The organism is Actinomadura geliboluensis (genome assembly GCF_005889745.1).
GTDB lineage: Bacteria > Actinomycetota > Actinomycetes > Streptosporangiales > Streptosporangiaceae > Spirillospora > Spirillospora geliboluensis.
In genome coordinates this window covers 1-44,538 of record NZ_VCKZ01000016.1, presented here as the reverse complement: position 1 = coordinate 44,538, position 44,538 = coordinate 1, and the positions used below count along the sequence as shown (strand labels likewise).

The window sequence follows — 44,538 nt, the reverse complement described above, 5'->3', positions numbered from 1 at the left end:
CCGTTCCGCAGCCGCCCGTGCCGGAGCCGCGCACGGCGCGCGAGTACGAGGTGCCGCCGCCCGTCCTGCCCACGACCGTGGCGCCGAGCGGCGGCCCCGGGCGCTCCAGGCGGCGTCCCGTGCTCATCGCCTCCACCGCGGCGGGCGTGCTGCTCGCCGCGGTCGTGGCGGGCGGCGTCTACTACCTGACCCGGCCGTCCGGCGGCACGGGCGGGACGGAGGCGGCGGCGTTCCCGAAGGGGTCGATGCTGGTCCGCATCGACACCGAACCGGGCTGGCCGAAGACGTGCCACGGCGACATCGGGCTGTTCACGCCCGGCGACGGGTCCGTGCGGGCGCTCGTCAAGGACCCGAGCTGCGACATCCTGCCCGAGCGGTCACCGGACGGGAAGCGCGTCGCGTTCACCCGGATGGACGCCCGCGGCGGCGAGGCGTGGGTGATGAACGCCGACGGGTCCGGCGCCCGCAAGGTTGCCGGGATCGTGCGCGGCACCCGGGTGACGTGGTCGCCCGACGGCACCCGCCTGGCCTACATGGGCGAGCGGGACGGCGTCCGGCAGATCTTCGCGATCGCGCTCGAGGGCGGCGCGGTCGCCCAGCTGACCACCGACGACTCGGCGAAGGACGACCCGATGTGGTCGTCCACGAACCGGATCGTGTTCTGGAGCAAGCGCGACGGCGGCGCGGAGCAGCTCTACACCATGGACGCGGACCGTCCCGGCGGCTCCTGGACGCGGCTGACCGCCGACGGGGTGCGCGCGGTGGACCCGGAATGGTCCCCCGACGGCTCCAAGATCGCCTACGTGCGGGGCCCGGGCACCGGGAGCGACATCTGGGTGATGAACGCCGACGGGTCCGGCGCGCACGCGCTGACGTCCGGGACCGTCCGCGACATGGACCCGGCGTGGTCGCGCGACGGCCGCTGGCTCTGCTACGTGCGCGGCGCCGTCAGCGACCCGGTGATCCACGCGGTGCGCGCCGACGGCACCGGCGACCGCGTCCTCACCCCCGCGGGCCGCGTCCTCGGCCACCCGAACTGGTAGCCGGCCGGCTCAGCCGGTGATCATGTCGAGCCGGCGCAGGATGACGCCCTCGCGCAGCGCCCACGGGCAGATCTCCAGCTCGGCCAGCCCGAACAGGTCCATCGCGGCGTCCGCGACGACCGCGCCCGCGAGCAGCTGCTCGGCGCGGCTCTCCGACACGCCGGGCAGCTCGGCGCGCTCGGCGGACGGCATCGGCGCGAGCTTCTCCGCCCAGTCGGTCACGTCGGCGTCCGACAGGGTGCGGCGCTGGAAGGGCCCGTCGGCGGACGGCGCGGCCCCGGCGATCCGGGCGAGCTGCTTGAACGTCTTGGACGTGGCCACCGCGTGGTCGGCGGGCCCGTACCGGGCGACGTCGCCGACCCGCCGGGCGATCTCCGCCCGCACGTGCCGGCGCAGCTCGCGGATCTCCTCGGCGGGCGGCGGGTCGGCGGTGAACCGGTCGCGGGTGAGCCGGCCCGCGCCGAGCGGCAGCGAGATCGCCACGTCCGGCTCCTCGTCGATGCCGGACGCGATCTCCAGCGAGCCGCCGCCGATGTCCACCACCAGCAGCCGCCCCGACGACCAGCCGAACCAGCGCCGGACGGCGAGGAACGTCAGCCGCGCCTCCTCCTCGCCGGACAGCGCGCGGATGTCGATCTCCCGGCCGGCCCGGATGCGGGCCAGCACGTCCTCGCCGTTGGCGGCGTCGCGGACGGCGGAGGTCGCGAACGCCACCAGGTCCTCGACGCCCTTGTCCTCGGCGACCCGCAGCGCCTCGTCGACGAAGTCGCGCAGCAGCGCCTCGCCCTCCTCCGACAGGCGGTCGGCGTCGTCCAGATGGGCGGCGAGCCGCAGTTCGGCCTTGTGGGAGTACGCGGGCAGGGGCCGCGCCCCCCGGTGGGCGTCGACCACCAGCAGGTGCACGGTGTTCGATCCCACGTCCAGCACGCCGAGTCGCATGGTTGCGACGCTACCGGACGGGCCGGGGCCGGTCCGGTGCCGGGAGCGGCTACGGTGTCGGGCATGGAAGCGGGATCACGGCGCAGATGGCGGGTACCTCCTGGTCACGTGGCGGTGAAGTGCGCCGCCGCGGCGGCCGTCACGGCGCTCATCGTCCTCTACAGCCATGACCCGCAGTTCCTGTTCCTCGCGGCCGCCGCGGCGATCGGGCTGAACGGGCTCGCGCTGCGCGACCTGGTCGCGCCGGTCCGGCTCGCCGCCGACGGGGACGGCCTCACCGTCGTCACCGGCTACGCGGGGCACCGCCACATCCGGTGGGACGAGGTCACCGCGATCCGGGTCGACGAGCGGCGCCGGCTGCTGCTGCACACCCGGATGCTGGAGATCGAGACCGCCGACGACCTGCACCTGCTCAGCGCGTTCGACCTCGGCTCCGACGTCCACGACGTCGCCGACGAGCTGTACCGGCTGCGGGCCCGCACGAGCCGCTAGGGCGCGGGCAGCTCCGCCGGGGTCGGGAAGGAGCTCTGCGCGCCGCGCCGGCGGACGGCGGCGGCGCCCGCGCGGGCCGCGTACCGGGCGGCGTCGCGCAGCGCGTCGCCCCTGGCGAGGCGCAGGCAGAGCGCGGCGGTGAAGGCGTCGCCGGCGCCGGTGGTGTCGACGGCGTCGGCCGCCGGCGCCGGGATCGCGGTGACGCCGTCGCCGTCGGCGACCACGGCGCCGTCCGCGCCGAGCGTGACGACGGCCGAGCGCGGCCCGGAGCGGGCGAGCGCGGCGGCGGCGTCCCGGGGGTCGCCGGGCTCGCCGTCGAGCAGGTACGCGGCCTCGTGCTCGTTGACGACGAGCGGGTCGCAGCGGGCGAGCAGCCCGGCGGGGACGGGCGCGGGCGGCGACAGGTTGAGCACGACGCGCCCGCCGGCGACGCCGGCGGCGGCCTCCACGGCGGGCAGCGGCACCTCCAGCTGGAACGACACGACGGACGCGGCGGCGATCAGGTCGCGGGCGGCGGCGACGTCGGCGGGCCCGAGCCGGGCGTTGGCGCCGGGCGAGACGATGATGCTGTTGTCGCCGTCCGGCCCGACGGTGATCAGCGCGACGCCGGTCGGCACCCCGGGCGTGGTCGCCAGATGGTCCAGGCCCACGCCGGCCGCGGCGAGCGCGCCGCGCAGCAGTGCGCCGTGCCCGTCGTCGCCGACCCGCCCGACGAGCGCGGCCCGGCCGCCGAGCCGCGCCGCCGCGACCGCCTGATTGGCGCCCTTGCCACCCGGATGGACGGCGAGGTCGGAGCCGAGGACGGTCTCCCCCGGCGCGGGCCGCCGCTCGACGCCGACCACGAGGTCCGCGTTGACCGATCCGACGACGACGACGTCCCAGCGCTCATCCACGGGACAATGCCCTACACGCGCGGCGGCGGCCCGCGCAACCCCCGGCCGCCCCGCTCAGCGTCCGCACGGGCGCAGCTCGGCCAGGTCGACGACCTCGGCGAGTTCGTCGACCGACGGGTAGTAGCCGCGGCCGACCAGCTCGCCGCCGCGCGTCACCAGGAACGCGCTCTCCCCGTGTACGCCCGCGTACTCCGCCAGCACCCGGTGCGCGCCCGTCAGCGGCACCGCCGTGACGCGCAGCCCGCCGGGACCCGTCCAGCTCCCCCGCTCGTCCCCCATGCACGGAACGTTACGCTCCGTGACGGTCCGTGACGGATACCGGGGTCGCGGTGGGGCCGGCGGCGCCGGGGTCAGGCCGACTCGAAGGTCGCCGGGTCGGGGCCGACGCGGATGCCCTTGTCCAGTTCGCCGATCGCGCTCAGGTCGTCGGGGGTCAGCTCGAACCCGAACACGTCGATGTTCTCGGCGATCCGGGACGGCGTGACCGACTTGGGGATGACGATGTTGCCGATGTCGAGGTGCCAGCGCAGCACGATCTGCGCCGGGGTGCGGCCGTGGGCCTCGGCGATGCGGGCGAGCGCCGGGTCGTCCAGCAGGCCGTGCCCCTGCCCGAGCGGCGCCCACGCCTCGGTGTGGATGCCGTGGTCGCGGTGGAACGCGCGCAACCCGTCCTGCTGGAAGTACGGGTGCAGCTCGATCTGGTTGACCGCCGGGACGACGTCGGCCTCGTCGATGACCCGTCGCAGCGCCTCCACCGTGAAGTTGGACACCCCGATCGAGCGGACCCGCCCGTCGGCCTTGAGCTTCTCCAGCGCCCGCCAGGTCTCCAGGTACAGCCCGCGGCCCGGCATGGGCCAGTGGATCAGGTAGAGGTCCAGCCGGTCCAGGCCGAGGCGGGACAGGCTCGCCTCGCAGGCGCGCAGGGCGTTGTCGTGGCCCTGTTCGCTGTTCCATAGCTTGGTCGTGACGAACAGCTCGTCGCGGGGCAGGCCCGAGGCGCGCAGCGCGCGCCCGACGCCCTCCTCGTTCTGGTATGCGCTGGCCGTGTCGATGCTGCGGTAGCCGTTCTCCAGCGCCGTCGCGACCGCCCGCTCGGCCTCGTCGTCGCCGACCTGGAACACCCCGAAGCCGAGCTGCGGCATCGCGGCCCCGTCGATGAGGTCGACCTTCGGTACCGTCACGGTGACCGTCCCCCCTCGCTGATGGTGTGTGCCGAGCCGATCGTGCCCACGAGACCGGCCGCCGAACATCACCCCTCGCCTCGCTCCCGCCAGTCGCTCTGGTCGCGGACGATCCGCTGGAAGGCGTCCTTGAAGGCGGTGAACGCCGCGTCGCCGAGGGCGCGCCGGTGCCGGTCCTCGATGTCGGCGAGGATGGCGCGGGCCTTGGCGATCTCGTCGAGGCCGTGCTCGGTGGGCACGATCCGCTTCGCGCGCCGGTCGGCCGGGTCGGGTTCGCGGCGGACGTAGCCGAGCGCGGTCAGCTCGTCCACGATCGTGCCGACGATCTGCTTGTGCTGGCCCGACCGGGCCGACAGCTCGGTGGCGCGCATCCCCTCGGCGTCGAGGAAGGCGAGCACGGTGCCGTGCCGGGGCCGGACGTCCGGGTGGCCCTGCTCGGCCAGCCGCTGGAACAGCTCGTCCTGCAGGACCCGCATCAGCCGTCCCGCGAGCATGCCCAGGTCGGGCGCCCGGCGCCCGGCGCTCTCCTCACTTTTAGTCACTATGCCTGACTATCAACTTTCCTGACCGCGAGCAAGCCGGCGACCTCGGCACGGTCGGCGCCCCGGCGCGGTCGGCAGGCACGGCGCGGTCAGCGGGCGCGGACCACCGCCTCCCCGTAGGGGACGAGGCGGACCGGGCCGATCAGCCCGTAGTTCTGGCGGGACGCGCCGCCGTACACGCCGGGGTCGGCGACGCGGAGCCGGTTGTTCAGCGTCGTGGCGACCTCCACCTCGATCGTGTTGGCGCCGCGCCGCAGGTACGGGCCGACGTCCACGGACGGGTAGAGCACGGAGACCGGCGGGAGGCGGCGGCCGTTGACCGTGACCCGGCAGGTGTCGAAGACCTCGCCGAGGTCCAGCACCGCGCCGCCGCCGCTCCAGGTGACCGTGGCGATGTAGGTGCCGATGCCGGAGACGTCCGCGAGTTCGGGGATGTCCGGCCACGGCTTCAGCGCGTCCAGCGCCAGGTCGTGGTGCTTCACCCCGTCCGGGGTCATGTCCTCGACGCGCAGCCGCCAGGACGTGAGGGCCACGGGCGCGGGCACGGCGCCGATCGCCGTCCGGACCGTGCGGCCCCCGGGCAGGGTCGTGGCGTAGGTGCCGGCGGCGGTGGCGCGGGCGACCAGGCGCTGCCCGTCGACCCGCAGCTCCGCCTCGGACGCCGTGGCGGACGGTGCGTGCCCGCCGCGCGCCAGCATGATCACGGTGGCCTCGGACGGCTGGAGCGCCACCCGGAGGGTGACGGTGTCGCCGTCCTCGCGGTACACGGCGATCCGCTCGGTCTCGCCCGTCCACAGGTCCAGCCGGTACGGGACGGCCTTGCGGTCCGAGCGGGTGAAGGCGACCTCGTGGTCGATCGCGGCCACGGGCGGCTTCACCGTCTCGGCGTGCTTGCCGTTGCACAGGTAGAAGTAGTCGGTGCGGCCGTCCCGGCGGTGGGCGGTGAGCAGCGTGGACGCCTGCGCGTACCTGACGGTGGGGCGCAGGCCGAGGTCCTCCAGCGCGGCGGGGACGTCCGCCTCTTCGGTGACGTTGCGGACGCGCGGCTGGGCGAGCAGTTCCTCGACGACGGCGCGCAGCCGCTCGTTCTCGCCGTCGCGGGCCAGGCCTGGGACGGTCGGCGCCGACCAGTCGCCGAGGAACACCAGCGGGAGGCCGGCCTTCGCCAGCTTGAGCATGGTGCGGGCCGTGCCGAGCGGCAGCGTGCACTCCTTGCCGGAGTACCGGTCGCCCTCGACGAACAGCACCTTGTAGGCGGGGCCGTCGGGGGCGAGCCGCCCGCCGGACACGGTCGCGGACGGGAGGTCGAGCAGCGGCGCGCTGATGAGCTGGTGCGTCCAGCCCAGCGGGACGCCGTCCTTGGTGAACCATCCGGCCCCGATGCCGGTCTTGGTGTAGCCCTTCTGCCGGAACACGGCGACGTCGATGCGGCTCTTGCCGGCCTGCATGGTCTGGTGGATGCGCGACATGTACCCGGCGATGTCGGGGACGTGCCGCCACGTCGGCTGGCGCGGCCCCCACGACTCGGAGAACCCGATGCCTCCGCTGTAGGGGGTGAACCCGGCGAACCCGGGCCAGGCCGCGCCCGGTGCGGTCGCGTAGGAGAAGCCGTGCAGGACGGTCTGGTTCAGCCCTGCCGCGTAGGCGCCGCCCATGGTGCGCAGCAGCTTGTCCCAGGTGGTGTTGTAGGCGCCGCCCTGGTAGGCCCCTGCCTCGCAGGAGAGGACCTTCCGTCCGCCCATGTCGCGGCCGCCGGCGAGGGCGCGGTAGTCGTCGAGGTTCTTGAACCCGAGCGACTCGCCTTCGGGGACGTCCAGGATCGCGGCCGTGTGGATCGCGTCCGTCTCCAGCCCGTACGGCTGCGCCCGGTACTCCAGGCCGATCGAGTGCGCCCACTTGGCGAGCGCCTCGAAGTGGTACTCGTTGAAGAGGTCGGAGACCGTCAGCCAGAAGTCGTGCCGCACGTGGGAGGTGGTCGCCGCGTCGTAGGCGAACATGGTGTTCTCCTTGAGGCGGACGATGACCGGCAGGTACGGCATCAGGTCGTAGCCGCGCCGCCGCCGGAACTCGGCGGGCAGGTCCGGCGTCCAGTTGAGCGCGTGCGTCTCCAGCTCGATCGAGTCCTCGAACAGCGTCGCGCCCGCCCGCTTGATCAGCTTGCGGATGTCGCGGGTGAGCAGCCGCGCCTCCCAGAACGCGGTGACGGCGCGGGTGCCGGCCCGGCTGAAGTGGTCGACGACGCAGGCGTCCGGCGCCGAGTGCGGGCCGGACTCGGGGCGCTGCCCGCTGCCGCGCCGCCAGTAGGCGAACAGCAGCCAGTCGCCGCCGGCCGGGGCCGTCCAGGTGATCCGCTCCCCCGCGACCCGCCCGGTCAGGTCGGTGAAGGACGCCGGGTCGAGGCCGGTCTCCTTGCGGGTGGCGTTCGCCGGGTCGGTCCTGACGGCGTGCACCGCGACGAGGTGCCGCTTCGTGACGCCGTCCTCCGGCGCGGCGACCGGTTCGGGGAGCGGGCCGTCGTGGGTGGCGCCGCCCGCGACGGCGGCCGTCCCGTAGGCGAGCTCCTGCACGGCGGCCTCGTCGTCCGGCGTGATCGTCGGGACGGCGGCGGGCCAGGCGGGGCCGATCGTGAGGTCGACGGTGACGCCGCGCCGGGCCGCCTGGTCGAGGGCGGCCTCGACGCCGGCGTTCCAGGCCGGGGTGCCCCAGCCGTGGCCCGCCGGGTCCAGCACGGACTTGTCGCGGATGCTGTGGTGCACGGCGACGATCTCCGCGCCGCCGAACCCGGCGGCGGCGATCTGGTCGATCTCGCGCCGGATCTCGGCGGGGTCGACCAGCCCGTCCGGCCACCACCAGCGGAACCGCGGCCGTACCGCGGCGCCGGGCCGGGCGAACCCGCCCGCCCCCGGTCCGGCCGCCGGGCGCGGCGCGGCCTGCGCGGCCGGCGCGCCCCCGAGGACGGGGGCCGCGCCCGCCGCGACGGCGGCGGCGGTGCCGAGCTGCAGCGCGCGCCTGCGCGAGATCCCCTGTCCGTTGCGGTCGTTCACTTACTTCCTCCTGATGAGTGTCGTGCGGCCGGAGCCGACCGGGCCGATGGTGAGGAGCCGGCCGGTGGCGTCGCGGCCCGTGGCGCGGGGGGCGCGGGCGTGGGGTCCGGTGACGTGGAAGGCGCGCGGGTCGTCGTCGCCGAGCTCGACGACGACGCGGGCGGTGGTGTTGGGCGGCACGTCCACGTCGAGCCGGTACCGCCGCTCCCGGTCGAGGGCGACGGAGACGGGGCCGCGGATCGTGGGGACGCGCCCGGAGATCCGGGCCAGGCCGCCGGGGCGGGGCCGGACCTCGATCTCGGCGGCGCCCGGCGCGGTGATCCGCACGCCGAGGACGTGGCGCGGGATCGCGTTCGCCGGCGCCGAGCCCCAGGCGTGCGAGAACGTCATGTTGGGCTTCAGGGACGGGTCCCACGCCTCGGCGACGATGGTGGCGCCGAGGTCGTCCATCATGTGCAGCCAGGAGCTGAGGCCCTTGGCGGTCATGAGGCCGATCGCGGCGTCGGCCTGCCCGGTGGCGAACAGGGCGTCCAGCAGGAACTGGGCGCCGTAGACGCTGACCTTCATGCCGCCGTCCGCCAGGGTCTTGCCCAGGGCGCGGACGACGGGGTCGGGCACCGTGCCGGGTCCCGCGACGCCGAGCGCGACGGGGAACGCGGTGGCGTGCTGCGCGCTGTGGGCGGTGCCGATGCCGTCGGTGAAGCGGCCGGCGGACGCGTCGAGGAGCTTTTCGCGCATCGCCGCGGCCAGCGTGTCGGCGTGCCCCTGCCACGTCGTCGCGTCGGCGGCCTTGCCGAGGACGGCGGCGATCTTCGCCATGGCGGCGAACGCGGCGTACTGGCACGCGTTCACGACGGTGTTGACGTCGGTGAACACGTACCCGTCCCGGTTGGAGGCCGGCCAGTCGACCAGGTCGCCGAGGTCGCGGCTGGACGACCCGGGGTCCTTGTGCACGAGACCGTCCGCGCCGAGGTAGGCGGTGAGGTGCTTGGCGGCGAGGAGGGCGTAGTCGGCGGCGAGCTGCTCGGGGTCGCCGGTGTGCAGGTAGTCCTCCCAGGCCGACATGACGTTCATCAGCCGGTACTCGGTCGGCCAGGTGTGGTTGCGCGCCAGGTACGCGTCGGACGCGCGGGCCAGCGCGAACGACCGCTGCACCGCGTACTCGGACGCCTGGTTGATGAGCGCGTCGCCCTCGTAGGGCCCGCGCTCGCGCGTCGGGGTGTCGACGTAGAGGTCGCCGCGCGTCGCCTCGATCGAGTACCGGCACATCTCGTACACGCGGTCGAGGTCGCGGCTGGAGCTGGAGAACGCGGCGTCGGAGTCGCGCCAGGCCGCCCGCCAGGCGCGGCCCGTGACCGCGCCGGCGAGGTCGAGGTCGTCGTCGCAGACGAGCTGCGCGTAGCGGAAGCCCCGGTAGCCCCAGTGCTCGATGGTCTGGCGGCCGTCGCGGAGGGTCCAGGTCTCCCGGTAGGTGACGCCGGCGCGCAGCGCGTACCGGACCGTCCCGTCGCCGTTCAGCTCCTCGCCGAGCCGGACCTCGACGGTCTGCCCGGCCCTGCCGCGCACCTCCAGCCGCAGGCCGCCCGCGATCTCCCGGCCGAGGTCGACCAGCCAGGTGCCGGGCGCGGTCCTGCGCACGGACGCGGGCCGGACGTCGTGCAGCCCGACCGGTTCGACCAGCGCGGGCCGCAGGCCGGCGATGGCGGGCTTGACCAGTGCCGGGTCCCAGCCGGAGTCGTCGAAGCCGGGGCTCGTCCAGCCGGCCGGCTCCTGCCGCATGTCCCAGTACTCCTGGCGGCCGATGTAGTAGCCGGTGCCGATCGTCCCGGCGTCGGGCAGCAGCCCCGCCTGGCGGCGCGCCTTCCAGCCGCCGCCGCTGCCGTGCACCGACGCCGTCCCGTCGGCGTAGGTGACGACGAGTTGCGCCAGGAACCGCTTGTCCTGGGTGGTGAAGGCGAGCGCTGCGAGCGCGTTGCGCCGTCCCGGCCGCAGCGCGCGCGTCACGTCGAACGAGTGGTAGCGCGGCTCGCCCGCGCCGCTGGGCATGGACGCGAAGCCCGCCACCTCGCCGTTCACCCACACCTTCGCCGGGTACTGGCGGATCGGCGTGGGCGACTGGGCGGCGACGTGCAGCACGGCGGCGGCGATCGGCTTGGCGTGCGGGGTGAACTCGGTGCGGAGCAGCGCCCAGTCGTCGTCGGGCGATCCCGCCGACGACAGCGTCGACTGGCCCTTGGCGAGGGTCAGCGCGCCGTCCGCGACCGTCCCGGCGCCGAACGTGCCCCGGTCCTCGGTGAAGTCCTCGTCGATGACCGCCTTGCCGCCGGGTGCGGTGAAGGTGACGCGATCCCACACGTTCGCCTCGGTGGAGCCGTTGCGCATCCCGACTGTGCCCGTCCGGTACGTGGCGTCGGTGGTGGTGTCGACCTCCGTGCCGTCGAGGGACGTCCGGAACGTGTCGCCCGCCATCTCGACGGCCACCTCGTACCAGCGGCCCGTCTCGACGGGGACCGCGAGCCGCTTCTCCTCCAGCACCCGGTAGGAGCCGTCGACGCACACGTGCTTCTTCAGCACGCCGGGCGTTCCGGCGCGCAGCTGCCACAGGTAGTTCGCGCTCGTCCCGGACGCCCGGAACCACAGGCTCGCGGCGACGGAGGTGATCTGCACCCGGGCGGTGAGGACGCCGTCGCCGGGCGCCTGCGCGGCCGGTGCCCAGACCGGGTCGGCGGTCCACTCGTCCACGCCCGTGGCCAGCAGCGCGGGCTCGGACCAGCGGGACGCCCGGGGGCCGTCGAACGTCCGGACGCGCCACCAGTACGCGGTCTGCGGCGCCAGCGGCGGACCGGCGTAGGGCACGGCCACGGACGCGGCGGACGCGACGCGGCCGCTGTCCCAGTGGCGCGGCCCCTGCTCCAGCCGGGCCGGAGTGGTGGCGAACTGGGCCTGGTAGTGGGTCTGCTTCGTGCCGGCGCCGAGGTCGGCGACCTGCCAGCTCAGCCGGGGCTTCGCCGCCGTGACGCCGAGCCCGTCCGGCAGCAGCGACGTCAGCAGCCCGGACGGCGTGCGGGCCGCCCGCGGCGCCGCCGCTGCCGTGCCGGCCGAGCCGAGGACGACGGCGCCCGCCGCGCCGGCCGCCGTTGCCCCGAGGAAGTGCCGTCTGCTCATCCCGCTCATGAGGTGCGCCCTTCGAACGTCCAGTCGCCGGAGCCGATCTCGAAGACGGCGCGGCCGTTCTCCACGCCGATCCAGCGTGCGTCCCGGGGTGCCGTGGGCCTGGCGGCCCCGGCGGGCACCGGGATCTCCACGCGCGCACCGGTGCCGGGCGGGACGGTGACGTCCAGGCGGAGCTTCCTGCCGGTGCGGCGCCAGGACGCCGCGGCATGCCCGCGCGGTGTCTCATAGGTGGCGGCGGCGCGCGTGACGTCGCCGACGACGGCCGGCCGGACGAGCAGCGTCTCGAACGCGATCGAGTCGTCGGTCTGGCCGAGGCCGGCGAGCCCCGCGTGGAACCACTCGTCGATGGCGCCGAGCATGAAGTGGTTCTGGGAGTTCCCGGAGGTGGGCCCGTCCCAGTTCTCGGTCAGCGAGGTGGCGCCGTGCACGACCTGGTAGCCGTAGCTCGGGTTGCCGGTCTGCGTCGCGAACGCGTGGATGACGTCGTCGCGTCCGGCCGCCGACAGGACGTGGAACACCGACGGCAGCGCGATCTCGCCGACGGTGAGGTGGTAGCCCTTCGCCTCGATGCCGTTCACCAGGTGGGCGAGGACGGCGTCCTTCTTGCCGTCGGGGACGACGCCCATGTCGAGGGCGAGCGCGTCGCATGCCTGGCTGCCGGAGCCGTAGGTGTCGCCGGTCGCGTACTTGGCGTTGAACGCCGACCCGATCTGCCCGGCGAGAGCCTCGTACTCGGCCGCGTCGGCGTCCTTGCCGATGACCTTCGCGATGCGGGCGAGGGCGGACACGGCGCGGTGGTAGCCGAACGTGGCGGTCACGCCCTTGGGCGTGCTGTTGTCGAAGGTGATCCAGTCGCCCAGGCCGTAGTCGAGCAGGTGCCCGTCCGCCTTGCCGGACAGGTAGTCGACGTAGCGCACCATGTTCGGGTAGTAGGTGCGGAGCGTCGCCGTGTCCCCGTAGGCGCGGTACATCTGCCAGGGCGCGAAGACGATGACGTTGCCCCAGTTGGGGTCGTCCCTGAACCCGCCGGAGAACACCGTGAACTCGGGCGCGATGTCGGGGACGAGGCCGTCCGCCGTCTGCGCCTCGGCGATGTCGCGGACGATCGCGCCGTAGTAGGCGGCGACGTCGTAGTTGCGGGCGACGGCGGGGAACACCAGGTTGGCCTGCTCCAGCCAGCCGAGCTTCTCCCGGTGCGGGCAGTCGGTGAGGACGGAGTACATGTTGCTCTGCACCGCCCGGTCGATGATCCGGTGGATGTCGTTGAGGAGGCCGTGCGAGCTGGTGAACGAGCCCGCGCCCGCGTTGCCCGCGCGCAGCACGATCCCGGTGACCGTGCCCTCGTCCGGCGCGGACGGCAGCCCTTCGAGCTGCAGGTAGCGGAAGCCGTGGTAGACGAACCGCGGATGCCACGTCTCGGTGCCCTCGCCGGACAGGGTGTAGGTGTCCCAGATGGGCGAGCCGGTGGTGTGCTGGCTGACGGTCCCGTCGGCGTTGAGCAGCTCGCCGGGGCGCATGGTGACCTTCGTCCCGGCCGGTCCGCTGACGCGCAGCTTCGGCCACCCCGCGAAGTTGGTGCCGAGGTCGACGACGTAGACGCCGTCCTTCGGCTGCGTGATCTTCGTGGTGCGGAAGGTGCCGACCGGGACGATCGGCGGCGCGGTGCGGGCGGCGAGCCGGGCCGTGGGCGCGGCGACCCGCACCGCGTCCGACCAGCCGCTCGGGGTGCGGCGCGCGTCGTGGTCCTCGCCGCCGTACCAGTTCGTGAAGGTGGTCGCGCCGAGGGCGGTGCGCCAGGACGCGCCGGAGGCGATGACCTCGCGCGACCCGTCGGTGTAGGTGATCTCCAGCTGGCCGAGGAACGCGGGCTTGCCGTCCGACCGGGTGAGCTTCTCGTAGCGGCCGGGCGTGGGCGGGACGTGCGCCATGCCGGTGCCGAGCTCCACCTGCACGCGGTTGCCGCCGCGGTGGAGCAGCCTCGTCACGTCGTAGGTGGAGTAGACGATCCGCTCCTTGTACGCGCTGTACGGCGGTTCGAGGACGGCGTCGCTGACGGGCCGCCCGTTCACCGTGATGTCCAGGACGCCGAGGGCCGTCGCGTAGAGGCGTGCCGAGCGGACGCGCTTGCCGACCGTGAACTCTCGCCTGAAGACGGGGAGCGCCTCGGGCTGCCGGTGCAGCGGCGGCGGCGCCTCCTGCCCCTCCACCGCGGCGGCCGTGTCGAACGCCGTGCCGTCGCCAGAGGTCCGGACGGTGAAGTCCTCCGGGAAGTTGGCCGTCCTCCCGTCGTCGGTCGTCACGTCGGTGCGCGGGTAGAGCAGGACGCGGTCGAACGCCTTCTCCTCGCCGAGGTCGAGCTGGATCCAGACGGGCTCGGCGAGGTCCTGCTCACGCCGCTCCATGCTCGTGTAGCCGAAGGGGGCGGTGTCGCTGGTGAGCGAGCCGTCCGTGACGGCCTTCGGCTCCCACTGGCCGCCGACCGTGTAGCTCTCGGACGCGGTCACGGCCGCCCCGGCCGCCAGGTTCGCGCCGGACGCCCCGTCCAGCACCTGGATCTCGGCGAGCTGGAGCCGCGACACCTTGTACGGCCAGCTCTCCTTGATCGGCAGGCCGAGCCGCGTCACGTCCAGCCGGACGTAGCGGGCCGTCCGCGCCGGGAACGTGATCACCGCGGGCGACGGCTCGGGGTCGGCGGACCACGCCGCGTTCCCGATCCACTGGGCCGTCCAGTCCGCGGCGGCGAGCAGGCCCATCTCGAAGTGGGACGGCTCGCTCCACGCGGACGCGCGGCCGTCCCCGTCCCACACCCGGACCTGCCAAATCGCCCGCTCGCGGGACTTCAGCGCCCGTCCGGCGTAGACGGCCGACACGGCGGCGCCGCCGACCTTGCCCGAGTCCCACAGGTCGGGGCGATCGAGGCGGTCCCGCGACGTGGCGACCCGCACCTGGTACGCCGACTGGACGGCGTTGCGCGGCCCGGCGGTGAACCGCCAGCTCAGCGTCGGCCGCTCGGCGTCGATCCCGAGCGGCGACGGCAGGTGGCCGACCTGCAGATCGGCGGGACGCAGCGTCCGGGCCTTCCCCGGGGCCGGCGCCGCCGACGCGGGCAGAGCGACCGCGCCGCCCGCCGTGACCGCCGCCGTGGCGACGCCGCCCGCCTGCACGAACCTTCTTCTGGACAACTCGTTCATCTGAGGCTCCTCAGCCGTCGTTCGAACGGGGGGTGGGTGACTGGAGCGGGAATTGGTAAGAGATATTGACCGTCAAGATTCGTGACTATATGGTGGGACGCACGGAACGCACCACCGCCTCGAAGGGACCCACGTCATGGGCAGCGAGATCGACACCTATGCCGCGACCAAGCTCGACCCCGAGTACGCCGAGATCCTCGCGAAGCTGCGGGCGCTGATGGCCGAGGAGGCGCCGGACGCCGCCGAGTGCCTCACCTACGGCTCCCCCGCCTGGCGCGGGACGAAGGTCCTCGCGGTGATCAGCCAGAGCAAGACCCACCTGACCTTCGCCTTCGAGCGCGGCGCCGAGTTCGAGGACGCGCACGGGCTGCTGCAGGGCGTCGGGAAGAAGACCCGCCACGTCAAGATCAAGACGCTCGACCGAATCGACGAGACGGCGCTGCGCGACTACATCGGCCAGGCCGTCCGGCTGGACCGGGCCTGACGCGGGCCTTCCTCCCGGCTGCTCGCTCATCCGGGCGCCTCAGCGGTGGTCCGAGTGCAGGACCAGGTGGCCGGAGCCGACGGTGAAGACGGCGTAGCCGTCCTTCATGCCGGTGAAGCGGGCGGCGCCCGGCCCGGAGACCCGCACGTCGGCGGCCGACCGCGCCGGGACGTGGATCTCGGCGCGGACGTTCACCGGGACGTCCACGGCCAGCGAGAACCCGCCGCCGTTCCGCTTCCAGGTGACGCGGACGTCGCCGCGCTGGACCGGGACCGTGCCGGACGCCCGGTCCAGCCCGGTCAGCGGCGGCCTGACCCGGACGGCCGCCGACGCCGGGGTGGTGACGGTCACGCCGAGCAGGGTCCGCTGGATCTCCACGAGCGAGGTGGCGCCCCACGGGTGGGACAGGCTCTGCCCGGTCTCGCGGGCGTCCCACGACTCCCAGGTGAACGTGCCGCCGCGCGCCAGGATGTCGCCCCAGCCCGGCCCTTCGGTGTCGGTGAGGCGGGTGACGACGTCGCCGGGGCGTCCGGCGAGCGCCTCCAGGAGCCGGTGCGCGGTCATCGGCCCCATCCGCAGGCCGAGCCCGGCGATGTACGACTCGACCGCGCCGCGCGACTCGGCGGGGGCGACGCCGTAGGCCAGCGCGTAGGCGTTGGCGATCTGCGAGGCGTGCGCGCTCTGGGCGCCGTCGGCCTTGAGCCCGTCGATGTAGACGCCGTCCGGCCGGCGGAGCCTGGCGTTGATGCTGCCGGTGAGGGTTCCGGCGTCGGCGCGGAACGCGGCGGCGTCGCCGGCCTTGCCGAGCGCCTCGGCGGCGCGGGCGGTGGCGTTCAGGACGTCCACGCCGAGGACGTTGATGACCGTGCGGGCCGCGGTGTCCATGTCGTGGCCGTAGCGCATGGTCGCGGGCCAGTCGATGATGCCGTACCTGTACTGCCCGGACCCTCCCTCCAGGTTCGTGACCAGGCCCGTCCCGTCCGCGATGTAGCGGCGGACGTATCCGGCGACCGCGCTCATCACCGGGTACGCCTCGGCCAGGGTGGCGGCGTCGCCGGACTGCTCGTAGTACTCCCACACCCAGCCGGGGAACATCTCGGTGTAGTCGGGGATGTCGCGCTTGCCGTCGCCGTTGGGGTAGACGGCGTTGAGGCGGCCGTCCGGCCAGTACCGCGCCTGCGAGGCGATGAACTCGCGGATCGCCTGCCGCGTCAGCCGCCGCTCCCCGTAGGCGCCCATCATCGCGGTCGACACGTCCACCGAGTCGCCGAGGAACTGGCCCTTCTCCCGGGTCGGCGTGTCGACGAACTGCGTCTGCGACCCGTACAGCGCCGACCGCGCCATCAGGTCGTAGGCGGCGTCCACCCCCGCGTTGGACGTGCGCAGGTCGCCCTTGCGCGTCACCTCGTCGTGCTGGACGACCGCCGAGATGCCGTCCGGCTCCGCGCCGGAGCCCGGCGCGATCTCCAGGTACCGGAACCCGACGTAGGTCAGCGGCCGGAACGTCTGGTCGCCGTCGCGCTGGGTGTAGCCGAAGCCGAGGTCGGTGTCCTGGTTGTCGTCCTTGGAGCGGGAGACGGTGCCGTCGGCGTTGAGGATGTACGAGGCGTGCATATCGACGTGCCGTCCCGCCTCGCCGTCGCGGAAGCGGACGACGGGCACGGCCGGGATCACCGTGCCGAAGTCGGCGACCAGCGCCCCCGACTCCAGCCGGGTCACCTTCACCGGCCGCACCGCGCGGTGCGCGAGCGCGGTCTCCTGCGCCTTGAGGTGCGTGAAGCCCGACGCCGGGTGGACGCCGACGACCTGCGGGGCCTGCCAGGCGGAGGCGTCGAAGCCGGGCGCGTCCCAGCCGAGCGGCGCGGCGGTCCCGTCGATGTCCTCGACGTAGTCGCCGGCGTCGCCGTTGCGCTTGGGCGCCTTCTTCCACGGGCCGCGCGCCACCTGCCACGTCCCGTCGGTGACGACGGTCTGCCGCGTCCCGTCGGCGTGGTCGATGACGAGCCGGACCAGCAGCCCCGGCTCGCCCTTCGGCCGCCCCTGCCCGGAGCCGTACCAGTGGTAGAGCGCGCCGATGGTCGCGGCCTGGCCCGCCTTCAGCTTCGCGGTGACGTCGACCGTCCGGTAGTAGCCGTCGTCGGGGTACTCGAACGCGGGCCCGTGGTCGACGGTCTCGCCGTTGAGGTGCAGGGCGTACTGCTGGCCCGCGGCGATGTGCACGCGGGCCCGGACGACCTTCGACTTTCCGACGGTGAAGTCCTTGCGGGCGAGGGTGTAGTCGTCGGCCTCGCCGGTGGTGCGGCGGATCCAGGCGGCCCGCCATTCGCCGTCGGCGAGGCCGGTGTCGAACGCGGCGGGCCGCGCCCAGGGAGAGCGCTTTCCGGTCCTGTCCCAGGTCCGGACCGTCCAGGTGTAGGACGCCTCCGAGGCGAGCGCCGGCCCGGCGTACCTCACGTACTCCTGGGCGCCGGAGCGGACCCGCCCGCTGTCCCAGACGGTCGTGCCGGACGCGTCCCGGACGGCGATCTCGTAGGCGGTCTGGACCTCGCCGGGGTCGCGGTCGCGGGGCGTCCAGCCGAACAGCGGCGCCCCCTCCACGTTGAGCGGGCGGGCCTGGTCGCCGACGGTGAGCCGGGCGGGGGCCTGCGGGGCGTGCCCGGCGCCGACGGCGGCCTGCGCCGTGCCGGGCAGCGCCACCGCGGCGGCGGCCGCACCGGTCAGCGCGGCCAGTCGAAAGGTCGTGGAGCGGAGAGGCTTGGTGCGAAAGGTCGTGGTGCGAAAGGTCGTGGAGCGGGACGTCGGGGAACCGGTCATGGCGTCCTCTCTGAACTGCGCGGGGGTGGGCGAGGGGGCGTCGTCCGCTTCCGGGCATGCCGAGCGGGACCCGCGGCCGGCCGGGGCCGGTCGCGGGCCTGCGCCCGTCATCGCCGTGGGGCGGATCCCCCGATCACGCCGTCAGAGGTGGTCGGTCAGGGATTCACATGGACGAGTTCGATCTCCAGGAGGTCGGCGAGCGCCGTCAGGTCGGCGACCATGTGGCCGGTGCCGAGGGCCCAGTGGTGGGAGATGCCGGAGGCGGACCACGCGTCGGTCCACTCGCCGGGGTCGCAGCCGAAGTCGACGCGGGACGTGGTGTTGCCGATCTGCAGCAGCGGCCCGTCCACGGTCTCGCCCTCGGACGCGACGAGCGCGAACCGGCCGTCGCGGCGCTGCACGATCCCGAACGCGGTGACGGGGCCGTGCTTGACGTCGAACTCCACCGACACGCCGTAGCCGCGCTTGCCGTGGTAGACGCCGAGGCCGCGCAGCAGCGGCCGGCGGGCGCTGATCGCCAGGTGCGCGGGCCCGTCGTGGCCCATCTCGACGTGGCCGCGGTGGAAGTCCAGCGCCTGCAGCTCGGTGAACGAGCCGCCCGCGCCGAGCCGGTCGGCGATCAGCATGGCGAGGGACGTGCGCAGCTCGTACTCCCCCGCCGCCGGGACGCCGCGCGCGGTGAGCAGCGACGCGCCGAGGATCATCCCGGCGCCGAGCCGCTCGTGGATCTCGCCGTCCAGGCCCCGGTGGTAGTAGGCGAGGCTGTCCAGCGCGAAGTCGGCGGTGAGCCGGTCGAGCCCGACCGCGACGCGGGCCGCCCACGTCAGGTCCTCGTCGTTGACGGACGCGTCCAGCTCGAAGACCTTCTCCGCCTCGGCCTTCTTCGCCGCGGTCTCGGCGTCGGTGACCTTCTCCACCCGCACCCGCAGGTCGTCGAACTCCAGCACCTCGACGTGGCCGCCGAAGTTGGCGCTGACGAGGGTCAGGTCGGTGGAGACGTCCAGCATCCCCGGGTACAGGTGGCCCATCAGGCCGTGCCGGCCGCGGCGCAGCGCCGCGCGGACCCCGGCGGCCCGCACCCAGCGGCCGATCTTCGCCCAGGCCCGCTCGTCCTCCAGGTAGCCGGACACGGAGCGGAACGGGACGCCGCAGCGCTCGAACGCGTTCGCCATCTCCGGCAGCGGGCAGGCGCCGCAGTAGGCGAGCCACTGGCCGGTGTCGAACGTGGCGTGGTCCATCGACTCGGTCGGCTGCAGGTTGATCAGCAGCACCGGCGCGTCCGCCCGCTGCGCGACCGGGACCAGCATCGACGCGGTCATGTAGGTGGTGAGGAAGCCGACGATGATGTCGCAGCCGGCCGCGCGGAGCCGCTCGGCCGCCGCCGCGCCCTCCTGCGCGTCGGAGATGAAGCCGACGTCGACGACCTCCGCGCCGAGCCCGCGCATCCGCTCCGAGACGCGCTCGGCGGACCGCTTCAGCTGCGGCAGCAGGTCGGGGAACTGCGGCCAGTAGGCGCCGAGCCCCCCGGCGACGAGGCCGACCTTGACGGGCGGCGGCGCTGTGATGTCTGCCATTCCTCTCCTTTTCTCGGACTAACGGGCCGTGAGAATGTGGCGCCCGGCGGACGCTCCGTCCACGTAGACGTACCTGCCGTCGCCGGACACGCCGCGCGCGGTCGCCTTGCCCCCGGCCCAGACCGTCCGGCCGTCGAGGGTGACGCGGCGGGTGGACGGGCCGACCGGGACGGCCAGGCGGCCCTCGGTGCCGCGCGGCGCGGTGACCTTGAGCTGGAAGCCGTTGCCGGTCCTGCGCCAGGACGCGGCGATGTCGCCGTGCGGGGTCGGAACGGTGCCCTCGGCCCACGCCAGGTCCCCGGTGAACGGCACCACGGCCCAGGAGGCGTACCCGGGGGCGGCGGGCCGCACGCCGAGGACCTTCGTGCTGAGCGTGACGGTCGGCTGCGCCGCCCAGCCGTGCGCGAGGCTGGAGAACTGCTTCAGGTTGGGGGTGCCGTCCGGCTGCATGTGCTCCCAGAACGTCGACCCCGGGTCCTGCCGGAGCTGGTGGCCCCAGTAGTTGCGGATCAGCTCCAGGCCGGACGCGTCGCCGGTCTCCAGGCGCGCGTCGGCTTCGAACCCGCTCGGCAGCGGCGCGTAGAACGGCGGGAGGCTCGGGTTGGGGGTGGACTGCGAGACCGTCAGCGATCCGATGTCCGTCCAGTTGTTGGCGCGCAGGTAGGCCAGTGCCCGCTCGGCGCGGTCGCCGCCGGCGATGCCGGTGAGGACGGCGGTGACGTTGCCGTCCTGCGGGTAGGCGCCGGGGATCTCGCGGGACAGCCGGTAGGCGCCGGCCTTGTCGTCCCACAGCTGGTCGTTGACGGCCTTCTTCACCTCGGCGGACCGGGCGGCGTAGGTCCGGGCGGCGGACGCGTCGCCGCGCGCCTTCGCCATCGCCGCCATCTGCTGCAGGTTGCGGGCGTAGAGGGCGTTGACGTAGGTCTCGTGGCCGCAGTTGGAGTAGCCGTAGTGGCCGCAGGAGCCGGACTCCTGGAAGGCGATCAGGCCCTTGTCGTCGCCGGCGCGCACCGACTCCAGCCAGGCGGTCGCCTTGGTGAGCTGCGGCCACCACTTGTCGAGGTAGGCGCGGTCGCCGGTGTACCACCAGTGGTCGTACATGTTGGTCACGAACCAGGTCACGTACTCGCCGTAGGTGCGCAGCTCGTTCTGGTTGTGCTGGCCGACGAGGCTGGCGGCGGGCACGTAGCCGTCCGGGAGCTGCTGGGCGGCGAGCGAGGACAGCGAGTTGTCGACCGCGCCCATGTCGTAGGTGCTGACGTAGGCGACGGGCGCCTGGACGGCGAGGTCGCCCTGCCAGACGATCCGGTCGCGCTTGCCGCCGTCGTAGATGACGGAGGTGTTCGGGTCGGCGTGCGGGACGGGGGCGTCGGCGTGGTCGCCCTCGCCCGGCGCGTACGGCCACTTCTTCGCCGTGTTCGGCGCGCCGGTGTTGATCTGCACGGTGTAGGCGCCCGCGTACCAGACCTTGTTGAGCAGGTCGTCGCTGGAGAGGAAGTGGCCGCGGTAGCCGTCCAGGTCGCGCTGGTCGGGCGCGGCGGTGAAGTCCAGCGAGACGGCGTCGATGTCGACGCTGCCGGGGCCGTCGAGGAAGAGGGTCGCGTAGCGGAACCCGCCGCGCAGCGCCCCGTCGCGGACGGTGCCGGGCAGCGCGACGCCGTCCAGCGGGAGGGCGTGGCTGTCGGTGTCCTCGGTGTAGGGCTGGCCGGGGAAGCCGTTCCAGATGTTGGCGGTGTCGCAACCGGGGGCGATCTTGCCCTGGCCGCCGTTGGCGTCGGGGGCCAGCGCCATGTACTGCACCGATTCGGAGAAGCAGGCGCGCAGCTTCGGGTTCCCGGTCGCGCCCTTCACGCGGACCTTCAGGTGCCCGGCGACCTCCTTGCCGAAGTCGACGATCAGCAGCGGGGAGCCCGCCCGGTCGGCGGCACCGGTGAGCCGGACCGACGCCCCGCCCTTCTTCAGCGCCCCCTCCGGGGAGCCTTCGATGCCGCCCTGCCGCGGGTCGGCTTTGAACACCTTGACGGGCTTGACGTCGCGGCCGGCCGGGGCGAGGACGTAGGGCCGCCACTGGCCGGGGCGCGGGGTGTAGGAGTCGTCCTGCCAGGGGCCCTTCGGGTGCGGCGCGGCGACGGCGGGGAGCGCGAGCGAGGCGGTGCTGGTGACCGTGAGGGCGGCGGCCACGGCGGCGCGGACGAGGGAACGGCGGACGGTCTTGGGGGGAACCATCATCACTCCAGGTCAGCGGGAGGCGGTCAGGATGGACGTGCCGGTCAGTCCGGGGACTTGCACGAGACCGTCGCGGACGGTGACGCCCGGCTTCACCGAGCGCCCGTCGCGCCACACGACCTTTCCGTTGACGCGGACTTCGGCGGCGCCCTGCGCGGGGACTCCGGCGGTGGCGGTGGAGCCGGAGGGCGCGGCGACGCGGAGCGTGAACGTCCCGCCGTGCCGCTTCCACGCGGCGGTGATGTCGCCGCGCGGTGTGGGGACGCGTCCCTCGGCCCAGCGCAGGCCGTTCACCGGGTGCGGCAGGACGGTGAACGTCCCGAAGCCGCCCGACGTCGGGGCGACGCCGAGGACCTGGTTGGTCAGGAACGACGTCGGCGCGGCGGCCCACCCGTGCGACAGGCTCGTGTAGGAGCCGAGCTGCGGCGCGCCCGCCGGGCTGACGTTCTCCCAGAGCGTGCCGGGCTGCGCCTTGCCGAGCATCGGGTACCAGGTGCGGCGCAGCAGCGACATCGCGCCCGCCATGTCCTGCTCGGCGGAGTGCGCGAGCAGCGACTGGGAGGACACGAACGGGCTGATGTACTGCGGGACGACGCCGCCGGGCTTGTCGACGGTCAGGTCGCCGTGCGGGTTGGCGAGGCCGTCGCCGAAGAACTTCAGCACCGCCTGGGCGCGGTCGCCGGTGGCGACGCCCGCCACGACGGCCATGGCGTTGCCGTCCTGCGGGTGGTTGCCGTCTGACTTGCTGACCTTGTAGGCGCCGGCGGCCGGGTCCCAGAGGTGGTCGTTGATCGCCTTGGCGGTGCGGGCCGCGTGCTCGCGGTAGGTCTTGGCGAGCTCGGGCTCGCCCTTGGCCTCGGCGGCCCGCGCCGCCTGCCCGAGCACCTTGACGTACAGGGACGAGACGTACGTGCCGCCGGCGTCGTTGCCGTAGCCCCAGGTCCCGCCCGCGCCCTTCATGGTGAGGAGCCCGTCGTCGCCGGCGTTCGACTCCAGCCACGCGACGTTCCTCTTCATCGCGCCGTACCACGTGGTGAGGAAGTCGCCGTCGCCGGTGTAGAGGTAGTGCGTCCAGTAGTTGTCGACCCACCAGGCCGCGTACTCGCCCCAGTTCATGTTGTAGCCGAACTCTTCGGTGAGGTAGAGCCCGGGGATCTGGCCGTTGGCCGCCTGCCCCTTCGCCATGAACGCGACGGCGTTGGCGGACGGCGCCGACTGCCCGGTGGTCAGGTACGACACCGCGTCGGCGACGGCGTTGTCGCCGCCCCAGATCATCCGGTCGCGCTTGGCGCCGTCGCTGATGATGCTGTCGCCGTCGCCGACGATCGCGTCGTTGCGGACCGGTCCCTCCTTGCCGGGGTAGGGGCGCCCGGTCGTCGGGTCGATCGTCGCCATCTGCACGGTGTAGGCGCCCGCGTACCAGAGCCGGTTCAGGGTGTCGTCGCTGGACAGGAACGCGCCCTTGTAGCCGTCCAGGTCGGGGTTGGCGGGGTCGGCGGTGAACTTGAGCCGCAGGTCGGACAGCTTCACCTCGCCGGGGCCGTCCAGGAAGACCATGAGGTAGCGGAACCCGCCCCGGATCACCGGGTCGGTCATGGCGGTGCGTCCGGCCTCGGTGTCGAGGTAGTGGGTCTCGGTGGCGAGGCCGACCGGGTCCTGGCTGTAGTCGGACGCGGTGGTGAGGTACTGCGCGCTCTCGCTGAACGCCAGGCCGAGCCTGGGCGTGCCCTTGCGGACGTCGGCCGTGACCTGGATCTGCCCGCCGACCTCCTTGCCGAAGTCGTAGATGACGTAGGGGCGGCCGTACTCGTTGGAGGTGAGCGTGGTGCCGCCTTGGCGAAACGCGCCGGATGGGTTCTGGACCGTCCCGCCGTAGGGAGCCGCCGGGGCGCGGCCGCCCTGCTGCAGCGTCCAGACGGCGTGGATGCGGGCGCCCGGCCCAGGGTTCGCGGTGTTGCGGAAGGTGACCCTGATGTCGCCGGCGGAGCGGACGAGTCTCGCCGGGACCGCGACGTCGTAGTGGACGAGGCCCGCCTTGTCGCCGCTCCACACGCCGGCCTGCGCCGGGTCGGGCTTGCGCTCGTGGACGACCTCGCCGTTCACCAGCACCTCGTAGTGGGCGGTGGCGCTGCCCGCCTCCTCTACCCGGAGGGTGACGGGGCCGTGCCCGGGCGCGACGCGCATGCGGTAACCGAAGCCGGCCCCCGCCTTGGCACCCGTCTGGCGGGTCATGACGCCGTCGGCCTTGGCGGTGGTGGACGTTCCGGCGTCCAGGTCATGCCCTTCCTTCTCCGATGTCTCGGAGGCGGCGGTCACGTGGTCGGCGTTCAGCCCGTACGACTCGGCGGCCTTCACCGGGCGGACCGTCCGGCCGGAGGGGGCGAGGATGTAGCGGTCGGCGCTCGACAGGGACGGCAGTCCGAGGGGGTCGCGGGGCGCCGCCGCGGCGGCGCCGGCCGGTACCGCGACGAGGGCGGCGGCCCCCAGGCTCAGGGAAGTGATGACGGATACGCGGGATCGGGCGAACCTTTTCGCTGGTGACATCGTTATCCTTCCGGGTTCCTCTTGGTAGAGCGGGCCCGACGGGACGGCCGGTGGCTCGGACGGGTGGTACCGCCGCGGTGGTGACAGCACCGCGGCGGTGTGGTCCGGGCCATCGGCCGGCCCTTTGCGGCGGTGATCAGCGCAGGAAGGCGGCGGCGACGCCGGCGTCCACGGGGATGTGCAGTCCGGTGGTGTGGGTCAGGTCCCCGCCGGTGAGGGCGAAGACGGCGGCCGCGACGTGCTCGGGCAGCACCTCGCGCTTCAGCAGCGTCCGCTGGGCGTAGAACTCGCCGAGCTTCTCCTCCTCCACTCCGTAGACGGCGGCGCGCTTGGCGCCCCAGCCGCCGGCGAAGATGCCGGAGCCGCGCACCACCCCGTCGGGGTTGACGCCGTTGACGCGGATGCCGTGCTCGCCGAGCTCGGCGGCCAGCAGCCGCACCTGGTGCGCCTGGTCGGCCTTGGTGGCGCCGTAGGCGATGTTGTTCGGCCCGGCGAACACGCCGTTCTTGGACGCGATGTAGACGATGTCGCCGCCCATGCCCTGCTCGACCATCACGCGGGCGGTCTCGCGGGACATCAGGAACGAGCCGCGCGCCATGACGTCGTGCTGCAGGTCCCAGTCGGCGGCGGTCGTGTCCAGCAGCGGCTTGGAGATCGACAGGCCCGCGTTGTTGACGACGAGGTCCACCCCGCCGAACGCCAGGACCGCGGCGCGGACGGCGGCGGAGATCTCCTCCTCGGAGGTCACGTCGACCGCGACGGCGATGGCGGCGTCCGACGGGTGCAGGGCGGCGGCGCCGAGCTCCGCCGCGACCTTCTCGGCGGCGGCGAGGTCCCGGTCGGCGACGACGACGCAGGCGCCCTCGGCGGCGAGGCGGCGGGCGGTGGCGGCGCCGATGCCCGAGCCGCCGCCGGTGACGACCGCGACGCGGGTGGCGAGCGGCTTAGGCTTCGGCATCCGGCGGAGCTTGGCCTCCTCCAGCTCCCAGTACTCGATGCGGAACTTCTCCGCCTCGTCGATCGGCGCGTACGACGACAGCGCCTCCGCGCCCCGCATCACGTTGATCGCGTTGACGTAGAACTCGCCGGCGACCCGCGCGGTCTGCTTGTTCGCGCCGAAGGAGAACATCCCGACGCCGGGCACCAGCACGATCGCCGGGTCCGCGCCGCGCATCGCCGGGGAGCCGGCGGTGGCGTGCCGCGCGTAGTACGCCGCGTACTCCTCGCGGTAGGCGGCGTGCAGCTCCCTCAGCCGGGCCTTGGCCTCGTCGAGCGGGGCGTCCGGCGGCAGGTCCAGGACCATCGGCGCGACCTTGGTGCGCAGGAAGTGGTCCGGGCAGGACGTGCCGAGCGCCGCGAGCCGCGGGTGCTCGGCGCGGGAGACGAAGTCGAGGACGGCCTCGCCGTCGGTGTAGTGCCCGACCTGCGGCCGGTCCGTGGACGCCAGGCCGCGGATCAGCGGGAACAGCGCGGCGGCGCGCGCGTGCCGCTCGTCCTCCGGCAGCGTCGGGTGGATCACCTCGCCGAACGGGTCGGCCTTGCCGTGCTCGGCGATGTACGCCTCGGCGGTGCGGATGATGTCGAGCGAGTTGGCCTTGCACTCCTCGCTCGTGTCGCCCCACGCGGTGATGCCGTGCCCGCCGAGGATCACCCCGATCGCCTGCGGGTTGGCGCGCCTGATCTCGGCGATGTCCAGGCCCAGCTGGAAGCCGGGCCGCCGCCACGGCACCCACGCCACCCGGTCGCCGAAGATCCGCCGGGTCAGCTCCTCCCCGTCGGCGGCGGTCGCGATGGCGATGCCGGAGTCGGGGTGCAGGTGGTCGACGTGCGCGGCCTCGACCAGGCCGTGCATGGCGGTGTCGATGGACGGCGCCGCGCCGCCCTTGCCGTGCAGGCAGTAGTCGAACGCGGCGACCATCTCGTCCTCGCGCTCGACGCCCGGGTAGACGTCCACGAGGGCGCGCATCCGGTCCAGCCGCAGCACGGCCAGGCCCTTCTCGGTGAGGGTGCCGAGGTCGCCGCCGGAGCCCTTCACCCACATCAGCTCGACGTCGCGGGCCGTCACCGGGTCGGTGACCGTGCCCTTCGCGGACGCGTTGCCGCCCGCGTAGTTGGTGTTGCGGGGATCCGCGCCGAGGGTGTTGGCGCGGTCCAGCAGCTGCTCCACCTCGGGCGGGGTGGAAGTCATCGGTTCGGTCTCCTTCACCTGTTCAGGCGCCCCAGCCGGCGGCGTGGCCGTCCTTGCGCTCGGCGACGACGCGCTCGTAGTAACCGGACGCCTTGTAGGCGGCGACCGGGTCCGGGTGCAGGCCCATCTCCTCGCGCAGCTCGGCGAGCAGCGGGCGGACGTCGGTGTTGTAGGCGTCCATGAACACCGCGTTCGCCTCGAGGACGTCACCGGCCTCCTGCGCGGCGCGCAGCGCGCCGGCGTCCACCAGCAGCGCCTTCGCGGTGGCCTCCTGCACGTTCATCACCGAGCGGATCTGGCCCTGGATCTTCGGCTCGATGTTGTGGCACTGGTCGAGCATGAACGCCACGCCGGTCGCGGCGTCGTAGCCGCCGCCGCGCACCACCTCGTACATGATCCGGAACAGCTGGAACGGGTCGGCGGCGCCCACCATCAGGTCGTCGTCGGCGTAGAAGCGGGAGTTGAAGTCGAACCCGCCGAGCTTCCCCTCGCGCAGCAGGAACGCCACGATGAACTCGATGTTGGTGCCGGGCGCGTGGTGCCCGGTGTCCACCACGACCTGCGCCTTCGGGCCGAGCTTCACGCAGTGCGCGTAGGAGGCGCCCCAGTCCGGCAGGTCGGTCATGTAGAACGCCGGCTCGAACAGCTTGTACTCCAGCAGGAACCGCTGGTCGTCGCCGAGCCGCTCGTACACGGCGGCCAGCGCCTCGGCCATCCGGTCCTGGCGGGCACGGATGTCGTCCTGCCCCGGGTAGTTCGTGCCGTCGGAGAACCACAGCTTCAGGTCGCGCGACCCGGTCTGGTCCATGATGTCGACCGCTTCGAGCAGGTGGTCCAGGGCCTTGCGGCGGACGGCCGGGTCGGGGTTGGTGACGCTGCCGAGCATGTAGTCGTCGTCCTGGAACACGTTGGTGTTCACCGCGCCGATCCGCACGCCGCGCTCCTTGGCGTGCGCGGCCAGCGCGGCGTAGTCGTCCACCCTGTCCCAGGGAATGTGGACGGCCACGCTGGGCGCGACGCCGGTGAACCGGTGCACCTGCGCGGCGTCGTCGATCTTCTCCTGCGGGGTGCGCGGCACGCCCCGCTGGGCGAAGACCTTGAACCGGGTCCCCGAGTTCCCGTACGCCCACGAGGGAGTCTCGATCTGCTGGCGGCGCAAGGCGTCCTTGACCGCGCGGGTGTCTGTCACGAGTTACCTCTCAATCCAGGTGGAAGACCTCGGTCAGCGGCCGCATGCCCTCATCGGGGCGGCCGTCGAGGTCCTCGAAGTACTGCGCCATCTCCGCCTGCCACCGGGCGTTCACCTCGGTGCGGGCCATCGCCTCCTGCGCGGCCTCGAAGTCGTCGGTCTCCAGGTAGCCGACGAGGAGGCCGTCCTCCCGCAGGAACAGCGAGTAGTTGTGCCAGCCGGAGTCGCGCAGGGCGGTGAGCATGTCGGGCCAGACCGCCTGGTGGCGCAGCTTGTACTCCTCCAGGCGGTCCTGCCTGACCTTCAGCAGGAAGCAGACGCGCTTCATGCGTTCGGACATGCGATCAGTCCCTCTGTGGGGGGACGACCCCCCACACCCCCCGGTTCGCTCCGCTCATCAGAAGTGGTACTGGTCGATGTTCTTCGCGTCGAACACCGTGGGCGGGCCGAGGATCACCTCGCCGTTGGCGCCGATCGTGCGCTCGCCGAGCTTGCCGGCCGTGAACTTCTCGCCCTGCGCGCCGGTGATCTGGCCGGACGCCAGCGCCGCCGCCGCGTAGGAGGACAGGTAGCCGAGGTTCTTGGGGTCCCAGAGCTCGAACTCCTTGACCGTGCCGTCCTTGACGAACTTGCGCATCTGGTCGGGGGTGCCGAGGCCGGTCAGCGCGACCTTGCCCTTGTACTTGGAGCCGGAGATGTAGCGGGCCGCGGCGGCGATGCCGACCGTGGTCGGCGAGATGATGCCCTTGAGGTTCGGGTACGCCTGCAGCAGGCCCTGGGTCTGCTGGAACGACTTCTGGTCGTCGTCGTCGCCGTAGGCGATCTTGACGAGCTTCATCTTGGCGTACTCGGGCTTCTTCAGCTCGTCCTGCATGAACTTGATCCAGGTGTTCTGGTTCGTGGCGTTCGCCGTCGCCGACAGGATCGCGATCTCGCCCTCGTGGCCGATCTGCTCGGCGAGCAGCTTGACCTCGCTGCGGCCGATCTCCTCCGAGCTCGCCTGGTTGATGAACACGTCCCGGCACTCGGGGTTGGTGTCGGAGTCGTAGGCGACGATCTTGATGTTCTTGGCCATGGCCTGCTTGAGCGGGCCGCACACCGCGTTCTCGTCGTTGGCGGCGATCAGGATCGCGTCGTGGCGCTGCTGGACGAGCGTGTTGATGTAGGAGACCTGGGAGGACGCGGACGCGTCGGACGGGCCGACCTCCTTGGCCTCGCCGCCGAACTCCTTGGCCGCCTCGATGCCGGCCTTGTCGACGATCGTCTCGTACGGGTTGTTGACCTGCTTGGGCAGGAACGCCAGCTTCAGGCCCTTCTTCAGGGGCGCGTTCGGGTTCGCGGTGGCGTTGCCGCCGGCCGCCTTGGCGTCCCCGGAGTCGGAGTCGTTCTTGGTGGTGCCGCCACAGGCGGCCATGCTGAGGGCCAGGACGCTCGCCGTGGCGACGGCCGCCAGCCGGCGCGGGACGCGCGGACGAATGGTCATCACGATGCCTTTCGGGGGTGCGGTGGGACGCGGCGGGGGGACGTGTCTCATGGAGGGTCAGGGGGCGGCGGCGGGAGCCGCGGGTCGCGCGCCCCGCCGCCTGCCTCGGGTCTCGCGGACCACGGCGATCAGCCGCGGCGTGAGGACGCTGATGATGAGCAGCAGCCCGGTGACGATCGACTGGACCTCGGTGGGGACGTCGTTGAGCATCAGCAGGTTGCGGAGCAGGCCGATGAGCAGCACGGCCGCGATGACGCCGCCGAGGGTGCCCTTGCCGCCGTCGAAGTCGATGCCGCCGAGCAGCACCGCCGCGATGACGGTGAGCTCCAGGCCGAGCCCGTTGTCGGCGCGGGCGCTGCCGTAGCGGAGCGTGTAGACGATGCCGGCGAACCCGGCGACCAGCCCGGACACCACGAACAGCAGCAGCTTGATGCGCTTGACGCGGATGCCGGCGAAGTAGGCGGCGTCCTCCTGCGCGCCGATCGCGAACAGCGACCGCCCGATGCCGGTCGCGTGCAGGACGACGCCGGTGACGACGGCGAGCACGACGAACAGCGCGATCGGGTACGGGATCGGCGTGCCCGGGATCGAGGACGTCGCCAGGTCGGTGTACGCGGCCGGGAACTCGGAGATCGCGCCGGTGCCGAGCGTGACGTAGGCGAGGCCCCGGTAGAGGGTCATCGTGCCGATCGTCACGGCCAGGGACGGCAGCCCGAGCTTCGTCACCAGCAGCCCGTTGACGAGGCCGCAGACCAGGCCGACGGCGAGCACGATCGGAATGATCGTCTCGATGGCCATGCCGCCGTCCCACATCTTGCCGGTGAGCGCGCTGCACAGGCCGAGGATCGAGGCGACCGACAGGTCCACCTGCCCGCACACGACCAGCAGCGTCATCGGCAGCGCGATCAGCGCGATCTCCGACAGGTCGTCCAGCGCGAACGACAGGTTGTCGTTGTTCGCGAAGTCGGGCGAGAACCCGGCGCCGCTCGCGAACACCAGGACCAGCAGGGCGGTGACGGCGGTCTCCCACCGCACCAGCCCTCCGAGGCGGCTCATGACCGTCCCTCCTTCTCCGCCGGGGCGGCCGCGGCCGGCTCGGCCGGGGCGGCGACGTCGCGGTGCGCGGACGATTCGAGCGACCGCTGTTTCAGCGCCCGGGTGACGCGCAGCGCCAGCAGCCGGTCGACGCTGATGGCCAGCAGCAGCAGGACGCCGGTGATCGCGTCCTGCCAGAACGAGTTGACCTTGAGCACCACCAGCACGCTGCCGATGGTGGTGAGCAGCAGCCCGCCGAGCGCCGCGCCCCACACGGTGCCGACGCCGCCGGTGATGGCGACGCCGCCGACGACGACCGCGGCGACGACCTTCAGCTCCCAGCCGTTCGCGGCGTCCGCGACGACGGTGCCGAAGCGGGCGAGCCACAGCACCCCGGCGAGGCCGGCGAGCGCGCCGCTGACGAGGTAGGCGGTGAGGACGCGGCGGCGGATCGGCACGCCGGCCAGGCGCGCGGCCTCCGGGCTGGACCCGATCGCGTAGAACTCGCGGCCGGCGGAGTAGGACCGCAGGTAGTACCCGGCCGCCAGCATCACCGCGACGGTGATGATCGGCAGGTAGGGGACGCCGAGGATCCCGTCGTTGCCGAGGCTCAGCACCGAGGCGGGCAGGTCGGCGGCGCCGATCTGCTCGCCGTGTGCGATGCGGTAGTCCAGGCCCTGGATCACGTACAAGGTGCCGAGGGTGACGACGAGGGAGGGGACCCGCAGGAAGCTGACGAGCAGGCCGTTGACCAGCCCGCAGACCAGCCCGATCGCGACGCCGAACACCAGGACGAGCACGACGTGGCGGTCGCCGCCGGCGGCGAACTTGCCGGCGCTGAACGCGACGAGCCCCACCAGGGAGCCGACCGACAGGTCGATGTTGCGGGTGACGACGACGAGCGTCTGCCCGACGGCGAGCAGCACCAGGATGGAGGCGTTGAGGAAGATGTCCTTGACGCCCTGCCCGGACAGGAACCGCGGGTTCGCGATCGTCGTGGCGACGACGAGCACGACGAGGGCGCCGAGGATGCTCATCTCGCGGGCGCGCAGCACCAGCTCGACCAGCCGCCGGCCGCCGCCGGCGGAGCCGCCCGCCCCGCCCGGCCGCGCCGGACTCTCCGTGAGCACGGTCATCAGGCCGCCTTCCCCGTCCCCGCACGCCCGGTCGCGGCGGCCATCACGTTCTCCTCGGTCGCGTCCGCGCGGGCGATCTCGGCGGTGAGCCGGCCCTCGTGCATGACGAGGATCCGGTCGGCCATGCCGAGCACCTCCGGCAGGTCGGAGGAGATCATCAGCACCGCGAGGTCCTGCGCGGCCAGCTCCGACAGCAGCCGGTGCACCTCGGCCTTGGTGCCGACGTCGATGCCGCGGGTCGGCTCGTCCACGATCAGCACGGTGGGCTCGGTGGCGAGCCACTTGGCGAGCACGACCTTCTGCTGGTTGCCGCCGGACAGGACGCCGACGGCGTCGCTGAGGCGGGCGTACTTGAGCTGGAGCCGCAGCGCCCAGTCGGCGGCGCGGTCCCGCTCGACCCTGCGGGAGATGAGCCCGCCGCGCCCGGTGGCGCGGCGCAGCGTCCTCAGCTGGGTGAGGCCCATGTTCCGCTCGATGGACATGTCCATGACGAGGCCCTGCTGGCGGCGGTCCTCGGGGACGAGCGCGAGCCCCGCCGACATCGCGGCGGTGGGGCTGCCGGCCGGCAGCGCGCGGCCCGCGACCTCGACGGCGCCGGCGTCCCAGCGGTCCACCCCGAAGATCGCGCGGGCGACCTCGCTGCGGCCGGCGCCGACCAGCCCGGCCAGCGCGACGATCTCGCCGCGGCGGACCTCGAAGGAGACGTCGGTGAAGGCGCCCTCGCGGGTGAGGCGGCGCACCGTCAGCGCGACCTCGCCGGGCGTCACGTCCTGCTTGGGGTAGAGCGCGTCGAGGTCGCGGCCGACCATCCGGCGGACGAGGTCGTCGGGGGTGAGGTCGGCGACCATGTCGGTGCCGACGTAGGCGCCGTCGCGCAGGGTGGTGACGCGCTGGCACAGCTCGAAGATCTCCTCGAGCCGGTGCGAGATGAACAGCACCGCGCAGCCCTGCTCGCGCAGCGTGCGGGTCACCGCGAACAGGCGGGCGACCTCCTGGCCGGTGAGCGCGGCGGTGGGCTCGTCCATGATGAGCACGCGCGCGTCCCGGGAGATGGCCTTGGCGATCTCGACGACCTGCTGGTCGGCGATCGACAGGCCGCGGGCGGGCTGCTGCGGGTCCAGCGCGACGCCGAGCCGCTCGAACAGCTGCGCCGTCCGCGCGTGCATGGCGCGGCGGTCGATGCGGCCGAGCGCGGCGCGCGGCTGGCGGCCCATGAAGATGTTCTCGGCGACCGACAGGTCGGGGAACAGCGTGGGCTCCTGGTAGATGACGGCGACGCCCGCGGCCTGCGCGTCGGCGGGGCCGTGGAAGGCCGCCGGCTCCCCGTCCACCCGCACCTCGCCCGTGTCGGGGCGGTGCACCCCTGCGAACGTTTTTACGACCGTGGACTTGCCGGCGCCGTTCTCGCCGGCGAGCGCGTGCACCTCGCCCGCGTGCAGCTCCAGCGTGACGCCCTGCAGGGCGCGCACGGCGCCGAACGATTTGCTGACGTTGACCAGGGCCAATGTCGGCGGTGCCGACCGGCCGGGTGCACTCATGTCGGCCCTCCTCGCGGGGGACGTCGGTTTCCGGGGGATGAAAAACGTTTTAACTTGATGTTGCGGAGGACGCTAGATGTGAGCCGGGACACCCGTCAAGAGGGAAGCTTGCGGCCGGCCCCGCCCGAGGCTGCGAAAACCCCGTCCGGGCAAGGGCCCGCACGTTTTTCGAAGTCACCTCCGGCCGGGACCGGCCAGCGAGGTTTGCCCGTCCACCGGGCCCGATCCGGGGTTGACACGTTTTAATGACATGTCCCAGAGTGAGCGGCGACACAGGCGGCGGACCGGACCGGGGGCACACGGATTGAGCACAGACGACACCGGCCGTCCCGAGCCGCTGAGCAGGACGGTCGGCATCAAGCAGGTCGCGGCGCGCGCCGGGGTCTCCCCGGGCACCGTGTCCAACGTGCTCAACCGGCCCGAGCGGGTGGCGGCGGCGACCCGCGCCCGCGTCGAGCAGGCGATCCGCGAGCTCGGCTTCGTCCGCAACGGCTCGGCGTCCACGCTGCGCGCCGGGCACAGCAGCACGATCGGGCTGATGGTCCTCGACCTCGCCAACCCGTTCTTCACCGACGTGGCGCGCGGCGTGGAGGAGGCCGCCAGCGAGCGCGGCTACGCGGTCATCCTGTCCTCCTCGGGCGAGTCGGACGAGCGGGAGCAGCGCAACCTGCGGGTGTTCGCCGAGCAGCGGGTCCGCGGCGTGCTGCTGACCCCGGTCGGCGACGACGGCGAGACCGCCGACCGGCTGCGCGACCGCGGCGTCCCGGTGGTGCTGCTCGACCACCCGACCCCGCGCGCCAACCAGTGCTCGGTCGCCGTCGACGACGTCGCGGGCGGGGAGCTGGCCGCCGGCGAGCTGCTGGACGCCGGCGCCCGCACGCTGGCGTTCGTCACCGGGCCGACGGTGCTGCGCCAGTGCGCCGACCGCCGCAAGGGCGCGCTGCGGGCGCTGCGCGCCGCCGGGCTCGGCCGCGACGCGCTGCGCGAGGTCGCGGTCGGCGCGATGAACGCGCGGGGCGGGCAGGAGGCGGCGCGGCGGCTGCTGGAGGCGGGCCCGCCGCTGCCGGACGCGATCTTCTGCGCCAACGACCTGCTCGCGCTCGGCGTGCTGCGCGTGCTGCTGCAGGCCGGGATCAAGGTGCCGGGTGACGTGGCGCTGATCGGGTACGACGACATCGAGTTCTCGGCCGCGGCCGCCGTCCCGCTCAGCTCGGTGCGGCAGCCCACCTACCAGCTCGGCCGCATCGCGACCGAGCTGCTGCTGGAGGAGTGCGACGAGTCGGGCGGGCACGCCCACCAGCAGGTCATGTTCCAGCCCGAGCTGGTGGTCCGCGAGTCCAGCCGGTCGGCCCTTGGAGGCTCCCCGTGAAAGTCGCGCTGTTCCTCACCTGCGTCAACGACACGATGTTCCCGGGGACCGGCAAGGCGATGGTGCGGCTGCTGCGGCGCCTCGGCCACGACGTCGAGTTCCCCGAGTCGCAGACGTGCTGCGGGCAGATGCACCTCAACACCGGGTACCGGCGGCAGGCGCTGCCCCTGGTGAAGGGGTTCGCCGAGACCTTCGAGCCCTACGACGCGGTCGTGACGCCGTCGGCGTCGTGCGGCGCGATGATCCGCGACTGGCACCCGCGGCTCGCGCCCCGCACGGCCGGGGTCGCCTCGCGGGTGTACGAGCTGTCGGAGTTCCTGGTCGACGTCCTCGGCGTCACCGACGTCGGCGCCTACTTCCCGCACCGCGTCACCTACCACCCGACGTGCCACTCCCTGCGGATGCTGCACGTCGGCGACCGCCCGCTGCGGCTGCTGCGCGAGGTGCGCGGCATCGACCTGGTCGACCTGCCGGACGCCGCCGAGTGCTGCGGGTTCGGCGGGACGTTCGCGCTGAAGAACGCCGAGGTGTCGGCGGCGATGTGCGCCGACAAGGTCACCGCCGTGCGGGAGACGAGGGCCGAGGCGCTGTGCGCGGCCGACAACTCCTGCCTGATGCACATCGGCGGGGCGCTCACCCGCACCCGCGCCGGGGTGCGGACGGTGCACCTCGCCGAGATCCTCGCGTCCACCGAGGAGGACCCGTCATGAGTTCGTCCGCCATGCCGACCTACGTCGGAATGCCGTCGTTCCCCGACGCCGCCCGCCGGGCGGTGGCCGACGCGCGGCTGCGCGGCAACCTCGCGCACGCGACCACCACGATCCGGGAGCGGCGCGCCGGCGCCGTCGCGGAACTGGCCGACTGGCCCGCGCTGCGCGAGGCGGGCAAGCAGATCAAGGACCACGTCCTGGCGAACCTCGGCCACTACCTGCCGCTGCTGGAGGAGAAGGTCACCGCGGCCGGCGGCACCGTGCACTGGGCGCGGGACGCCGCCGAGGCCAACCGGATCGTCGCCGACCTCGTGAAGGCGACCGGCGAGACCGAGGTCGTCAAGGTCAAGTCGATGGCGACGCAGGAGATCGGCCTCAACGAGTTCCTCGCCGAGGAGGGCATCACCGCCTACGAGACCGACCTCGCCGAGCTGATCGTGCAGCTCGGCGACGACCGGCCGTCGCACCTCCTCGTCCCGGCCATCCACCGGAACCGGTCCGACATCCGCGACATCTTCCTGCGCGCGATGGAGGACGCCCCCGCCGGCCTGACCGACTCCCCCGCCGCGCTCGCGGAGGCGGCGCGGCGGCACCTGCGCGCCAAGTTCCTGTCGGCGAAGGTCGGGGTGTCGGGCGTGAACTTCGCCGTCGCCGACACCGGCACCCTCGTCGTGCTGGAGTCGGAGGGCAACGGGCGGATGTGCCTGACGCTCCCCGAGACGCTGATCTCGGTGATGGGCGTGGAGAAGATCGTGCCGAGCTGGCAGGACCTGGAGGTGTTCCTGCAGCTGCTGCCGCGCTCGTCCACGGCCGAGCGGATGAACCCCTACACCTCCACCTGGACGGGCGTGGCGCCCGGCGACGGCCCGCGCGACTTCCACCTCGTCCTGCTGGACAACGGCCGCACCGACACCCTCGCCGACGAGGTGGGCCGGCAGGCGCTGCGCTGCATCCGCTGCTCGGCGTGCCTGAACGTGTGCCCGGTCTACCAGCGCGCGGGCGGCCACGCCTACGGGTCGCCGTACCCGGGGCCGATCGGCGCGATCCTGTCCCCGCAGATCCGCGGCATCGGCTCGGACGTGGACGCGTCCCTGCCGTACGCGTCGTCGCTGTGCGGCGCGTGCTTCGAGGCGTGCCCGGTCGCGATCGACATCCCGGAGGTGCTGGTGCACCTGCGGGCCCGCGCCGTGGAGAAGGGCCCGCGCCATCCGCTGGAGCAGGTGGCGATGACGGCGGCCGGGTGGACGCTGCGCTCCCCCACCCGGCTCGGGCTCGCGCAGCGCGCCGCGTCCGCGAGCCGCAGGGTCGTGGCGCGCGGCGGCCGGATCCGGCGGCTGCCGGGGCCGCTGAACGCCTGGACCGAGACGCGGGACGCGCCCGCGCCGCCGCCGGAGTCGTTCCGCGCCTGGTGGGCCCGGACCGACGGCGGCCGCACGGAGGAGGACGAGTGAACGCGCGCGAGGAGATCCTGCGCCGCATCGAGGGGATCACGCCCACCCGGCCGGCCGCCGAGGTCGCGGCGTCCTACGCCCGGATCGACCGCGGCTACCTGCGCCGCCACCACGAGGACGGCGTCCTCGACCTGTTCGCCGAGCGCGTCGCCGACTACCGCGCGACGGTGCTGCGGGCGCCGGCGTCCGAGGCCGCCGCGGCGGTCGCGGAGCGGCTCGCGGCCCGGCCCGGCTCCTACGGCGCTCCCGCCGACCTGCCCGCCGAGTGGACGTCGGAGGTGGCGGCGCCGCTCGTCCGCGACTTCTCCGTCGCGTCCCTGGACGGGCTCGCTGGCGCGGTCACCGGCTGCGCCGCCGCGATCGCCGAGACCGGCACGATCGTCCTGGACCACGGCGCGGGGCAGGGGCCGCGCGCGCTGTCGCTCGTGCCCGACTACCACCTGATCGTCGTCCGCGCCGAGCAGGTCGCCCCGGACGTGCCGGAGGCGCTCGAACGGCTCGACCCGTCCCGCCCGCTGACGTTCGTGTCGGGGCCGTCGGCGACGAGCGACATCGAGCTGTCCCGGGTCGAGGGCGTGCACGGGCCCCGCACGCTGGAGGTACTGGTCATCACATGAGCGAGGAGACTTTCGCGGCCGTCGACCTCGGCGCGTCGAGCGGCCGGGTGATGGCCGGGCGCGTCGGGCCCGGCGTGCTGGACCTGGCGGAGGTCCGCCGCTTCCCGAACCGGCCGGTCCGCGCCGGCGGCACCCTGTACTGGGACATCCTCGGCCTGTACGGCAACGTCCTGGACGGGCTGCGCGCCGCGCCCGCCGGGCTCGCGTCGGTCGGCATCGACTCGTGGGCGGTCGACTACGGCCTGCTCGACGCGGAGGGGCGGCTGCTCGGCAACCCCGTCCACTACCGCGACGCCCGCACCGACGGCGTGATGGACCGGGTCCGCGCCGACCTCGGCGACGACCTGCTGTACCGGACGTCCGGGCTGCAGTTCCTGCCGTTCAACACGATCTACCAGCTGGCGGCCGACGACCTGTCGCGGGCGGCCACGCTGCTGCTCGTCCCGGACCTGCTGGCCTACTGGCTGACGGGCGATACCGGCGCCGAGCGCACCAACGCCTCGACGACGGGGCTGCTGGACGTCCGCGACGGCACCTGGTCGCAGGACCTGCTGGACCGGCTCGACCTGCCCGCGAAGATCCTCCCGCCGCTGCGCGACCCCGGCGAGGCCATCGGGACGCTCCGCCCGGACGTGGTGGCCGAGACCGGCCACGCCGGCCTCCAGGTCACGGCCGTCGGCTCGCACGACACCGCGTCCGCGGTCGCCGCCGTGCCCGCCGCCACCGGCCGGTTCGGCTACATCTCCTGCGGCACCTGGTCCCTGGTCGGCGTCGAGCTGGACGCGCCCGTCCTGTCCGAGGAGAGCCGCGCCGCGAACTTCACCAACGAGGGCGGCGTCGACGGGACCGTCCGCTACCTGCGCAACGTGATGGGCCTGTGGCTGCTGCAGGAGTCGCTGCGGACCTGGGGGAACCCGGACCTGCCCGCCCTGCTCGCCGAGGCGGCGCGGCTGCCGGGGCTGCGCTCCCTCATCGATCCCGACGACCCGGAGTTCCTGCCGCCCGGCGACATGCCCGCCCGCATCGCGGCGCACTGCCGCCGCCGCGGGTTCCCCGTCCCGGAGACGCGCGCCGAGACCGTCCGCTGCGTCATGGACAGCCTCGCCCTCGCGCACCGCGCCACCCTGCGCGCGGCGGCCCGGCTGTCGGGGCGCGAGATCGAGGTCGTGCACCTGGTCGGCGGCGGCAGCCGCAACGACCTGCTGTGCCGGCTGACCGCCGACGCCAGCGGCCTGCCGGTGGTGGCGGGGCCGGTCGAAGCGACGGCCCTCGGCAACGTCCTGGCGCAGGCCCGTGCCCGCGGAGTGGTCGGTGACCTGGCCGAAGCCCGCGCGCTGGTCGCCGCCACGCAGGACCTCCGCCGCTACGCCCCGTCCGGCGACGAGACCCGCTGGCGGGAGGCCGCCGTCCGCCTCGGCCTGGAGTCCTGACCCGCGCGGCGCGATGTCACGGTCACGGGACGGTTTACCCACCCGAGGTTGACATGGGGCCTGGGAGGGACGTTCATAGCTATGTACATACGGTCACGAAGGAGGCCGGGCCGAGCGGGTAAGACGCAGGCCGGGGCGTGTTGTCCCACCTTATTGACGTTTTACCCGATAGGGTGAATCCCGCCAATTCTCAGGACCGCAACAAAGAAGCATCGTCACGGCGTATCGGCCGCCTGTCGCTGTTGGGGTGTGGACATGGAGGGTCGTGCGGCCCGCGACGCCGGGGGCTCCGGCAACGCTCCGCTCGTGGGGCGACGGGACGCGCTGCGGGAGATCGACCGCGCGCTCGACGCGGCCGAGGGCGGCTACGGCTTCGTCGCGCTGGTGGGCGAGCCCGGCGCCGGCAAGACCCGGCTGCTGAACGAGCTGGCCGACGGCGCGATCGCCCGCAAGCTGCCCTTCGTGGCCGGCCGCGCGGCCGAGTTCGAGCAGGAGATGCCGTTCGGCGCCGTGGTCGACGCGCTCGACGACCGCCTCGAGGAGCACTCCCTCGACCTGCCGCCCGCCGCGCTGCGGCTGCTCGGCACCGTGTTCCCCGCGCTCGCCGACCTGTCCGGCGACCCGCCCGCCGCCTCCCCCGAGTCGCACGTGGCGCGGTACCAGCTGCACCGCACGGTCCGGCACCTCCTGGAGGCGCTGGCCGAGCCGTCCGGGCTGGTCCTGATCCTGGACGACCTGCACTGGGCCGACGACGCGACGATCGAGCTGCTCGACCACCTCGTCCGGCACCCGCCGCGCGCCCGGGTGCTGGTCGCGGTCGCCTACCGGCCCGCGCAGGCGTCGCCGCGGCTGGCGGCGCTCGTGGACGCGGCCGGCCCGCAGGGCGCGCGGGTCGCGGTCTCCCCGCTCACCCAGAGCGAGGTCCGCGAGTTCCTCGGCCCGGACGTCGGCCACGCCCGGTGCGAGGCGCTGTTCAAGGCCAGCGGCGGCAACCCGTTCTACCTGGAGGCCCTGGCCAAGATGGCCGACGGGGCCGCGCCCGCGGCGGGCGGCGGCCTCGACCGGCACTGGGAGAAGGGCGTCGCGAACCTGACCGAGGTGCCGCCGGCGGTGCGGGCGGCGCTGCAGGTCGAGCTGAGCGCGCTGCCGCCGCAGGCGCTGCTGATGGCGCGCGGCGCCGCGGTCGCCGCGGACGTGTTCGAGCCCGCGCTCGCGGCGGTCGCCGCGGAGATGGAGCAGCACGCCGCGCTCACCGCCCTGGACGTGCTGACCGGCCACGACGTGGTGCGGGCCGCGCCGGGCGGCCGGTTCCGGTTCCGCCACCCCCTCGTCCGGCACGTCGCCTACGCCTCGACGGCCGCGGGCTGGCGGATCGCCGCGCACTCGCGGGTGTCGGAGCGGCTGGCCGAGCTCGGCGCCCCGGCGGCCGTGCGCGCCCACCACGTGGTGCGGTCCGCGCGGTTCGGCGACGCCGCGGCGATCTGGACGCTGGTGGAGGCCGCCCGCGCCGTCGGGCGGCAGGCGCCCGCCACCGCCGCGTACTGGCTGCAGGCCGCGCTCGACCTGATGCCCGGCGCCGCCGACGAGTCCTACCCCGACCGGGTGGAGCTGCTGGTCGAGCTGGCCCAGGTGCAGGCCCTCAGCGGCCACGCCGAGGAGGGCCGGGAGACCGCGCGCACCCTGCTCGGGCTGCTGCCGCCCGACGACACCGTCCGCCGCGCCCGCACCGTGCACATGTGCGCGATCATGGAGCGGCAGCTCGGCCGCATCCACGAGGCCCGCGCCCTGGTGCTGGACGAGCTGCGCCGCATCACCGACCGGCAGACCCCCGAGGCGGTGCTGCTGCGCATCCGGCTCGTCGCCGACCGGATCCAGCGCATCGACACCCGCGGCTCGCACGCCATCCTGGAGACCATCCCCGAGACCGCCCCCGGCTGGGGTCCCGGCCTCACCGCGGCCGTCGCGGCGATGCGCCCGATGGTCGCCTACGGGCGCGGCGAGGTCGGCGAGGCGATCGCCTACGCGCAGACCGCCGACCAGCTGTTCTCCGCCGCGTCCGACAACGAGTTCGCCGACTGCCTGGACTGCTTCGCCTGGCTGGTGTTCGCCGAGTCGTTCCTCGGCATGTACGACGAGGCGCTGCGGCATGCCGAGCGGCTGGTGTCGATCACCCGCACGACCGGGCAGACGTTCGTGCTCGGCTACATGCTGTCGGGCCAGTCCCGCATCCTCGCCCAGCTGGGCCGGCTGGAGGATGCCGCCGCCGTCGCCGACGAGGCCACCGCGGTCGGCCGCGACCTGCGCTCGCAGGAGGTGCTGGCCTACGGGCTGATCCAGCAGTGCCTGACCGCGTCCTGGACGGGCGACCACGAGCGGGCGCTGCGGGCCGGGGACGAGGCCGTCGCCAACGACACCGGCTCGGGCGAGTGGTGGACGCACATGGCGCACGTCGCCCGCGCCCTCGCGGTGATCAACGAGGGCCGGCTGGAGGAGGGCGCGACCGCGCTGATCGCCGCGTGCGGGGACGGCACCGCCGGCCTGGACTTCAGCACCCTGCTGATCTGCGCGGAGGCGCTGGCCGCCGTCCGCGCCGCGCAGGACGACGCCGCCGACGCCGCGAAGTGGGCCGACATCGCCGAGGCGATCACCGACCCGCTGCTGACCGGCGACACCGGCCTGGCCCGGCTCACCCGCGCGCACGCGCTGCGCGCCGCCGACCCCGCCGCGTCCGCCGCGCTGGCCGCGGAGGCCGCCGACCTGCTGGCCAAGGCCGGGCGGCGGCCGGAGGCGGGCCGCGCCGAACTGGCCGCCGGGCTCGCGCACGCCGCCGCCGGCGACCGCTCCCGCGCCCGCGACCGGCTGCGCGCCGCCGCCGAGGTCTTCGAGGCGTGCGGGATGAAGGGGCTGCTGGCGCAGGTCGCCCGCGAGCAGCGCCGGCTCGGCGTCCGGGTCCCCGCCGCCGGGTCCGCCGCCGGCAAGGGCGCCAAGGGCCGCAAGGACCTGCCGTTCGGGCTGTCCCCGCGCGAGCACGAGATCGCGCTGCTGGTCGCCGAGGGCAACAGCAACCAGCAGATCGCCGAGCGGCTCTACCTCAGCGTCCGGACGGTCGAGACCCATCTGTCCCGCGTCTTCGCCAAGATCGGCGTGTCCTCGCGGGTGGGCGTCGCGACCGCGATGAACCGTTCCGAGTAGATCAGACTCTTAGTTCACGTACGTCCCGTACGTCCAGCGGGTGAGCACGCACCCGTAAGTACGGGTTCTCCACGATGCCGCGCCGATATCCGCGTTTGGCAGGGTTGGAGCGTCAGGAAGCGGAGGAGAAGGACATGGATCAGCAGCGGATCGCGCGCTTCACGCACGCGGGCGTCGCCGACGCCGAGGTGTCCGTGCACCCCTTCGCGACCGGCGACGGCCTCGGCCTGAACCTGACCCGGTTCCGCCGGAACGACTGCGACGACGTCGTCCTGCTGGTGCACGGGCTGACGACCTCCAGCGACATGTTCATCATGCCGGAGCACGCCAACCTGGTGAACCACCTGCACGACGCCGGGTTCGGCGACGTGTGGGCGCTGGACTTCCGGATCAGCGGCCGGTTCCCCTACAACTCCGAGACCGCGCGCCACAACCTCGACGTCATCGCGCTCCACGACCACCCGGCGGCGCTCGCCGAACTGCGGCGGCACATCGGGGACCGCCGGGTCCACGTGATCTCCCACTGCGTCGGCGCGATCTCGTTCTCGATGGCGCTGTTCGCCGGCACCGTCACCGGCGTCACCAGCCTGGTCTGCAACAGCGTCTCCCTCACCCCGCGCACGCCGCGCTGGTCGAGGATCAAGCTCGGCTACGGCCCGGCCCTGATGGAGTACGTGCTCGGGCCCTGCCACCTGGACCCGAGGTACGGGAACGCTCCAGTGCTCACGCGCGGCTGGATGCTCGCCAAGGCCGTCGCGCCGTTCCACCGCGACTGCGACGAGCCCGCCTGCCACATGCTCAGCTTCATGTGGGGCGGCGGCAAGCCGATCTACACGCACGAGAAGATGTCGCCGGTCACGCACGGCCGGCTGCCCGACCTGTTCGGGGCCTGCAACGTCAACTACTACCGGCACCTGCACGCGATGGTGAAGGCCGGCCGCGCGATCAAGCACCGCCCGCGCGACCCCCGCCTCGCGGCCCTGCCGGACGACTACCTGTCGCGCGCCGCCACGGTCACGACGCCGATCCTGTTCCTCACCGGAGACCGCAACCACGTGTTCACCGACTCCAACATCGTCTGCCACCGGACGCTCGAGAAGTCCGCGCCCGGCCTGCACGAGCTGGCCGTCCTGCCCGGCTACGGCCACCAGGACCCCTTCATGGGCGCCGCCTCCGACACCGAGGTGTTCCCGCAGGTCGTCGACTTCCTCAAGCGGAAGGCGGGCTGAGGGATGAGCGGAGCGGAGCACGCCGACGCCGTCGTGGTCGGGTCCGGGTTCGGCGGGTCCGTCGCGGCGTACCGGCTGGCGGAGGCCGGGCAGTCGGTCGTCCTGCTGGAGCGCGGGCAGCCGTACCCGCCGGGGAGCTTCCCCCGCTCGCCCGCCGAGATGGGCCGCGCGTTCTGGGACCCGGCCGCGGGCCTGTACGGGATGTTCGACGTCTGGAGCTTCAAGGGCTGCGACTCGGTGGTGTCGTCCGGGCTCGGCGGCGGGTCGCTGATCTACGCGAACGTGCTGCTGCGCAAGGACGAGCGCTGGTTCGTCACCGAGCTGCCCGGCGGCGGCCACCATCCGTGGCCGGTCACCCGCGCCGACCTCGACCCGCACTACGACGCGGTCGAGGCGATGCTCGGCGCGACGCCGTACCCGCTGGAGCAGGTCCCGTTCGACGACACCCCGAAGACGCACGCCATGCAGGACGCGGCGGCCGAGCTCGGCCTGCAGATCACGCTGCCGCCGCTCGCGGTCAGCTTCGCGGCCCGGCCCGGCGGCACGCCGGGGCTGAGCCTGCCGATCGCCGACGCCGGCTACGGCAACATCCACGGCGCCGGGCGGCGGACGTGCAAGCTGTGCGGCGAGTGCGACATCGGCTGCAACGAGGGCGCCAAGAACAGCCTCGACCACACCTACCTGTCGGCGGCGGCGCACCACGGCGCCGACATCCGCACCTCCCGCGAGGTGAAGGCGATCCGGCCGCGCGACGGCGGCGGGTACGAGGTCGACTACGTCCACCACGCCGACCTGGCGGCGAAGAAGAGCCGCCCGCCCGTCCAGACGATCACCTGCGACCGGCTGGTCCTCGGCGCCGGCACCTACGGCACGGCGTTCCTGCTGCTGAAGTCGCGGGACGCCTTCCCGGGCCTGTCGGAGGCGCTCGGCACCCGGTTCAGCGGCAACGGCGACCTGCTGACGTTCCTGCTGCGCGCCAAGGACCGCAACCGGGTCCGGCCGCTGAACGCCAGCCGCGGGCCGGTGATCACCACCGCGATCCGGCTGCCGGACGAGCTGGACGGCGTGCCCGGCGCGGGCCGCGGCGCCTACATCGAGGACGGCGGCTACCCGGGGTTCACCGACTGGATCGTCGACAGCCTCGACCTCGGCAACGACTTCGAGCGGGCCGTGAAGTTCCTGTGGAACCGGTTCACCGAGTTCTTCAAGGACGCGCCGGACACGAACCTGTCCAAGGAGCTGTCCGACCTGATCGGCGACGGCGCCCTGACGGTCAGTTCGCTGCCGCTGCTCGGCATGGGCCGCGACACCGCGGACGGGCGGCTGCACCTGAGGGGCGGCCGGCTCGCCGCCGACTGGACGGCCGAGACCAGCGAGGCGCTGTTCAACCGCGTCCGCAAGACGATGCGGGGGATCGCGGACGTGCTCGGCGCCGACTACGCCGACAACCCGATGTGGTTCCGCAAGCGCATCATCACCGTCCATCCGCTGGGCGGCGCCCCGATGGGGGGCCACCCGGGCGAAGGCGTCTGCGACGCCTTCGGCGAGGTGTTCGGGTTCCCGGGCCTCTACATCGCCGACGGGGCGGCGATGCCGGGACCGGTGGGCCCGAACCCCTCGCTCACGATCGCCGCGCACGCCGACCGGATGGCGACGCGGCTGCTCGACGGGGCGTCCGCACAGCGTCGTGCGGCGGCCCCGACCGCCACCGTCCCGTCTGCCACGGGGGCCGAGCCGGCCGGGGGAGCCGGCTCGCTGGACGGGGCGGGGAACGGCTCGGCGTACGGCCCGGGGCGGGGAGAGTGGGGGGTCGCCCCCCCACCCGTGCCG

The 44,538-nt window shown here is 73.6% G+C and carries 30 protein-coding genes; 11 read left to right on the top strand and 19 right to left on the bottom strand.

Annotated elements, in window-relative coordinates; translation table 11 throughout:
• Positions 1 to 1,043, top strand: a 1,043-nt coding sequence (locus tag ETD96_RS04505; RefSeq protein WP_171068855.1) for a TolB family protein, incomplete at its 5' end; no start/stop codon positions are given.
• 9 nt (positions 1,044 to 1,052) lie between these two features.
• On the opposite strand, the gene ETD96_RS04500 is transcribed toward ETD96_RS04505, so the two are convergent.
• Complete coding sequence (locus ETD96_RS04500; protein ID WP_138634489.1) at positions 1,053 to 1,982, bottom strand: Ppx/GppA family phosphatase; 930 nt, start codon at positions 1,980 to 1,982, stop codon at positions 1,053 to 1,055.
• Between the two features lie 108 nt (positions 1,983 to 2,090).
• On the opposite strand from ETD96_RS04500, the gene ETD96_RS04495 reads away from it, so the two are divergent.
• Positions 2,091 to 2,474, top strand: coding sequence for a PH domain-containing protein (locus ETD96_RS04495; protein WP_240807213.1), 384 nt, complete (start codon positions 2,091 to 2,093; stop codon positions 2,472 to 2,474).
• Here the strand turns inward: ETD96_RS04495 and ETD96_RS04490 are convergent.
• From ETD96_RS04490 to ETD96_RS04460, 7 genes are all read right to left on the bottom strand, one after another.
• On the bottom strand, positions 2,471 to 3,367 hold the full coding sequence (locus ETD96_RS04490) for a ribokinase (RefSeq protein ID WP_138634483.1): 897 nt from the start codon (positions 3,365 to 3,367) through the stop codon (positions 2,471 to 2,473). The two genes, ETD96_RS04495 and ETD96_RS04490, sit on opposite strands and share 4 nt — an antisense overlap.
• A 54-nt stretch (positions 3,368 to 3,421) precedes the next feature.
• Positions 3,422 to 3,646, bottom strand: coding sequence for a hypothetical protein (locus ETD96_RS04485; RefSeq protein WP_138634480.1), 225 nt, complete (start codon positions 3,644 to 3,646; stop codon positions 3,422 to 3,424).
• A 71-nt stretch (positions 3,647 to 3,717) separates the two neighbouring features.
• Entirely contained in the window at positions 3,718 to 4,509 is a 792-nt protein-coding gene (locus ETD96_RS04480) for an aldo/keto reductase (protein WP_240807215.1), read from the bottom strand.
• Between the two features lie 107 nt (positions 4,510 to 4,616).
• Complete coding sequence (locus ETD96_RS04475) at positions 4,617 to 5,090, bottom strand: MarR family winged helix-turn-helix transcriptional regulator (RefSeq protein ID WP_240807211.1); 474 nt, start codon at positions 5,088 to 5,090, stop codon at positions 4,617 to 4,619.
• 89 nt (positions 5,091 to 5,179) lie between these two features.
• Positions 5,180 to 8,134 (bottom strand): glycosyl hydrolase, encoded by a 2,955-nt coding sequence (locus tag ETD96_RS04470; RefSeq protein ID WP_138634474.1) that lies wholly within the window; start codon positions 8,132 to 8,134, stop codon positions 5,180 to 5,182.
• Positions 8,135 to 11,299: a family 78 glycoside hydrolase catalytic domain gene (locus tag ETD96_RS04465; protein ID WP_240807209.1), complete on the bottom strand. Its 3,165-nt coding sequence runs from the start codon at positions 11,297 to 11,299 to the stop codon at positions 8,135 to 8,137.
• Between the two features lie 5 nt (positions 11,300 to 11,304).
• The gene (locus tag ETD96_RS04460; RefSeq protein WP_138634468.1) at positions 11,305 to 14,499 is read right to left on the bottom strand and encodes a family 78 glycoside hydrolase catalytic domain; all 3,195 of its coding nucleotides are present in this window, start codon (positions 14,497 to 14,499) and stop codon (positions 11,305 to 11,307) included.
• Positions 14,500 to 14,635: 136 nt separating this feature from the next.
• Between ETD96_RS04460 and ETD96_RS04455 the strand changes: the two genes are divergently transcribed.
• A complete protein-coding gene (locus tag ETD96_RS04455) occupies positions 14,636 to 14,983 on the top strand; it encodes a DUF1801 domain-containing protein (protein ID WP_138634464.1) in 348 nt (115 codons plus the stop codon).
• 39 nt (positions 14,984 to 15,022) lie between these two features.
• On the opposite strand, the gene ETD96_RS04450 is transcribed toward ETD96_RS04455, so the two are convergent.
• The 11 genes from ETD96_RS04450 to ETD96_RS04400 form a co-directional block, all read right to left on the bottom strand.
• The gene (locus ETD96_RS04450) at positions 15,023 to 17,797 is read right to left on the bottom strand and encodes a family 78 glycoside hydrolase catalytic domain (protein WP_171068854.1); all 2,775 of its coding nucleotides are present in this window, start codon (positions 17,795 to 17,797) and stop codon (positions 15,023 to 15,025) included.
• Positions 17,798 to 17,952: 155 nt separating this feature from the next.
• The gene (locus ETD96_RS04445) at positions 17,953 to 19,371 is read right to left on the bottom strand and encodes an L-fucose/L-arabinose isomerase family protein (RefSeq protein WP_138634458.1); all 1,419 of its coding nucleotides are present in this window, start codon (positions 19,369 to 19,371) and stop codon (positions 17,953 to 17,955) included.
• Between the two features lie 18 nt (positions 19,372 to 19,389).
• Complete coding sequence (locus ETD96_RS04440; protein ID WP_138634455.1) at positions 19,390 to 21,600, bottom strand: alpha-L-rhamnosidase-related protein; 2,211 nt, start codon at positions 21,598 to 21,600, stop codon at positions 19,390 to 19,392.
• A 9-nt stretch (positions 21,601 to 21,609) separates the two neighbouring features.
• A complete protein-coding gene (locus tag ETD96_RS04435) occupies positions 21,610 to 24,141 on the bottom strand; it encodes an alpha-L-rhamnosidase-related protein (RefSeq protein WP_138634452.1) in 2,532 nt (843 codons plus the stop codon).
• 136 nt (positions 24,142 to 24,277) lie between these two features.
• On the bottom strand, positions 24,278 to 26,329 hold the full coding sequence (locus ETD96_RS04430; protein WP_138634449.1) for a bifunctional aldolase/short-chain dehydrogenase: 2,052 nt from the start codon (positions 26,327 to 26,329) through the stop codon (positions 24,278 to 24,280).
• A 22-nt stretch (positions 26,330 to 26,351) separates the two neighbouring features.
• The gene (gene rhaI / locus ETD96_RS04425) at positions 26,352 to 27,518 is read right to left on the bottom strand and encodes an L-rhamnose isomerase (RefSeq protein WP_138634446.1); all 1,167 of its coding nucleotides are present in this window, start codon (positions 27,516 to 27,518) and stop codon (positions 26,352 to 26,354) included.
• A gap of 10 nt (positions 27,519 to 27,528) precedes the next feature.
• A complete protein-coding gene (locus tag ETD96_RS04420) occupies positions 27,529 to 27,846 on the bottom strand; it encodes an L-rhamnose mutarotase (RefSeq protein ID WP_138634495.1) in 318 nt (105 codons plus the stop codon).
• A gap of 69 nt (positions 27,847 to 27,915) precedes the next feature.
• Positions 27,916 to 29,001 carry a rhamnose ABC transporter substrate-binding protein gene (gene rhaS, locus ETD96_RS04415; RefSeq protein ID WP_138634444.1) on the bottom strand — a complete coding sequence of 362 codons (1,086 nt, stop codon included), beginning with the start codon at positions 28,999 to 29,001 and terminating at the stop codon, positions 27,916 to 27,918.
• A 57-nt stretch (positions 29,002 to 29,058) separates the two neighbouring features.
• The gene (locus tag ETD96_RS04410) at positions 29,059 to 30,057 is read right to left on the bottom strand and encodes an ABC transporter permease (RefSeq protein WP_138634441.1); all 999 of its coding nucleotides are present in this window, start codon (positions 30,055 to 30,057) and stop codon (positions 29,059 to 29,061) included.
• Entirely contained in the window at positions 30,054 to 31,172 is a 1,119-nt protein-coding gene (locus tag ETD96_RS04405; RefSeq protein ID WP_138634438.1) for an ABC transporter permease, read from the bottom strand. Before ETD96_RS04405 ends, ETD96_RS04410 begins: the two co-directional genes overlap by 4 nt.
• Positions 31,172 to 32,710 (bottom strand): sugar ABC transporter ATP-binding protein, encoded by a 1,539-nt coding sequence (locus tag ETD96_RS04400; RefSeq protein WP_138634435.1) that lies wholly within the window; start codon positions 32,708 to 32,710, stop codon positions 31,172 to 31,174. The genes ETD96_RS04405 and ETD96_RS04400 overlap by 1 nt, the downstream gene beginning before the upstream one ends.
• A gap of 304 nt (positions 32,711 to 33,014) precedes the next feature.
• Between ETD96_RS04400 and ETD96_RS04395 the strand changes: the two genes are divergently transcribed.
• The 8 genes from ETD96_RS04395 to ETD96_RS04360 all read left to right on the top strand — a co-directional run.
• Positions 33,015 to 34,079: a LacI family DNA-binding transcriptional regulator gene (locus ETD96_RS04395; protein WP_240807207.1), complete on the top strand. Its 1,065-nt coding sequence runs from the start codon at positions 33,015 to 33,017 to the stop codon at positions 34,077 to 34,079.
• The gene (locus tag ETD96_RS04390) at positions 34,076 to 34,789 is read left to right on the top strand and encodes a (Fe-S)-binding protein (protein WP_138634429.1); all 714 of its coding nucleotides are present in this window, start codon (positions 34,076 to 34,078) and stop codon (positions 34,787 to 34,789) included. Before ETD96_RS04395 ends, ETD96_RS04390 begins: the two co-directional genes overlap by 4 nt.
• Positions 34,786 to 36,240, top strand: coding sequence for a LutB/LldF family L-lactate oxidation iron-sulfur protein (locus tag ETD96_RS04385; protein ID WP_171068853.1), 1,455 nt, complete (start codon positions 34,786 to 34,788; stop codon positions 36,238 to 36,240). The genes ETD96_RS04390 and ETD96_RS04385 overlap by 4 nt, the downstream gene beginning before the upstream one ends.
• The gene (locus ETD96_RS04380; RefSeq protein ID WP_138634426.1) at positions 36,237 to 36,857 is read left to right on the top strand and encodes a LutC/YkgG family protein; all 621 of its coding nucleotides are present in this window, start codon (positions 36,237 to 36,239) and stop codon (positions 36,855 to 36,857) included. The genes ETD96_RS04385 and ETD96_RS04380 overlap by 4 nt, the downstream gene beginning before the upstream one ends.
• Positions 36,854 to 38,287, top strand: a complete 1,434-nt coding sequence (locus tag ETD96_RS04375; protein ID WP_138634422.1) for a rhamnulokinase — start codon at positions 36,854 to 36,856, stop codon at positions 38,285 to 38,287. The genes ETD96_RS04380 and ETD96_RS04375 overlap by 4 nt, the downstream gene beginning before the upstream one ends.
• A 255-nt stretch (positions 38,288 to 38,542) precedes the next feature.
• A complete protein-coding gene (locus ETD96_RS04370) occupies positions 38,543 to 41,479 on the top strand; it encodes an ATP-binding protein (RefSeq protein WP_138634419.1) in 2,937 nt (978 codons plus the stop codon).
• 134 nt (positions 41,480 to 41,613) lie between these two features.
• On the top strand, positions 41,614 to 42,708 hold the full coding sequence (locus ETD96_RS04365; RefSeq protein ID WP_138634416.1) for an alpha/beta fold hydrolase: 1,095 nt from the start codon (positions 41,614 to 41,616) through the stop codon (positions 42,706 to 42,708).
• Between the two features lie 3 nt (positions 42,709 to 42,711).
• On the top strand, positions 42,712 to 44,538 hold a 1,827-nt coding region (locus ETD96_RS04360; protein WP_138634413.1), incomplete at its 3' end, for a GMC oxidoreductase.

Excerpts from the sequence above, each read along its gene's own strand:
- ETD96_RS04500 (WP_138634489.1), bottom strand. The coding sequence starts at position 1,982 with ATGCGACTCGGCGTGCTGGACGTGGGATCGAACACCGTGCACCTGCTG.
- ETD96_RS04485 (WP_138634480.1), bottom strand. The coding sequence starts at position 3,646 with ATGGGGGACGAGCGGGGGAGCTGGACGGGTCCCGGCGGGCTGCGCGTC.
- ETD96_RS04480 (WP_240807215.1), bottom strand. The coding sequence starts at position 4,509 with ATGCCGCAGCTCGGCTTCGGGGTGTTCCAGGTCGGCGACGACGAGGCC.
- ETD96_RS04465 (WP_240807209.1), bottom strand. The coding sequence starts at position 11,299 with ATGAGCAGACGGCACTTCCTCGGGGCAACGGCGGCCGGCGCGGCGGGC.
- ETD96_RS04460 (WP_138634468.1), bottom strand. The coding sequence starts at position 14,499 with ATGAACGAGTTGTCCAGAAGAAGGTTCGTGCAGGCGGGCGGCGTCGCC.
- ETD96_RS04455 (WP_138634464.1), top strand. The coding sequence starts at position 14,636 with ATGGGCAGCGAGATCGACACCTATGCCGCGACCAAGCTCGACCCCGAG.
- ETD96_RS04450 (WP_171068854.1), bottom strand. The coding sequence starts at position 17,797 with ATGACCGGTTCCCCGACGTCCCGCTCCACGACCTTTCGCACCACGACC.
- ETD96_RS04445 (WP_138634458.1), bottom strand. The coding sequence starts at position 19,371 with ATGGCAGACATCACAGCGCCGCCGCCCGTCAAGGTCGGCCTCGTCGCC.
- ETD96_RS04440 (WP_138634455.1), bottom strand. The coding sequence starts at position 21,600 with ATGATGGTTCCCCCCAAGACCGTCCGCCGTTCCCTCGTCCGCGCCGCC.
- ETD96_RS04435 (WP_138634452.1), bottom strand. The coding sequence starts at position 24,141 with ATGTCACCAGCGAAAAGGTTCGCCCGATCCCGCGTATCCGTCATCACT.
- ETD96_RS04430 (WP_138634449.1), bottom strand. The coding sequence starts at position 26,329 with ATGACTTCCACCCCGCCCGAGGTGGAGCAGCTGCTGGACCGCGCCAAC.
- ETD96_RS04420 (WP_138634495.1), bottom strand. The coding sequence starts at position 27,846 with ATGAAGCGCGTCTGCTTCCTGCTGAAGGTCAGGCAGGACCGCCTGGAG.
- rhaS (WP_138634444.1), bottom strand. The coding sequence starts at position 29,001 with ATGACCATTCGTCCGCGCGTCCCGCGCCGGCTGGCGGCCGTCGCCACG.
- ETD96_RS04410 (WP_138634441.1), bottom strand. The coding sequence starts at position 30,057 with ATGAGCCGCCTCGGAGGGCTGGTGCGGTGGGAGACCGCCGTCACCGCC.
- ETD96_RS04405 (WP_138634438.1), bottom strand. The coding sequence starts at position 31,172 with ATGACCGTGCTCACGGAGAGTCCGGCGCGGCCGGGCGGGGCGGGCGGC.
- ETD96_RS04400 (WP_138634435.1), bottom strand. The coding sequence starts at position 32,710 with ATGAGTGCACCCGGCCGGTCGGCACCGCCGACATTGGCCCTGGTCAAC.
- ETD96_RS04385 (WP_171068853.1), top strand. The coding sequence starts at position 34,786 with ATGAGTTCGTCCGCCATGCCGACCTACGTCGGAATGCCGTCGTTCCCC.
- ETD96_RS04375 (WP_138634422.1), top strand. The coding sequence starts at position 36,854 with ATGAGCGAGGAGACTTTCGCGGCCGTCGACCTCGGCGCGTCGAGCGGC.
- ETD96_RS04370 (WP_138634419.1), top strand. The coding sequence starts at position 38,543 with ATGGAGGGTCGTGCGGCCCGCGACGCCGGGGGCTCCGGCAACGCTCCG.
- ETD96_RS04365 (WP_138634416.1), top strand. The coding sequence starts at position 41,614 with ATGGATCAGCAGCGGATCGCGCGCTTCACGCACGCGGGCGTCGCCGAC.